General features: G+C 61.1%; 51 protein-coding genes, 1 tRNA gene, 3 pseudogenes and 1 riboswitch. Of the genes and pseudogenes, 34 read left to right on the forward strand and 21 right to left on the reverse strand.

The window, feature by feature from the left end; genetic code table 11:
• Positions 1 to 284: 284 nt before the first annotated feature.
• Positions 285 to 734, forward strand: a complete 450-nt coding sequence (locus tag UF78_RS05870) for an acyl-CoA thioesterase (protein ID WP_045161113.1) — start codon at positions 285 to 287, stop codon at positions 732 to 734.
• 11 nt (positions 735 to 745) lie between these two features.
• On the opposite strand, the gene UF78_RS05875 is transcribed toward UF78_RS05870, so the two are convergent.
• Together UF78_RS05875 and UF78_RS05880 are read right to left on the reverse strand one after the other, a co-directional pair.
• On the reverse strand, positions 746 to 1,024 hold the full coding sequence (locus UF78_RS05875) for a hypothetical protein (protein ID WP_045161114.1): 279 nt from the start codon (positions 1,022 to 1,024) through the stop codon (positions 746 to 748).
• Positions 1,025 to 1,133: 109 nt separating this feature from the next.
• Positions 1,134 to 1,337: a hypothetical protein gene (locus UF78_RS05880; RefSeq protein WP_045161115.1), complete on the reverse strand. Its 204-nt coding sequence runs from the start codon at positions 1,335 to 1,337 to the stop codon at positions 1,134 to 1,136.
• Between the two features lie 285 nt (positions 1,338 to 1,622).
• On the opposite strand from UF78_RS05880, the gene dinB reads away from it, so the two are divergent.
• Entirely contained in the window at positions 1,623 to 2,705 is a 1,083-nt protein-coding gene (gene dinB, locus UF78_RS05885; protein WP_045161116.1) for a DNA polymerase IV, read from the forward strand.
• Between the two features lie 451 nt (positions 2,706 to 3,156).
• Here dinB and UF78_RS05890 read toward each other — a convergent pair whose 3' ends face one another.
• The 8 genes from UF78_RS05890 to napE all read right to left on the reverse strand — a co-directional run bounded on the left by UF78_RS05890 (position 3,157) and on the right by napE (position 9,278).
• Positions 3,157 to 3,558 (reverse strand): META domain-containing protein, encoded by a 402-nt coding sequence (locus tag UF78_RS05890; RefSeq protein WP_045161118.1) that lies wholly within the window; start codon positions 3,556 to 3,558, stop codon positions 3,157 to 3,159.
• Positions 3,555 to 3,992 carry a hypothetical protein gene (locus UF78_RS05895; protein ID WP_045161119.1) on the reverse strand — a complete coding sequence of 146 codons (438 nt, stop codon included), beginning with the start codon at positions 3,990 to 3,992 and terminating at the stop codon, positions 3,555 to 3,557. The genes UF78_RS05890 and UF78_RS05895 overlap by 4 nt, the downstream gene beginning before the upstream one ends.
• 218 nt (positions 3,993 to 4,210) lie before the next feature.
• The gene (locus UF78_RS05900; protein WP_045161120.1) at positions 4,211 to 5,005 is read right to left on the reverse strand and encodes a dienelactone hydrolase family protein; all 795 of its coding nucleotides are present in this window, start codon (positions 5,003 to 5,005) and stop codon (positions 4,211 to 4,213) included.
• A gap of 155 nt (positions 5,006 to 5,160) precedes the next feature.
• Positions 5,161 to 5,757, reverse strand: a complete 597-nt coding sequence (locus UF78_RS05905; protein WP_045161121.1) for a cytochrome c3 family protein — start codon at positions 5,755 to 5,757, stop codon at positions 5,161 to 5,163.
• A 10-nt stretch (positions 5,758 to 5,767) separates the two neighbouring features.
• Positions 5,768 to 6,250: a nitrate reductase cytochrome c-type subunit gene (locus UF78_RS05910; protein ID WP_045161122.1), complete on the reverse strand. Its 483-nt coding sequence runs from the start codon at positions 6,248 to 6,250 to the stop codon at positions 5,768 to 5,770.
• Positions 6,251 to 6,261: 11 nt separating this feature from the next.
• Positions 6,262 to 8,766: a nitrate reductase catalytic subunit NapA gene (napA, locus tag UF78_RS05915; RefSeq protein ID WP_045161123.1), complete on the reverse strand. Its 2,505-nt coding sequence runs from the start codon at positions 8,764 to 8,766 to the stop codon at positions 6,262 to 6,264.
• Positions 8,763 to 9,032, reverse strand: a complete 270-nt coding sequence (locus UF78_RS05920) for a chaperone NapD (protein ID WP_045161124.1) — start codon at positions 9,030 to 9,032, stop codon at positions 8,763 to 8,765. Before UF78_RS05920 ends, napA begins: the two co-directional genes overlap by 4 nt.
• A 75-nt stretch (positions 9,033 to 9,107) precedes the next feature.
• Positions 9,108 to 9,278, reverse strand: coding sequence for a periplasmic nitrate reductase, NapE protein (gene napE, locus UF78_RS05925; protein WP_230623574.1), 171 nt, complete (start codon positions 9,276 to 9,278; stop codon positions 9,108 to 9,110).
• A gap of 226 nt (positions 9,279 to 9,504) precedes the next feature.
• Between napE and UF78_RS05930 the strand changes: the two are divergent.
• Positions 9,505 to 10,761 (forward strand): annotated as a pseudogene (locus tag UF78_RS05930) (MFS transporter); the annotation flags it as partial.
• A 14-nt stretch (positions 10,762 to 10,775) separates the two neighbouring features.
• On the opposite strand, the gene UF78_RS05935 reads toward UF78_RS05930, so the two are convergent.
• From UF78_RS05935 to UF78_RS05950, 4 genes are all read right to left on the reverse strand, one after another.
• Positions 10,776 to 11,270, reverse strand: coding sequence for a SprT family zinc-dependent metalloprotease (locus UF78_RS05935; RefSeq protein ID WP_045161129.1), 495 nt, complete (start codon positions 11,268 to 11,270; stop codon positions 10,776 to 10,778).
• A gap of 55 nt (positions 11,271 to 11,325) precedes the next feature.
• A complete protein-coding gene (locus UF78_RS05940; protein ID WP_045161130.1) occupies positions 11,326 to 11,991 on the reverse strand; it encodes a Yip1 family protein in 666 nt (221 codons plus the stop codon).
• A gap of 173 nt (positions 11,992 to 12,164) precedes the next feature.
• Positions 12,165 to 12,764 carry a Yip1 family protein gene (locus UF78_RS05945; protein WP_045161131.1) on the reverse strand — a complete coding sequence of 200 codons (600 nt, stop codon included), beginning with the start codon at positions 12,762 to 12,764 and terminating at the stop codon, positions 12,165 to 12,167.
• 137 nt (positions 12,765 to 12,901) lie between these two features.
• Entirely contained in the window at positions 12,902 to 13,531 is a 630-nt protein-coding gene (locus UF78_RS05950; protein ID WP_045161132.1) for a DNA-J related domain-containing protein, read from the reverse strand.
• 109 nt (positions 13,532 to 13,640) lie between these two features.
• On the opposite strand from UF78_RS05950, the pseudogene ttcA reads away from it, so the two are divergent.
• The 9 genes and pseudogenes from ttcA to nhaD form a co-directional block, all read left to right on the forward strand.
• Positions 13,641 to 14,468 (forward strand): annotated as a pseudogene (gene ttcA, locus UF78_RS05955) (tRNA 2-thiocytidine(32) synthetase TtcA); the annotation flags it as partial.
• Positions 14,469 to 14,543: 75 nt separating this feature from the next.
• Positions 14,544 to 14,675, forward strand: a complete 132-nt coding sequence (locus UF78_RS23170; RefSeq protein WP_268988804.1) for a hypothetical protein — start codon at positions 14,544 to 14,546, stop codon at positions 14,673 to 14,675.
• Positions 14,676 to 14,946: 271 nt separating this feature from the next.
• The gene (locus tag UF78_RS05960) at positions 14,947 to 16,017 is read left to right on the forward strand and encodes a 3-deoxy-7-phosphoheptulonate synthase (RefSeq protein ID WP_045161172.1); all 1,071 of its coding nucleotides are present in this window, start codon (positions 14,947 to 14,949) and stop codon (positions 16,015 to 16,017) included.
• 94 nt (positions 16,018 to 16,111) lie between these two features.
• Complete coding sequence (locus tag UF78_RS05965) at positions 16,112 to 16,783, forward strand: DNA-3-methyladenine glycosylase I (RefSeq protein ID WP_045161135.1); 672 nt, start codon at positions 16,112 to 16,114, stop codon at positions 16,781 to 16,783.
• An 81-nt stretch (positions 16,784 to 16,864) separates the two neighbouring features.
• Positions 16,865 to 17,632 carry an NAD-dependent protein deacylase gene (locus UF78_RS05970; protein WP_045161136.1) on the forward strand — a complete coding sequence of 256 codons (768 nt, stop codon included), beginning with the start codon at positions 16,865 to 16,867 and terminating at the stop codon, positions 17,630 to 17,632.
• A gap of 63 nt (positions 17,633 to 17,695) precedes the next feature.
• On the forward strand, positions 17,696 to 18,340 hold the full coding sequence (locus tag UF78_RS05975) for a C40 family peptidase (RefSeq protein ID WP_045161137.1): 645 nt from the start codon (positions 17,696 to 17,698) through the stop codon (positions 18,338 to 18,340).
• Positions 18,341 to 18,423: 83 nt separating this feature from the next.
• Positions 18,424 to 18,954, forward strand: coding sequence for a C40 family peptidase (locus tag UF78_RS05980; protein WP_045161139.1), 531 nt, complete (start codon positions 18,424 to 18,426; stop codon positions 18,952 to 18,954).
• Positions 18,955 to 19,067: 113 nt separating this feature from the next.
• Positions 19,068 to 19,387, forward strand: a pseudogene (locus tag UF78_RS05985) (hypothetical protein).
• Between the two features lie 147 nt (positions 19,388 to 19,534).
• Complete coding sequence (nhaD, locus tag UF78_RS05990; protein ID WP_045161140.1) at positions 19,535 to 20,800, forward strand: sodium:proton antiporter NhaD; 1,266 nt, start codon at positions 19,535 to 19,537, stop codon at positions 20,798 to 20,800.
• A 52-nt stretch (positions 20,801 to 20,852) separates the two neighbouring features.
• Here the strand turns inward: nhaD and UF78_RS05995 are convergent, their stop codons facing one another.
• Entirely contained in the window at positions 20,853 to 21,656 is an 804-nt protein-coding gene (locus UF78_RS05995) for a metallophosphoesterase family protein (RefSeq protein ID WP_045161141.1), read from the reverse strand.
• A gap of 159 nt (positions 21,657 to 21,815) precedes the next feature.
• A riboswitch (cobalamin riboswitch) is annotated at positions 21,816 to 22,037 on the forward strand.
• A gap of 117 nt (positions 22,038 to 22,154) precedes the next feature.
• On the opposite strand from UF78_RS05995, the gene btuB reads away from it, so the two are divergent.
• The 12 genes from btuB to UF78_RS06055 all read left to right on the forward strand — a co-directional run bounded on the left by btuB (position 22,155) and on the right by UF78_RS06055 (position 33,553).
• Positions 22,155 to 24,026, forward strand: coding sequence for a TonB-dependent vitamin B12 receptor (gene btuB, locus UF78_RS06000; protein ID WP_045161173.1), 1,872 nt, complete (start codon positions 22,155 to 22,157; stop codon positions 24,024 to 24,026).
• 32 nt (positions 24,027 to 24,058) lie between these two features.
• Positions 24,059 to 24,628 carry a hypothetical protein gene (locus tag UF78_RS06005; protein WP_045161142.1) on the forward strand — a complete coding sequence of 190 codons (570 nt, stop codon included), beginning with the start codon at positions 24,059 to 24,061 and terminating at the stop codon, positions 24,626 to 24,628.
• Positions 24,625 to 25,236, forward strand: a complete 612-nt coding sequence (cobO, locus tag UF78_RS06010; protein WP_045161143.1) for a cob(I)yrinic acid a,c-diamide adenosyltransferase — start codon at positions 24,625 to 24,627, stop codon at positions 25,234 to 25,236. The genes UF78_RS06005 and cobO overlap by 4 nt, the downstream gene beginning before the upstream one ends.
• A gap of 142 nt (positions 25,237 to 25,378) precedes the next feature.
• The gene (locus UF78_RS06015) at positions 25,379 to 26,674 is read left to right on the forward strand and encodes a cobyrinate a,c-diamide synthase (RefSeq protein ID WP_045161144.1); all 1,296 of its coding nucleotides are present in this window, start codon (positions 25,379 to 25,381) and stop codon (positions 26,672 to 26,674) included.
• The gene (gene bluB / locus UF78_RS06020; protein ID WP_045161145.1) at positions 26,671 to 27,321 is read left to right on the forward strand and encodes a 5,6-dimethylbenzimidazole synthase; all 651 of its coding nucleotides are present in this window, start codon (positions 26,671 to 26,673) and stop codon (positions 27,319 to 27,321) included. Before UF78_RS06015 ends, bluB begins: the two co-directional genes overlap by 4 nt.
• Positions 27,318 to 28,229: an adenosylcobinamide-phosphate synthase CbiB gene (gene cbiB / locus UF78_RS06025; RefSeq protein WP_045161146.1), complete on the forward strand. Its 912-nt coding sequence runs from the start codon at positions 27,318 to 27,320 to the stop codon at positions 28,227 to 28,229. Before bluB ends, cbiB begins: the two co-directional genes overlap by 4 nt.
• Complete coding sequence (cobD, locus tag UF78_RS06030; protein ID WP_045161148.1) at positions 28,222 to 29,223, forward strand: threonine-phosphate decarboxylase CobD; 1,002 nt, start codon at positions 28,222 to 28,224, stop codon at positions 29,221 to 29,223. Before cbiB ends, cobD begins: the two co-directional genes overlap by 8 nt.
• On the forward strand, positions 29,211 to 30,680 hold the full coding sequence (locus tag UF78_RS06035; protein ID WP_045161150.1) for a cobyric acid synthase: 1,470 nt from the start codon (positions 29,211 to 29,213) through the stop codon (positions 30,678 to 30,680). The genes cobD and UF78_RS06035 overlap by 13 nt, the downstream gene beginning before the upstream one ends.
• Entirely contained in the window at positions 30,677 to 31,198 is a 522-nt protein-coding gene (gene cobU / locus UF78_RS06040; protein ID WP_045161152.1) for a bifunctional adenosylcobinamide kinase/adenosylcobinamide-phosphate guanylyltransferase, read from the forward strand. The genes UF78_RS06035 and cobU overlap by 4 nt, the downstream gene beginning before the upstream one ends.
• On the forward strand, positions 31,195 to 32,247 hold the full coding sequence (cobT, locus tag UF78_RS06045) for a nicotinate-nucleotide--dimethylbenzimidazole phosphoribosyltransferase (RefSeq protein WP_045161154.1): 1,053 nt from the start codon (positions 31,195 to 31,197) through the stop codon (positions 32,245 to 32,247). The genes cobU and cobT overlap by 4 nt, the downstream gene beginning before the upstream one ends.
• Positions 32,244 to 32,837 carry an alpha-ribazole phosphatase family protein gene (gene cobC / locus UF78_RS06050; protein WP_045161156.1) on the forward strand — a complete coding sequence of 198 codons (594 nt, stop codon included), beginning with the start codon at positions 32,244 to 32,246 and terminating at the stop codon, positions 32,835 to 32,837. The genes cobT and cobC overlap by 4 nt, the downstream gene beginning before the upstream one ends.
• Positions 32,822 to 33,553 carry an adenosylcobinamide-GDP ribazoletransferase gene (locus UF78_RS06055; protein ID WP_045161157.1) on the forward strand — a complete coding sequence of 244 codons (732 nt, stop codon included), beginning with the start codon at positions 32,822 to 32,824 and terminating at the stop codon, positions 33,551 to 33,553. Before cobC ends, UF78_RS06055 begins: the two co-directional genes overlap by 16 nt.
• 5 nt (positions 33,554 to 33,558) lie before the next feature.
• Here UF78_RS06055 and modC read toward each other — a convergent pair whose 3' ends face one another.
• The 4 genes from modC to UF78_RS06075 are packed head-to-tail and all read right to left on the reverse strand — an operon-like array spanning position 33,559 to position 36,901.
• Entirely contained in the window at positions 33,559 to 34,650 is a 1,092-nt protein-coding gene (modC, locus tag UF78_RS06060; RefSeq protein ID WP_155397605.1) for a molybdenum ABC transporter ATP-binding protein, read from the reverse strand.
• The gene (modB, locus tag UF78_RS06065; protein WP_155397606.1) at positions 34,647 to 35,330 is read right to left on the reverse strand and encodes a molybdate ABC transporter permease subunit; all 684 of its coding nucleotides are present in this window, start codon (positions 35,328 to 35,330) and stop codon (positions 34,647 to 34,649) included. Before modB ends, modC begins: the two co-directional genes overlap by 4 nt.
• Positions 35,327 to 36,079, reverse strand: coding sequence for a molybdate ABC transporter substrate-binding protein (gene modA / locus UF78_RS06070; protein ID WP_045161161.1), 753 nt, complete (start codon positions 36,077 to 36,079; stop codon positions 35,327 to 35,329). The genes modB and modA overlap by 4 nt, the downstream gene beginning before the upstream one ends.
• A 9-nt stretch (positions 36,080 to 36,088) precedes the next feature.
• Positions 36,089 to 36,901, reverse strand: a complete 813-nt coding sequence (locus tag UF78_RS06075; protein WP_045161162.1) for a TOBE domain-containing protein — start codon at positions 36,899 to 36,901, stop codon at positions 36,089 to 36,091.
• Positions 36,902 to 37,050: 149 nt separating this feature from the next.
• Here UF78_RS06075 and UF78_RS06080 point away from each other — a divergent pair, with 149 nt between their 5' ends.
• Entirely contained in the window at positions 37,051 to 37,596 is a 546-nt protein-coding gene (locus UF78_RS06080) for a glutathione peroxidase (protein ID WP_045161163.1), read from the forward strand.
• Between the two features lie 45 nt (positions 37,597 to 37,641).
• Here the strand turns inward: UF78_RS06080 and UF78_RS06085 are convergent, their stop codons facing one another.
• Together UF78_RS06085 and UF78_RS06090 are read right to left on the reverse strand one after the other, a co-directional pair.
• Positions 37,642 to 38,895 (reverse strand): OmpP1/FadL family transporter, encoded by a 1,254-nt coding sequence (locus UF78_RS06085; RefSeq protein WP_045161164.1) that lies wholly within the window; start codon positions 38,893 to 38,895, stop codon positions 37,642 to 37,644.
• 152 nt (positions 38,896 to 39,047) lie between these two features.
• A complete protein-coding gene (locus UF78_RS06090; RefSeq protein WP_045161165.1) occupies positions 39,048 to 39,917 on the reverse strand; it encodes a sulfurtransferase in 870 nt (289 codons plus the stop codon).
• A gap of 146 nt (positions 39,918 to 40,063) precedes the next feature.
• On the opposite strand from UF78_RS06090, the gene rnd reads away from it, so the two are divergent.
• The 9 genes from rnd to UF78_RS06135 all read left to right on the forward strand — a co-directional run bounded on the left by rnd (position 40,064) and on the right by UF78_RS06135 (position 49,115).
• The gene (gene rnd / locus UF78_RS06095) at positions 40,064 to 41,188 is read left to right on the forward strand and encodes a ribonuclease D (RefSeq protein ID WP_045161167.1); all 1,125 of its coding nucleotides are present in this window, start codon (positions 40,064 to 40,066) and stop codon (positions 41,186 to 41,188) included.
• Positions 41,185 to 41,478, forward strand: coding sequence for a YcgL domain-containing protein (locus UF78_RS06100; RefSeq protein ID WP_045161168.1), 294 nt, complete (start codon positions 41,185 to 41,187; stop codon positions 41,476 to 41,478). The genes rnd and UF78_RS06100 overlap by 4 nt, the downstream gene beginning before the upstream one ends.
• 124 nt (positions 41,479 to 41,602) lie before the next feature.
• Complete coding sequence (locus UF78_RS06105) at positions 41,603 to 42,052, forward strand: YcgN family cysteine cluster protein (protein WP_045161177.1); 450 nt, start codon at positions 41,603 to 41,605, stop codon at positions 42,050 to 42,052.
• Between the two features lie 52 nt (positions 42,053 to 42,104).
• Positions 42,105 to 43,331, forward strand: a complete 1,227-nt coding sequence (locus UF78_RS06110) for a hypothetical protein (RefSeq protein ID WP_045161169.1) — start codon at positions 42,105 to 42,107, stop codon at positions 43,329 to 43,331.
• 62 nt (positions 43,332 to 43,393) lie between these two features.
• On the forward strand, positions 43,394 to 44,398 hold the full coding sequence (ltaE, locus tag UF78_RS06115; protein ID WP_045161170.1) for a low-specificity L-threonine aldolase: 1,005 nt from the start codon (positions 43,394 to 43,396) through the stop codon (positions 44,396 to 44,398).
• 179 nt (positions 44,399 to 44,577) lie between these two features.
• Positions 44,578 to 47,202 (forward strand): alanine--tRNA ligase, encoded by a 2,625-nt coding sequence (gene alaS / locus UF78_RS06120; RefSeq protein ID WP_045161171.1) that lies wholly within the window; start codon positions 44,578 to 44,580, stop codon positions 47,200 to 47,202.
• 156 nt (positions 47,203 to 47,358) lie between these two features.
• On the forward strand, positions 47,359 to 48,594 hold the full coding sequence (locus UF78_RS06125) for an aspartate kinase (protein WP_045161178.1): 1,236 nt from the start codon (positions 47,359 to 47,361) through the stop codon (positions 48,592 to 48,594).
• Between the two features lie 182 nt (positions 48,595 to 48,776).
• Positions 48,777 to 48,962, forward strand: a complete 186-nt coding sequence (gene csrA / locus UF78_RS06130) for a carbon storage regulator CsrA (protein WP_003283978.1) — start codon at positions 48,777 to 48,779, stop codon at positions 48,960 to 48,962.
• 62 nt (positions 48,963 to 49,024) lie between these two features.
• Positions 49,025 to 49,115 (forward strand) — tRNA-Ser (locus tag UF78_RS06135).
• Positions 49,116 to 49,287: the final 172 nt, after the last annotated feature.

The following is a 49,287-nucleotide window of genomic DNA, read 5'->3' on the forward strand; positions in this document are numbered from 1 at the left end:
CCTAGGACACCGCCCTTTCACGGCGGTAACAGGGGTTCGAGTCCCCTAGGGGACGCCATTTTTTTTGCCCGTTTTGGGCATCAAAGGGTCATTTCTTACGAAATGGCCCTTTTTGTTTTGGGCGCTCTTTCATCTGTGGTCAGGCTCTGTTCATCAGATTGAAACGATGCTGAATGCTGAATGGTTTGTCATAGATGATCGCCGCGTACGTGACATCCACTGGCGTCTGGCTTCCAATAGAGCATGACCGCAATCTGACGGCGCACTGCACAGCGAGGATAGGCATGATCTGGGACCAGACCGACGCGTTCATCATCGATTTCATTGTCGAGGCCGAGCATATCGACGAGCTGGGCCACGCCAACAATGCGGTATACGTATCCTGGCTGGAGCGGTGTGCCTGGCAACACTCACAGAGCCTGGGGCTGGGGTTGGAAGACTATCGTCGACTGGACCGCGCCATGGCGGTGCTCAGGCATGAAATCGATTACCTGGCGGCAGCCTATCAGGGCGATCGATTACGGCTGGCGACCTGGATCGTCGATTCCGATCAGCGATTGAAGATGAAGCGTAATTTCCAGTTGGTCAGGCCTGCCGATGGCTGTACCCTGCTACGTGCGCAGACCACCTTCGTTTGCATCCAGCTGTCGAGTGGTAAGCCCAAGCGGATGCCGGCGGAATTCGTGGAGGGGTACGGCAAGGCGCTGATTGAGCCTTACCCCCTCGAACTCTAACGCACCTCAGGTCAGCGCTGTTCCGGCTTGCTGACGTCGGCGTCGCGGCGCTCTTCGGCGTCCTCGCGCCAGTCGTCCTGGACTTCGTTCTTCATTTTCTGGTCAATGGTTTTGCCGTCTTTCCCGACGTTGGCGGTATTGGCACGCTGATGGGTCTCGCTCATGGCGCTGCCTTGGGTGTCGCCGGCAGCGCCATGCGTGCCGTCATGCATATCGTCCTGATTGGCTATGGCGCTGGTTGCAAGAATGCTGGCAAAGACTGCAACGGTCAGGGATATACAGGTATTCATAGGCAATCCTCGGCTGGTGGAATTGTTCAGATCTCTCTGAATCCGACTGGGCATTCGCAGGATTTGTTCGCCTTGAACCGATTTTGACGTGCGCAGGCGGTCGACGGGATTATCGGCGACCGAAAGAGCGCTCGAATGCATCGGGCAGCGCGTGGAAGCTAACCACCATTCCATGCTTCACACGTAAGATTCGGCCACCCAGGGACAGGGTCAGCGGGCTACGTTCCGTAATTACCGCTCCGGAGTCCAGCAGCTCTTCGATGTGCTTGCGTAGCGCATGGTATTGCCGCTTTTCGTCTTGATGTTCCGGCATGATGCGTCCTCATCCATGAAAGGCGACGGAATTCTAGCAATCTGTGACTGATTTTACATATCAAAATGACATCATTCGTTACTGCAGAGCTATGCAAGTGCTTCGGTGGCGGTGGCGCCTCTCCAGCGGTCGCTGAATTGATTGTTTCGCCACGCCTTGGGTTCGCGCTGGCCAGGTCTCGACAAATGGCTGCGTTGCGATCCGCAGATGGACGATAATCACTCTCGCACCGTGGTTAGCGTCCAAAGATTTGCAGTACAGAGCGGTGCCAATGAGCCGTAGTCGGTGCAGAGCCAAGGAAATTCACTCGTTAACACTTCGCGCAAAATCATCCATGTCGATTGTGACTGCTTCTACGCAGCCATCGAAATGCGTGACGATCCGAGTCTCGCGAATCGGCCCATCGCGGTGGGCGGGCTCGCCGACCGTCGCGGCGTCATAGCCACTTGTAATTACGAGGCGCGCGCTTACGGGGTGCGTTCGGCAATGGCGTCGGGGCATGCGTTGAAGCTTTGCCCGGATCTGCTGATCCTGCGGCCCCGTATGGACGCCTACAAGGAAGCCTCGCGCGAAATCCACGGCATCTTTCGTACCTATACCGATTTGATCGAGCCGTTATCGCTCGACGAGGCTTATCTCGACGTGAGTGCCTGCGAGCATTTCGCTGGCAGCGCCACGCGCATTGCCCAGGATATCCGCCGGCGGGTCTGGCAACAGCTGCGCATCACGGTGTCGGCGGGTGTCGCGCCGAACAAGTTTCTCGCCAAGATAGCCAGTGATTGGAACAAACCGGATGGGCTGTTCGTGATCACTCCAGACCAGATCGATGACTTCGTATTGGCGCTGCCGGTCACCAAGTTGCATGGGGTCGGTCGAGTCACCGCCGACAAGCTGAAACGGCTGGGTATTCATACCTGTGCTGATCTGCGCAGCTGGAAACGCCTGGATCTGGTTCGGGACTTCGGTTCGTTCGGCGAAAGGCTGTGGGGGTTGGCGCATGGAGTCGACGAGCGTCTGGTTCAGGTCGAGAGTCGGCGTCAATCGGTCAGCGTCGAGAACACTTACGATCGCGACTTGCCAGATCTTGCGGCCTGTCTCGAGCGGCTGCCCGAATTGCTTGAACAACTCAATGGCAGGATGGCGCGGCTCGATAGCGGCTACCGTCCGGGCAAACCTTTCGTCAAACTCAAATTCCATGACTTCACCCAGACGACCCTCGAGCAGGCGGGTTCCGGCCTCGAACTGGAGGATTACGCCGACCTTCTTGCTGGTGCCTTTGCGCGCGGCAAGCGTCCGGTGAGGCTGATTGGCGTCGGGGTTCGCTTGATCGACCTGCGCAGTGGTTTCGAGCAACTTCGCCTGTTCTAAGGCCGCCCGCCGCGCGGACCCACCTCTGGTTCAGGCATTCAAGAAGGCTGGTTAATGACCAGGCTTCCACGACGAAACCTACCGCCAGAAATAAGCAGGGCCGCTCACTGAGCGGCCCTTTGCCTGGGGTGTAAAAGAGGGGATCCCTGGCCTGCCTGTACCAGGGCCCCCGAAACGGTTATCTGGATATTTGCATGGGGCGTGCCAGTTTTCAGCGAGCGGTTTGCCGCATAGTGTTTGCCCGATCCGTCGAATGCCGTCAGGCGACTTCCGAGCAGCCGCACAGCCTGAAGCCGCGCGGCATGCGGCGATGAGAGGGTCGGCGGGGAAATGTCAGAGACAGCGCTTTCGCGCTTCGAGCGGAGCGGGCGTGCGGGACGCCCGGTTTTCTGCACTGTTTCAGTCTGTTTGAGTTGCTTTCGTTGGGTGCAATGCCCAGCTTTGGCGCAGCTTAGTTCTGTTCCGGCCAGACGCGTAGCGGGGCGCCCTCGGTGGGCCAGAAGCGCAGCTGATCGATCTTGGAAACATCCCAGCGCTCGACCCGTGACAGCAACTCCAGAAACCGCTGCTCCTGCTTCATGATGTGCTCGGCGCATATCTTGCGCGTGCTTCCGATCTCGCTGAAGCGAAGCTTCTGGTGCTCGATCTGATAGCTGGCGAACCAATGATTACAGCCAGCGTTGCCGTAGGCGCGGTCTTCGCTGAACGTCAGCGAGACCGGATTGCGTCCAACCACGGGTTCGTCGCCGATCCACTCAGCGATATAAGTGACGTCGTTCTGTAGCGTCAGTGGCTCGACCGAGCAACCTGCAACGGACACCACGGCCAAGCCGGCCATGATCAACGTTCTCATGGCTGTGCCCTCTGGCAGGTCGGGCACAGATGCTGGCCGGCGTTGTTCTTCCAGCCCAGCTCCGCGATCCGCGCTTCGGCCGCCGGGGCACGTGCGGTATCGCCTTTGGCGGCATCCACGGCGAACTCGAAATCGAGTTGTTTTCCGCAGCCGTCGCAGTCGACCTGCCAATTGAGAATCGCCAGCTCACGGAAGACCGGTCCGTTCGCCACAGCCATCCATTGACCCGGCGGATTGATCAAGTGGCGAACCTTGTCGACCGTCAGGCGCTGAAAGAGGTCACGACTGCCTTTGAGCGTGACGATCAGAATATCGCCTGAACGCACATTGCCGCCGTTACCGGTGACTTGATAGCGGCCCGGTGCCAGGGCTCGGCATTCGGTCAGTGTGTGTCCGGGATTGAGCAGGTTGTAGCGAAAATCGTGTTCGGCCATGACTCGCGATCGATAGGGATGAGGGGAAGGTTGCGCAGGGGGCAATGCTAGCACGGCGGGGTGTTGGGCGTACCCGACGTGGAACGGGAGGTAATCGTTGCGGTCGGTCGGTATCTATCGTGTTCGCTTGTGTTGGAAATATCGGTACTTGCCGGGTCCACCGGCAAGCGGGTTCCGAAAGGATGTGATCGCGATTGAATGCGACGCGATGCCTGCCGCTATGGCTGAGTACTGGTGAAGGTTTCGTCAAGGAAGCGCTGCATGTCGTTCCAGGAACGCTCGTCGGCGGCTTTGTTGTAGGCCACGTCGACACCTTTCTCCTGAAATTTATCTGCATCGGGGTTGCTGAAGCCATGCTTGGCGCCAGGTAGGCTGACGAGCTGATAGTCGGCACCGGCTGCGACCATTTCCGAGCTCAGTGCCGCCACGTCTTCGGCGCTGACCATGCTATCTGCGCTGCCGTGTTCGACCAGTACACGGGCCTTGATGCTGCCGGGAACGGCGCGGGTTTGCGTCGCCAGTGCGCCGTGGAAGCTAACCACGCCCTCGAGCGGTACGCCCTGACGCGCCATGTCCAGCACCACCTTGCCGCCGAAGCAGTAGCCGATCGCGGCAAGCTTGGCGGCGTCCGTCTGCTGTTGCTGCTTAAGCAGATCAAGACCGGCGTTGAAGCGCTCCTTGGCAGCATCGGAGTTGGCCAGGGCGGCTTGCATGAAACTCATGGCGTCCTTGGGATGCTCGGTGTTCTTGCCCTCGCCATACATGTCGATCGCCAGTGCGCTGTAGCCCAGCGCGGCCAGGTCACGGGCGCGGCTTTTGGCATAGTCGTTGAGGCCCCACCACTCATGAACCACCACGATACCGGGGCGCTTGCCTTCGATGGCGTCGTCGTAGGCGTAGTACCCGATCATCTCGGTTCCGTCGGCGGCGGTATAGGGCATCTCTTGAGTCTGGACCTCGGCTTGGGCGAGGGTGCTGGCGGCCATCAGCGCGCCGAGCAGACAGTAGCGCATGGTAGAGCTCCTTGTTTGGGTACCGTTGATTGATAGCCGTTGTTCGACTCGCACGCAACTGCGTCGTTCATGGCCGGTGTACGGGCATGCAACGAAGAGTGTGGGAGGTGCAGTTCAAAAGCCGGCGCGGCTTGTAAGGCCGCGCCAGTTTGGGGTTACCAGCCCGGCACGCCGTGCATGTCCGGCAACCGATGAGCGATGCCCTTGTGGCAATCGATACAGGTGGCTTCGCCGTTGGCCAGAGCGGTGGAATGGAACTGTGAAGCGCGCTTGCTCTGGCGAGTGAAATCCATGAACTCGAAGTTGTGGCAATTACGGCATTCCAGCGAGTCGTTAGCCTTCAAGCGCCGCCACTCATGCTCGGCCAATTCCCGGCGCATGCCGAGGAATTTCTCGCGCGTGTTGATGGTGCCGAAGATCTTGCCCCAGACCTCCTTGGACGCCTGCATCTTGCGCGCGATCTTGTCCGTCCATTCATGCGGGACATGGCAGTCCGGGCAGGTAGCGCGCACACCCGAGCGGTTGGTGTAGTGGATGGTGTCCTTAATCTCCATGTACACGTTATCTTCCATCTCGTGACAGGAGATGCAGAAGGCTTCGGTGTTGGTCGCTTCGAGCGCGGTGTTGAACCCGCCCCAGAAGATGATCCCCGCGAGGAATCCGCCAAGGGTTAGCACGCCCAGGCTGTAGTGCACGCTCGGGCGGCGCAGGACCGTCCAGTATCGCTTGAGAAACGACAGTATCGACTTCATCCCGGCGCCCTCATTCTTCGTTCTGTTTGTTTTCGTGATACAGCAGCTTGTCTATGTTCTTGAAGTCGTTCTCCACCAGCGGCTTCACATCGTGTTGCACCACATGGCACTGGGTGCAGAAATATCGACGAGGGGCCACCGCACCCAACGTCTGGCCGTCCCGATCGGTGAAATGCGTGATGCTGATCATCGGCGCCTGGGTGCGGGCACTGTTAGCTCGGCTATGGCATGCCAGGCACTTGTTGCCGTTCTTGTCCATCTGATAACCGCGAATGGTGTGTGGGATGGTCGGCGGTTGCTCGGGGTAGTTGCGCTCGCGCTTGAGATCCTTGTTTTCCTCATCTTTGAGAGGTGGGGGTGTGAACTCCTGGGTAATGGTGCCGCCCGGCCGGCGTCCGTCCGGAGCAGGGGCATCCAAGGGATAGTCCGGCCCGGCGGCAATCGCCAGGCCAAACACCGCGAGGAGCGTCAAAGGCAGTAGACGAAATTTCATGGCGACTCTCCTCAGGCGATGCTGACCACTTCGATCTTCACGGCGCATTTCTTGTAGTCGGTTTGCTTGGAGATCGGGTCGGTCGCGTCGAGGGTGACCTTGTTGATCAGTTTGTTGGCATCGAAGAAGGGCACGAAGATCAAGCCTTTCGGCGGCTTGTTGCGCCCTCGGGTTTCGACACGGGCCTGCATTTCCCCACGACGGCTGATCACCTTGACCACGCTGCCACGGCGCGCCTTGAGGTCGCGGGCATCGTCGGGGTGCATATACAGCAGCGCATCAGGAACTGCCTGGTGCAGCTCATCGACACGCTGAGTCATGCTGCCGGTGTGCCAGTGTTCGAGAACACGGCCGGTGCTCAGCCAGAACGGATAATCCTGGTCCGGTACTTCGGCCGGAACCTCGTAGGGCAGGGCGAAGATGATCGCCTTTTTGTCCGGGTAGCCGTAGAACTGCACGCCCGTGCCTTTCTCGACGTACGGGTCATATCCCTCGCGGTAGCGCCATAGCGTTTCCTTGCCGTCCACGACCGGCCAGCGCAAGCCGCGTTCCTGGTGATAGCGGTCGAAGTCGGCTAGGTCGTGACCATGGCCGCGACCGAACTGGGCGTACTCCTCGAATAGGCCTTTCTGCACGTAGAAGCCGTAGGCCTCCGATTCCTGGTTGCGGTAGCCCTCGGCAATGTCGCTGGTGGGGAAGCGGTCCACCTGGCCGTTCTTGAATAGCACCTCGAACAAGGTCTTGCCTTTCAGCTCCGGCGCCTTGGCCAGCAGCTCGGCTGGCCAGACCTCGTCCGTGGTGAAGCGCTTGGAGAATTCCATCAGCTGCCAGAGATCCGAGCGTGCCTCGCCGGGCGCACTGACCAACTGGTGCCATACATGCGTGCGGCGCTCGGCGTTGCCGTAGGCGCCTTCCTTTTCCACCCACATGGCGGCAGGAAGAATCAGGTCGGCGGCCTGGGCGGACACCGTGGGGTAGACGTCGGAAACGATGACGAAGGTTTCCGGGTTGCGCCAGCCGGGCAGCACCTCCTGCATGATGTTCGGGCCGGCCTGCATGTTATTGGTGGCCTGGGTCCAGTAGACCTTGAGGTTGCCGTCCTTCAGCTCGCGGCTCTGCTGGACGGCATGGAAACCGGGCTTTTCCTGGATGGTGCCTTCGGGCAGCTTCCAGATCTTCTCGGTTACGGCGCGGTGCTTGGGGTTGGTGACGACCATGTCCGCAGGCAGGCGATGGGAGAAGGTGCCGACTTCGCGTGCGGTGCCGCATGCCGATGGCTGGCCGGTGAGCGAGAAGGGGCTGTTGCCGGGCTCGCTGATCTTCCCGGTGAGCAGGTGGATGTTGTAGATCATGTTGTTCGCCCAGACACCGCGGGTGTGCTGGTTGAAGCCCATGGTCCAGAACGACATCACCTTGGTCTTTGGATCGGCATACAGCTCGGCCAGTGCTTTCAGGCGCTCGGCGGGTACGCCCGACTCGTGCGCGGCGTGCTCCAAGGTGTAGGGCTTGAGGAACTCGGCGTAGTCCTCGAAGCTGATGTCGGTCCAACTGCCGGCGACGGCGGCGTTTTCCGCCTTCAGTTCACGCGGATCGGTCGGACGCAGGCCGTAACCGATATTGGTCGCGCCCTTGGCAAACTTGGTGTGGTTCTTGACGAAGTCCTGATTGACCGCTCCGCTTTGGATGATGTGATTGGCGATGTAGTTGAGGATCACCAGATCGGTCTGCGGATTGAAGACCATCGGGATATCGGCCAGGTCGAAGCTGCGATGCTCGAAGGTCGACATGACCGCGACCTTGACGTGCGGCGCGCTCAGGCGGCGATCGGTCACTCGGGTCCAGAGCACGGGGTGCATCTCGGCCATGTTCGACCCCCAGAGCACGAAGGCGTCTGCGGCTTCGATATCGTCGTAGCAGCCCATCGGCTCGTCCATGCCGAAGGTGCGCATGAAGCCAACGGCCGCAGATGCCATGCAATGGCGAGCATTGGGGTCGAGGTTGTTGGAACGGAAGCCGGCCTTCATCAGCTTGTTGGCCGCATAGCCTTCCCACACGGTCCACTGGCCGGAACCGAACATGCCGACCGAGCTCGGGCCGCTCTCCCTGAGCGCGGCCTTGTATTTCTCCTCCATTATGTCGAAGGCCTGTTCCCAGCTGACCGGCTGGAACTCGCCCTGCTTGTCGTACTGGCCGTTCTTCATGCGCAGCAGCGGTTGCGTCAGGCGGTCGGTGCCGTACATGATCTTCGACAGGAAGTAGCCCTTGACGCAGTTGACGCCGCGATTCACCTCGGCCTTGACGTCGCCGTGAGTAGCCACGACTCGATCGCCGGCGGTGGCGACCATCACGCCACATCCGGTGCCACAGAAACGGCAGGGCGCCTTGTGCCACTTGAGCGCCGTCGCCTCCGGGTCGGTAATCAAATTGCTGGCGCTGGTGGCGATCGGGATCCCCGCCACGCTGGCTGCGATAGCCGCGGCATTGGCCTTGGCAAATTGACGTCGTGTGAGGCTCATTCAGGCTCTCCTTCTGGTGAGAGGAGTTCGTGGTAAATCAGGGCAGCGTTGAGAACGCCGGGTATTTGTTGGATATGGTTGATCGTGTCGAGAATGCGGCTTTCGTGCTCGGCCTCCAGAACAACCACCAATTTCCCGGCAGCACTCTCTTGGTGCAGCTCGATTCCTGGCAGTAGGACAAGATTTCGTTTAGTGGCTTCGAGCAACTCGGGGCGGCAATGCACGAGCAGGCTGGCGATATGCAGAGCATCGTTTCTTTCGTTCATTTTCTAGGTAAGGCTCCGCCTGCTTGGTGCAAGGCAACTAAGGGGGACTCTCTGCAATAACGACTGGGCGGGGGATCAGCTCGGCGGCCCGGGGGGACCAAAGACCATCTGGCTGATCCAGACGATGAAGCCATAGCCGGCGACGGTCACGACACTCAAAAGTGGGAACAGGAATACCAGCAGAAAAACGAAGAGTCTGGTTTCCTCCGGTTTGCCGACGGGGGCGGGATCGGTGTGATGCGGCACTGCGGTCACCTTGTATCTCCGGCTGTTGTGCTGAAGTCTAGGAAGCGTAGGCGGCTTAATCAAAGCCATCCGTCTACAACCGCAGGTTATAAGGCGCTAGTTGCACTTCAATTGATCTAGCTCAACTTATGCGGCCTGTGGGCAGCACACCGCCGGGCAGTTGGTCGACGCCGATGAGAATCCTGACGCACGTATATGACGGTTTTCAGCTGTCTTTTTACCGAGTCATTGGCCTACTGCGGCTGTGCTAGCCTGCGCCGCTTTTTTCAAGCCAACGTGCGTATGGGTACACCGCATGCCTTCTGATTCGCTCGCTTCCCACCACCTCAAACGCGGCACGCCTGCTTATCGCCGCGCCACCCTGGCGCTGTTCTGTGCCGGTTTCGCCACCTTCGCCATGCTGTACTGCGTGCAGCCCTTGCTGCCGCTGCTGGCGTCGCACTTCGCCGTCTCGGCGGCCAGCAGCAGCCTGGCATTGTCATTGACCACCTTGTCGCTGGCGCTCTGCCTGCTGGTGTCCGGTGGCCTCGCGGAAAGCTGGGGGCGCAAGCCGGTCATGGCGCTGGCTCTGGCGCTGGCGTGCCTGCTTGGTCTTGCGTGCGTAACGGTAGAGTCGTGGTCGCTGTTGCTGGTGCTGCGCGCCTTGCTGGGGCTTGCGCTCAGCGGGTTGCCGGCATTGGCGATGGCGTACGTCGGCGAGGAGTTCGATCCTGAATCGTTGCCAGCGGCGATGGGCTTGTACATCGGCGGCACCGCCCTCGGTGGGTTGTTGGGCAGGTTGCTGTCGGGCCTGTTGAGCGATATTGGCGGCTGGCAACTGGCGCTGGGCGGAATCGCCGGGTTGGCGATGGTGTCGCTGGGATTGTTCGTTTGGCTACTACCGGCGTCGCGTCATTTCACGGCCCAGCCTCTATCGCTGCACGGGCTGCTGGTCAACTTCGCTCAACATCTGGGCAACCCGATCCTGCGCAATCTATTTCTGCAGGGATTCCTGTTGATGGGTGGCTTCGTCGCGCTGTTCAACTACATCGGGTTCCGACTGGCCGGAGCACCGTTCGGCTTGTCTTCGACTGCCATTGGCCTGCTGTTCGTGGTGTATCTGGCAGGCATTCTAAGTGCTGGCTGGGCGGGACGGTTGGTTCCGCGCCTGGGTGCCAGAGCCGTACTCCAAGGCGGCGTCGGGCTGATGCTGCTGGGTGTGGGCTTGTGCGCGACGCCCTGGTTGATCGCGATCGTCATCGGGCTGGGGCTGTTCACGCTGGGCTTTTTCGCTGCGCACGCCGTGGCCAGCGGTCAGGTTGGCGTACATGCGAAGGGTGCCAAAGCACAGGCCTCTGCACTGTACTTATGCGCCTATTATCTGGGATCGAGTGTGGTGGGCTATGCCGCCGGCTACGTCTGGGACCATGCGGGGTGGCTGCCGCTAATGGTGGTGCTCGTGGCGCTGTTCGTGCTCGCCGCCTGGCGGGCGAGGCGCCTTTAGATCGAGACGTAAGGTCACTCGACCCGCTGCTCGCCGCTGAAGACCAGCGTGGCGCGACAGCTGCGGCAGAAGTACCGGCGACCTTTGCGCACCAGCGCATGGCGTTGCGAAGTGAAGGGGAAATCCTGACCGGCACAGGCGCAGCGATAGATGTAGCGGTTGACCTGCCGACGGCTGATCTCATAGGTATGGCAGCGGTCAGGTGTCAGTTCGTAAACACCCCGCATGATCAATTGCCATTCTTCGCCATGGGGGCGAATCCGGCCGCCGAACATCTGGTGTGCGATCAGGTGTGCAACCTCATGAGCCACGGTCTGCTTGAGGAAGTGTTCGCGGTTCTCCCGGTACAACTGTGGGTTGAAGCGCAGCAGATTGGTGTTCAGATGGGCAACGCCGGCTTTCTGCCCGCGTAATTTGAAGCTGACCTGTGGGCGCTCGAATCGCTGGTTGAAGAAGGCTTCGGCCAACTGATAGCAGGCTTCGACACGGGCATGTAGCTGTTCGGGCATAGGGGCCTCCGAAGAAGCCCGGAATTATGCCGCACTGTGCCAGTCTGGCAACCGTTCAGAGACCGCCGGGCTCTTCCTGGGGGCGTTCGTCCTGGGTCCCGTAGCTCTGGTTTTCATCCACGGTGCGGTCATAGTTCGGCTCGAGCGAGAGCGTCCAGAACAGAATCATGCTGACCAGTACCGTGACCAGCACGAGCAACGCGACACCCCAGATCGAACTGGCATAGAGAAAGCTCTGCGAGTTGCGCTGGCGCATGAAAGCGGGCAGGCCGGTGAACAGAAGATAGGTGGAGTAGATGCCCGCTATCAGCAGGACGATGGCCGCGAACCAGCGGTTCGGATACAGCCCGGTAATGCCTGCGAGGAGGAAGGGGGTGATGACGTATGCGATGAAGCCGATGCACTGGTTCAGGTTCGGTCGCACGTCGAATGCGCGAGCCATCCAGCGGACGAAGAAGCCCATGATCACTGTGCCGATGATGATGGTGACGTACAGCAGCAGGCACAGCTGCAAGGCGCTGCCGAAGTCGAGCCTCACGCGTTCTTCATCCACCAGGCTCCAACCCACGGCAGTAACCCCGATGAACAGACAGACGCTGGGGATTAGCGCCAGCAAAAGCAAGTGCATCAGGTAGTGCAGGCTATGAGCATCTTCCTTTTGACGGATGGTTTCCCAGGCACGGTCAGGCCGGGTAAACAAGCTGATGAATTCTGGGGTCATGGTGCCTCCTGATGCCGATGCTTGAGCGCTGCTGTTGCTGCTATAGACGCTCAAGCGCGGCAGGGATTCAAAACCATGGTCGCTGACGAAGCAGGAAAGGCAAGGAGCTGCAGGAATGACGCGAAGGGCTAGCCGGCGCGAAACGAGTCGCGCCGGCTGAGTTGACGAGCAGATCAGCGTACGTAGATCGGGCCGACGCCCATGCCCCACATGATCACCGACAGCGCGATGATCGCCACCAGAACGACCAGGCCGACGGCGAGTATGGAGCTTGAGAACAGGAAACCCTCGTCGGAAGGGATATTCATGAACGTCGGCAGGCCGACATAGAGCAAGTAGGTCGTGTAGCAGATGGCTGCCGTACCGACGATCATTCCCAGCCAGATGTGCGGATAGAGCGCGGCCAGGCCACCAACGAACAGCGGGGTGGCGGTGTATGCGGCAAATACGATGCACTGCACCAGCGTCGGATTGGCATCATAGGTGCGGGACATCCAGTGGATGAATCCGCCCATTACCGCGACGCCAGCCAGCATCGCCAGGTAGGACATCAGAGTAAGCTGCAAGGCGCTGCTTTCGGTGAGCTTAACGGCGTCTCCGCCGCCGATGCTCCAGCCGACCTGGGTGGTGCCGATGAATGCCGATATGGCAGGTATCGCCGCCAGAACCAGCACTTCCCCTAAATGCAGATGCCCGACGTTGCGTTCTTCCCCAGTGATTTCCTGCCATTCCTGGCCAGGGTGAGCAAACAGTCCCCAAACGTGATTGATCATGCCAGCGTCTCCTCGGTTTTGGAGGTCGCTTCGCCTGGCGTGCCGTCAGTTGGACGGGCGTGCGACCTTAAGTCGCAGTATAGGAAGTTGACGGTACGGCGCACCGGGCGCGGTTAGAGCGTTTGGGAGCTATGCAATCAACGGTAATAGCGTTGCAGTATTTCCATCGCCAGGTTGATTGACTGTATTCGAGCGGTGCTTCCGCCTCGATCAGGGTGGTGGATGCTGACGAGTTGGCGGTAGCGGCGTTTGATGGTGTGCATAGTCAGCGAAGCGGATTCCTGGTCCAACTCGAACAACTCGAGGGCCGCGCGCTTTTGCTCCGGGTTCCAGGTATCGCCGAGTTCGCCGAGATGATCACCGCGCATCCGCGACCAGAAGCTGGCCAGCAGACGCTCGACCTCGCCTTCATCCGTGTCGCGCAGGTTGGTCAGGTCCAGGTAGTACTCGCGCAACGGGTCGTTCTCGACGACTTCGCTGGCCCCGGGCCCATAGGGTTGAAGCTGGACGCACAGCGGAGAGATTTGAAGGTTGTGGCGGCGTTCGCCCCATAGCCGATCCCGCAATCGGTACAGCGCGTTGAACACGAGGAAATGGGTGCGAAACAGCACCAGCTTGTCCAGTAGCGGCAGGTTGGGGATGTGGGTGCTGTGACGGGCCTTGAGTTGCTGGATCAGCTGATATTCGCTGCAGCCCTCCGGCTGTTCGCGCAGCAATATAAACACCTGCTCGGCCAGGTCCATCTCGGGTTCGAGGTCATCGTTCATGCCGGCAAGCCTAGCATAGCGCCAGCAGTTAAATCGCTGGACGGATGGGGTAGGGCGCGGCGTGCTTTGCGCGTAAAATGCGCGCCTTTCGCATTCTCACCGGACTTCTGAAATGGGCAACCTCTCGGTCAATCAGAACAAACTGCAGAAACGCCTGCGCCGCCTCGCCGGCGAGGCCGTTACCGATTTCAACATGATCGAGGACGGTGACAAGGTCATGGTCTGCCTGTCTGGCGGCAAGGACAGCTACACCATGCTCGACGTGCTGCTGTATCTGCAGAAGGTCGCGCCCATCAAGTTCGGAATCGTCGCGGTGAACATGGATCAGAAGCAGCCGGGCTTCCCCGAGCACGTCCTGCCCGAATACCTGAAATCCATCGGCGTGGAGTACCACATCGTCGAGAAGGACACCTACTCGGTGGTCAAGGAAAAGATTCCGGAAGGCAAGACCACCTGCTCGCTGTGCTCGCGCCTGCGTCGTGGAACCCTCTACACCTTCGCCGACGAGATTGGCGCAACGAAAATGGCATTGGGTCATCATCGCGACGACATCCTTGAAACCTTCTTTCTCAATATGTTCTACGGCGGCACGCTGAAAGCCATGCCGCCCAAGCTACTCTCCGATGACGGCCGCAACGTGGTGATTCGCCCACTGGCCTATTGCAGCGAGGCGGATATCGAAGCCTATTCTCACATGAAGGAATTTCCGATCATCCCGTGCAATCTCTGCGGCTCGCAGGAGAACCTACAGCGCCAGGTGGTAAAGGAAATGCTGCAGGAATGGGAGCGAAAATCGCCGGGCCGCGTCGAAATCATGTTCCGCGCCTTGCAGAATGTGGTGCCATCACAGCTAGCCGATCGCAACCTGTTCGACTTTACCAGCCTACGCATCGACAACGAGGCCACGCCACGTTTTGTCGATGTGATGAGCCTGTAAGAGTCGGCGCGGTAATTCCTGGTTGAAGATCGCCGGTGCGCTGGGGTAAGGTTCGGCCATCTTACGGAGTCAATCATGTCGTCCAGTCGTAATCATCTGTCCCTCGCTCAAGCCGGTGCCCTGCGCGCCGCGCGTATGCGTGGGCTGTTGATCGCCGCGGCCGGCTATTACTTTTTTGGGTATTGGTTTAGCCACAGGCGCGCCTGATACCCCACAGGCGCCCTAGCAAGCAGGGTCGCCACCAACAGTTTTCGAACCCCCGGTCGGCCACCCGACCGGGGGTTTTGTTTTTTCCGGCCTGCCAAGGCCATACGTACCGAGGAACGCACCATGTACAGCTACCGCAACGATTACCGCACCTACCGCTATGACTGGCGATTTAGCCGCTTCAACGCCGCTGTTCCGACACCCATAGACCGAACACTTCGCTAGCGCCGACGCGGCAGAGATGCCGCGCCGGCCAAAGGACCGCCAGATCATGAACGCACCGACTTCCGCTCAGCTCGTCAATTGCAATCCCGTCGCTACCCCGTCCAGACGCAGCGCTCATCCGCTGCCCAGCCCCGCCGTATTGCGTCAGCGTGTGCCGCTCAGCGACGCGCTCGCCACACGCGTCCATGCCGACCGCAACGCTATCCGCGCCGTGCTCGATGGCAGTGACCCGCGACTGCTCGTCGTGGTCGGTCCGTGCTCGCTGCACGACCCCGAATCCGCCGTTGAATACGCTGACCGCCTCGCCGAGCTGGCGCCTCAGGTCGATGATCGGTTGCTGCTGGTGATGCGGGCTTACGTGGAAAAGCCACGAACCACGGTCGGTTGGAAAGGGCTGGTCTACGATCCCCGTCTGGACGGTAGCGGCGACATGGCTGAAGGCCTGAGTCTGTCGCGTCGGCTGATGCTGGACATTCTCGAACGCGGTCTGCCGATTGCGACCGAACTGCTGCAGCCCCTGGCGGCCGGCTACTTCGATGACCTGCTGGGATGGGCGGCGATCGGCGCGCGTACCTGCGAATCGCAGATTCATCGCGAACTGGTCAGTGGCCTGGATTTGCCGGTGGGCTTCAAGAACGGCACCGACGGCAGCCTGGGTATCGCCTGTGATGCAATGCGCTCGGCCGAGCACGCGCACCAGCATTTCGGCATCGATGACCTCGGGCATCCGGCGCTGCTGCAAACCCGCGGCAACCCGGATACCCACCTGGTGTTGCGTGGCGGGCACGTGGGCCCCAACTATGACGAAAAGAGCGTCGCCAAGGCGCGCGAAACGTTGCTGCGCCAGGGCATTACGCCGCGGATCATGGTCGACTGCAGCCATGCCAACAGTGGCAAAGACCCGCTGCGCCAGCCAGCGGTGCTCGAATCGGTGATCGATCAGCGCCTGGCTGGGGATTCGAGCCTGCGCGGGGTGATGCTCGAAAGTCACCTGTTCGATGGCTGTCAGCCGCTGGCCGGAAACCTGCGTTATGGCGTCTCCATCACCGATGGCTGCCTGGGCTGGGCGGCAACCGAGCGGATGCTGCGACACGCCGCGATGCGCCTACGAGGATAAGCCGGCAAGCCCGACCGCGACGGTCGGGCTTGCGGGGCCGGATTGCCAAGGGCACCCTGTACGGCTCGTTTCGATTCCACGTTTCAGGTCCCGCATGCACGATTACAAATGGCTGCACGAATACTGTCTCAATCGTTTCGGTTCGGCCGCGGCTCTGGAAAATCGGCTGCCGCAACCGAGCAGCCCCGATGAGTTGCGGGCGGTTCCCGATGACCGTTATCTGTCGCTGATCAGCCTGCGAATCTTTCGTGCCGGGCTCAAACACAGTCTGGTGGACGCGAAGTGGCCGGCTTTCGAGGAGGTGTTCTTCCGCTTCGATCCGGAAAAGCTCGTACTCATGGGCGGCGAGCACATCGAGCGTCTGATGCAGGATGCGCGAATCATTCGCCATCTGGGCAAGCTCAAGAGCGTGCCGCGTAACGCGCAGTTCGTGCTCGACGTGGCCAAGGAGCGCGGTAGCTTCGGCAACCTGATCGCTGAGTGGCCGATAACCGACATCGTCGGGCTGTGGCGCTACCTGGCCAAACACGGCAGCCAGCTCGGCGGCCTGTCGGCGCCGCGGCTGCTGCGCATGGCGGGAAAGGACACCTTCATCCCCAGCAACGACGTCGTTGCGGCGCTAAAGGCGCAGAAGGTCGTCGACAAGGTACCCAGCAGCCAGCGCGACCTAGCGGCGGTGCAATCGGTATTCAACCGCTGGCACGACGAGAGCGGCCGACCGATGTGCCAGCTGTCAGCTATGCTGGCGTTTACCGTCAATCATTGAGAATGATGCGTTTCGAGCTGACGGGCATCCGCGACTTTTGAAAGACACGCTGGACGGGCGCGATGGTCGAGGAGGGCTAAGTTGGACGGGGCCATACAGCAAATTGCCGAGGCGTTGCGACAAGCGGAGCGCATCCTGATCGTCACCGGTGCCGGGCTTTCGGCCGACTCCGGATTGCCGACCTACCGCGGCGTGGGCGGACTCTATAACGGTCACACCGAAGATGGCCTGCCGATCGAAACGGCCTTGTCCGGACCGATGCTCGGGCTCGATCCGGCGCTGTGCTGGAAGTATCTGGCTGAAATCGGCCGCGCCTGCATCGCCGCCAAGCCCAACGCCGGTCACTTCGCCATCGCCGAGCTGCAGCAGCGCAAGCCGGGCTGCTGGGTACTGACCCAGAACGTCGACGGTTATCACCTGGCGGCGGGAAGCCCGCCACAACGACTTATTGAGATTCACGGTACGTTTGCACCGCTGTTCTGCATGGCGTGCGGTCAGGAAAGCGTCGACTTGGCCGATCATCTCACTCGTCCCCTACCACCACGCTGCGTAGATTGCGGCGGGGTGCTGCGGCCGCCAGTGGTGCTGTTCGAGGAAATGCTGCCGGACTCGGCGCTGGGGCGCTTGCATGATGAGCTGCACAAAGGTTTTGACGTTGTGGTGGCGGTAGGGACGTCGGCAAGTTTTGCCTATATCGTCGAGCCGTTCCTTCGCGTGCGAAACAGTGGCGGCTTTACGGCGCAAATCGATCCATCTGCCAGTGAACTGTCGTTTCTGGTCGACGTGCACATCGCCGAGGGGGCGGCAGACGTTTTGTCGCGGCCGGTTCGTCACATTTTCGGCGATTGAATTTGCTCATCGAATCGTCAGCAGGCATAGTTCCGCCACTTCGACTTCCTGACGTCTTATGTCATGCGCCGACACCTCTTTCCATTGCTACCCGTTTCGCTGGTCCTGCTGTTGGCCGCCTGCGCCAGCCAGCCCGAGCAGGCCGAAACGTCGGTTCTCGCACCGGGCTTCGCGTTCAGCCTCCCCACCGACCTGCGCGAGGCGGAACAGGCTCAGACTGATACCGACGAACCCACCGAACAACAACTGCGTGAACTCGCCGACGAGCAGAGCTACCAGCTGCCCGACCTGGCCGAAAGCGTGCTTGAGCAGGGTTTCAAATTGGTAGGCACCCCTTATCGCTACGGCGGCAGCTCCACGAAGACAGGATTCGACTGCAGCGGCTTCGTAAGTTTCCTGTTCCGCAAGGAAGCCGGCATCGAGCTGCCCCGCTCGACTCGCGAGATGATCAACCTGGACGCACCGAAGGTCGCCCGCAGCGATCTCGAGCCAGGCGACGTGGTGTTCTTCAACAATCGCGGCCGCGGCCGGGTCAGCCACGCCGGCATCTACATCGGCAACGATCAATTCATCCACTCGGCCAGTCGCCGCAGCGGAGGCGTGCGTGTCGACAGCCTCGACGAGGCCTACTGGCGTTCCAGCTTCATGCAGGCCAAGCGTGTTCTGGCCTTGGTACATGATTCCAGCTCGGTTCCCACTCATCACTGATCGCTGAAACAGCGGCTTACCGGGCTTGCATCGGCGAACACATGCCGGCAGAGTGATGGCTCATTTGCCTGGACTGCTCTGCCATGCTTCTTCTGGCCCGATTTCTGACCGTACTAGTGACCGCCTTGCTGGTGACCGCCTGTTCGAGTCGTGCTCCCGTCGAGCCGGTTGCGATCATGCCGACGCCTCCTGCCCAGCAATACCCAGGTACCGCGGAAGAGGTTCTGTTCACCGCCTTGGGGCTGGTTGGCACACCTTATCGCTATGGCGGCAACACCCCTGACGGCGGTTTTGATTGCAGTGGTCTGATCGGCTATGTCTACCGAGGCGCGGCAGGAGTCGCGCTACCCCGGACCACGCGCGAGATGAACGCCATGCGTGGCCAGACCGTCAAACGCGATGCGCTCAAAGCAGGCGATCTGCTGTTCTTCGCCACCAGTGGCGGACGGCGGGTCAGCCATGCCGCGATCTACGTGGGGGAGGGGCGCTTCGTCCACGCGCCGTCAACTGGTGGAACCGTACGCCTGGACAGTCTTTCCAACCGCTATTGGCAGAACAGCTACCTCAGTGCCAAACGCGTACTCGACGGTGAGCGGCTCGCTCGCAATCCGTAACCCGCAGACGCTGGCCGGATTGAGAACCGACGAGCGGCACCGCTTTCATCGTGGCCGCCAGGGTAGCGAGCCTTAAGCACGGTTGTTTCACGTTGCGATTCGAGTCACGTTGAATGGTGCCGATCATACGACTTCCAGACCAGCCTGAAGCCTGCGAGCTGTGCCTGCGGCTGGTGCCGTTGACCCGCCATCACCTGATTCCCAAAGCGCTGCATGGCAAAGCTATGTCCGCAAGCGCTTCGGGCGGGAAACGCGGATCACCGCCACGCTCTGGGTCTGCCGGCCCTGCCATAACCCGATTCATCGCCTGTTCAGCGAGAAAGAGCTAGCGCTCACCTTCAACAGCCGCGACGCCTTGCTGAGCGATCCGCGCCTGCGCACCTTTGTCGATTGGTTGTCGACCAAGCCGGCCGGATTCGTACCTCGCCACTGATTCGCGGCCTCGGAATATCTGGAAATACATCGGGGTTTGACATTTGTCAGGTGTCGAATTGTCGCACTTTGGCTATGATCGGCGCCCCAACTTCTCGGGTGCGCATCCTGCGCACGAACCGTCTCCCCCTTATACGTTAGGTGCCTTATGCCTGAAATACTTCAGTACGTGCTGATCGGCCTCGCCGTGGCCGCCCTGCTCGGTGTCGTTCTGGAAGAAATAACCCATGTGAACAAAGCCAAGGTCACGCTGTTTTTCGGCACCTTGGCCTGGATGCTGCTGTTCGTATTCTCACCCGAAGGCGCCGAGCGCGATCTGGTGCTGGAAAGCCTCAACGAAAACATCGCGGAAATTGCCGGGCTCTGGATTTTTCTGGTGGCTGCGATGACCTTCGTCGCCTACCTGAACAAGAAGGGCATGATCGAGAATCTGATCTATCTGGTGTTGCCCAAGCGAATCAGTGAGCGCGCGCTGTTGTTTCTGACCGCGACATTCTGCTTCGTGTTTTCGTCACTGGCGGACAACATCACCGCGACCCTGGTATCGATCACCCTGATCATGTCGCTCAAACTCAGCGCGGAGAAGACCATCAAGTACGCCGCTCTGGTGGTATTTGCGGTCAACTCCGGTGGCGTTGCGTTGATCACCGGTGATGTCACCACCCTGATGATCTTCCTCGCCGGCAAGGTCAAAATCCTGCAACTGCTGCTGCTGGCGCTCCCGGCATTTTTGGCGGTGCTGCTGCTGGCTGCATTGCTCTCGGTCGGGATGAATGGGCAGGTGGTGGTCACCAGCCACCGAACCGATGTCCGTCGGGTCGACATCGCCATTGCGCTGATTTTCCTCGGCACCATTCTGTGCACCATCGCCGGCAACTTTTTCTTCCAGATTCCACCGGTGCTGACGTTCCTTACCGGGCTTTCGATCATGTTCCTGGTGGCGCGCTTCTTCAGTGACGACATCGAAACCGATCCGATCTTGGAGTACGTGCGCCAAGTCGAATTCGAAACCCTGTTGTTCTTCCTCGGCATTCTGCTGTTAGTCGGCATGCTCAAGGAGATCCATGTACTGGACGGGTTGGTGCGCATATACGACCAGGTCCCGGCGGTGCTGGCCAACTATCTGATGGGCGTGCTATCGGCCGCGATCGACAACGTGCCGCTGACGGCCGCGTTGCTCAAGTCCGGACTGGAAATGGGCGTAGCCGAGTGGATGGTGCTGACCTATGCGGTCGGGGTCGGCGGTTCGCTGCTGGTGATAGGGTCCGCCGCCGGGATCGTCGCGATGAGCAAGGTGCCGGGGCTGACGTTCGGCAGCTACCTCAGGTACAGCCTGTATCTATTCATCGCATTCAATCTCGGGTTTGCCGGTGTTTATCTGACGGGGCTGGCTGTGGCGGGTTCGCTCGGCTAGCAGCGTTCGTACCAGGCGCAGCAGGTGGCCGTGGAAGGTGCATCTGCTGCGGCTACCAATGCAGGTTGAAGTGCGAACCCAGCACGAAGCAGTCGTCTAGCAGATCCCAACGTTCCACACAGGCCGTCTTGCCGGTGCCGGAGCGGAGCTTCAGACGGTTGAAGGAGTTCGGTGACGTGCCGCGGACCCGTGACGACAGCGTGGTGCCGGCCTGGACCATCCAGATCTCTCGCGACAGTCCTGGGTATTGCCTGGACAACGGCAGCACGTAGGGCAAGTGAATATGCCCCCCCATCACCAGATCCAGCCCCTCGTCGGCCCACCGGTGCAAGGCGTCATCGGCGTTGTGCTGCAGATTGCTCAGATCGCTCAAGACCATGGCACCGAAGGGCTGGTGCGCGACCACGATGCGCAGCTTATTCGGGCTGGTCTGTCTTAGCCGCTGCGTGACCACCTGCACCTGCTCATCGGTGACGAGCCCGTCTTTGTGCCGCCGCGGGTGCGTGGTGTTGAGGCCGATGATCAGTACTTCGTCGTTCTCGAACGTGGGCTCGAGGTCGTCGCCGAAGTGCCGCCGGTAGTTTCGATAGGGCATCAAGAAGCGCGCAAAAACGTTATACAGCGGAATATCGTGATTGCCCGGGATCACTAACGTTTCGGCAATACCATGGCCGTGCAGACGCTGGACGAAGGCCTGTGCTGCAGCGAACTGCGAAACTCTGGCACGCTGGGTAATATCGCCCGAGAAGATCAACAGATCGGCCCCGTGCTCCTTCACATGATCTTCCATGGCTTGCACCACGCCCGGTTGCTCGGTGCCGAAGTGAGTGTCGGAGATCTGCACGATGGTCGTCATTGGCTGGCGTCTTCTCGTTGGGGCCGGTGGCGGATGGGCATTGTTGCATTCGAAGCCGTTCAGCGTCCGGCGTTCCGGTAAATCTCCAAGAAGGGTATTCAAACCTGCCGCAGAGCTACTCGCGCGCGCTTCCAGTTGCGCTGCGTGGGGCCTTGGACTAACCTCCGCGCTGCTTCAGGTGCCCCCTGGCAAAAAGCCAGAAGGGTGAAACAGGGAAGCCGGTCCATTCTTTGGAAGATTCCGGCGCTGCCCCCGCAACGGTAGGCGAGACAGGAAACCGCTCATAGCCACTGTGCCACAGGCATGGGAAGGCGCGGTTTTTCAGGGTGCCACAGGCATCCGCTCGCGAGCCCGGAGACCGGCCTGTCGCATTCCACGGCAGTGCGGCGGGCGCTGATCGGGGTGCGGCTGCCTGCACCTGCACTCCTTTCTTTGCGATCTCCGTCTGCCTTTATCGACTATTTGTCGTGCGGCGGGCACGACGGAGACCTGAACTTGATTCGCACGTCCTTTACCGCCTCTGCAGCCTGCGCGCTGCTTGGCTGTTCTTCGCTGTCTTTCTCCCAGACGCTTCAGCCGGTCAACCTCAATGAACAGGTGGTCACGGCGACCCGTACCGAACGCTCGTTCAGTCGCATCGCATCAAGCACCGTGATTAGCCGCGAAGAGATCGAGCGCAGCCAGGCGTCCAGCGTGCTCGATCTGCTGCGGGGACTTGCTGGGGTGAGCGTTTCAGCCAATGGCGGACGCGGCAAAACCTCGTCGGTGTATATCCGCGGCACTAGCAGCCAGCATTTACTGGTCCTGGTGGATGGCATCAAGGTCGGTTCGGCGACCGCTGGCGGCGCATCGCTGGAGAGCATTCCGGTGGAACAGATCGAGCGTATCGAGCTGGTGCGCGGGCCGCGTTCGAGCCTTTATGGCTCGGAGGCGGTCGGCGGTGTGATGCAGATTTTCACTCGCCAGGGCGATGGCGATGGATTCAGGCCCTATCTCTCGGTTGGCGCAGGCAGTCGCTCCAGTTTCAACGGTACGGCGGGCATTTCCGGCGGGCAAGGTGCTGGCTGGTTCAATCTTGGCGTTGCCAGCGAATCCACTGACGGCACCAATTCCCGCGCGTATCGCACCACGACCCCTCGGGCGTACGAGGCGGATGCTGACGGCTACCGTGAGTTATCCGGCTCGCTAAGAGGCGGCTACCGGTTCGACAATGGCCTGGAACTGGATGGCAGCTGGCTGCAGGTCGAGACCCACAGCGACTACGACTCGAGAGTCTCCTCGGGCAACAGCGGCCGCTTCGCCTACAGCGACGGTGGTCAGCAGGTCGTGGGCGCCCGCGCTCGGTTCACGCCGATCGAGCCCTGGCTGGTGACCCTCCAGGGCGGGCACAGCGAAGACAACAGTGATAACCACCGCGACGGTGAATTCTTTTCACGCTTCGACACCGAGCGAGACACCTTAGGCTGGCAGAACGATTTCAGCATCACCGACGAGCAGTTGCTCACGCTTGGTTTCGACTATCAGCAGGATCGCATCGACGTGAGCGATGCCTATGCGATCGATTCGCGTGATAACAAGGGCGCCTACCTGCAGTACCAGGCCCGCTTCGGTCGACATGGCCTGCTGGCCGGTCTGCGTCGCGATGACAACGAGCAGTTCGGCAGCCACGACACCGGCAATCTGGGTTGGAGTTACGATCTTCGGGACAACCTGGTGCTCAGCGCGTCTTACGGTACCGCGTTCAAGGCGCCGACGTTCAATGACCTGTATGCGCCGGATACGGGCTTCACCGCAGGCAATCCGGACCTCACGCCCGAGGAGTCGCAAAGCTATGAATTGGGCCTGAAAGGCCAACAGCAATGGGGCGAATGGGGCCTGAACGCGTTCGAGACGCAGATCAACGATCTGATTATCTGGACCGGTAGCGACCCCATGCAGCCGCAGAATCTGGATGTCGCGCGGATCCGTGGCCTCGAAGGCAGCGTCGCGACAAACCTGCTTGGCTGGGATGTCGCTACCACTCTGACGATTCTTGACCCCCAAGACCGCAGCAAGGCCAATCACGGACATCTGCTGCCGCGCCGCGCCAAACGCGCACTCAATATCGATCTGGACCGCACGATTGGTCGCTTCGGCGTCGGTACTACCTTTTACACGACCAGTCAGCGTTACGACCGGGCAAGCAACGCCGATGCCGAGCGGCTCCCCGGCTATGCGCTGGTGGATCTGCGAGGCGAATACCGCATCGACGCGTCCTGGCGGCTACAGGCCAGGCTGACGAATCTATTCGACCGTGACTACGAAACCGCGCAGACCTATGAGCAGCCCGGTCGGGCGGTTCACTTCACGGTTCGCTATCAGGCGCTCTAACGCAGTTCCAACGACCTACAAGGAGAACGCAAATGATCAGATTGTCCCCCAGGGCCCAACTGGCCGTTGGCATCGCGCTGGTGGCGCTGATGGCTATGACCCGCGGCCAGCACTTCGCGTCGGTGAACCTGCCGAGCGCATCCTGGGCGGTGTTCTTCCTCGCCGGTGTGCTGCTCGCGCCACGCTGGGTCTTTCCGGCACTGTTCGTCGAGGCTTCGCTGCTGGATTTTGCCGCTATCGAATGGAACGGCGTAAGCAGCTATTGCCTGTCGCCGGCCTACTGGATGCTGGCGCCGGCGTACGGCTCGTTGTGGTTCGGAGGGCGCACCTACGCGCGATTGCACCGTGATCAGCTATCCAGCCTGGCGGTTCTGGCGGGGGTGGTGATGCTGAGTGCGTTTGTCTGCTACCTGTTTTCCGGTGGTGGCTTCCTGTTCTTTTCGGGTCGCTATCCCGATCCAAGTCTGGCGCAACTGGTCGAGCGCATCGGCATCTACTATCCACGTAATCTGGGCACGCTGGCGCTCTATGTCGGAACCGCCGCGGTACTGTTCAGCGGGTTGCGTGTCTGGACTGTCCAGCGTCAGGGGGCTCGTATATGACCGAGTCGAGCGAGCGCGATGAGCGCCACAAGGCACGCATGCAGCGCAAGAAGGCCGTTGTCGACGCGAAGATTGCCGAGGCCCAAGACGAGTACGGCCTGTTGTTGGTGCACAGCGGAAACGGCAAGGGCAAGAGCAGCTCCGCCTTCGGCATGGTTGCCCGCGCGCTCGGCCATGGCATCAAGGTCGGGGTGGTGCAATTCATCAAAGGCGCCGCGAGCACTGGTGAGGAAACTTTTTTTCGGCGCTTTCCTGACGAAGTTCGCTATCACGTAATGGGTGAAGGCTTTACCTGGGAAACCCAGGATCGCCAACGTGACATCGCCAAGGCACGCGAGGCCTGGACGGTGGCAGCCGAGCTGCTGGCCGATCCGGGCATTGGATTGGTAGTGCTCGACGAACTGAACATCGCCCTGAAATATGGATATCTCGACCTCGAGCCCGTGCTCGCCGATATCGAATCGCGGCCGATGTTGCAGCATGTGGTGGTCACCGGACGAGGCGCGCCGCCCGGATTGATAGAAGCGGCCGACACCGTGACGGAAATGAGTCTGGTCAAACATGCCTTCAAGGCCGGGGTGAAGGCGCAGAAAGGGGTGGAGTTCTGATGCCTGCGACCCAGAGCGGCGTAGGGTGGATGACGCTTTTTTCATCCGCCATTGCCGTCGGTGGATGGGTGGAGCGTCATCCACCCTACGGTGTCGCGCCGCTGGCGACTGAACCAACGCCCGCCGGAAGCGGGGTCGCACGATGAACGCGCCGCGCCAGTGTCCGGCACTGTTGATTGCCGCACCAGCCTCGGGACAAGGCAAGACGACGGTGACTGCAGGCCTTGCCCGCTTGCACAGACGCCAGGGCAAACGCGTACGGGTATTCAAGTGCGGGCCGGATTTTCTTGATCCTATGGTCCTGGCGCATGCCAGCGGTAGCCCGGTCTACCAGCTCGATCTGTGGATGGTTGGCGTGGAGGAAAGCCGACGTTTGCTATGGCAAGCGGCGGGCGAGGCCGATCTGATCCTGATCGAAGGCGTCATGGGCCTGTTCGACGGCACGCCGTCAGCGGCTGATCTGGCGCGGCATTTCGGCATTCCGATCCTGGCGGTGGTGGATGGCTCAGCCATGGCGCAGACCTTCGGTGCGCTGGCTCACGGTCTGGCCAGCTACCAGCCGGATCTGCCGTTCGCCGGCGTTCTCGCCAATCGGGTAGGCAGTAGCCGCCACGGCGAGATTCTTCGCGATTGCCTACCGAGCCATATTGACTGGTTTGGCGCGCTACCACGCAGCGAGGCAGTCAGCTTGCCGAGCCGTCACCTTGGCTTGGTGCAGGCACAGGAACTCGCCGATCTGGACGCCCGGCTCGACGCCGCGGCCGATGCGCTGGCAGCGAGCGCCAACAGCGAATTGCCGACGCCAGTGACCTTTCCACCGTCGCAGACGGAGGCGTTGCCTACGTTGTTGCAGGGCGTGCGCATCGGTGTGGCGCGCGATGCCGCTTTCGCCTTCATCTATCAGGCCAATCTGGATTTGCTCGAGGCGCTCGGTGCCGAGCTGCTGTACTTCTCCCCGCTGCATGATGCCCGCTTGCCCGCGGTGGATAGTCTGTACCTGCCGGGTGGCTATCCCGAGCTGCATCTGCGTGCGTTGGCAGGCAATCGGGCGATGGCTGACGCGATCCGCGCGCATCATCAAGCCGGCAAACCGCTGCTGGCCGAATGCGGCGGCATGCTCTATCTGCTCGACGGGCTGACCGATCAGGCGGGCGGGCGCGAAGCAATGCTGGGTCTGTTGTCCGGTGAAGCCAAAATGCAGAAGCGCCTCGCGGCGCTGGCGCTGCAGGCGGTAGAACTGCCGGAAGGGTGCGTGCGTGGTCATACGTTCCATCATTCATCGCTGGATTCGACGCTGCAGCCCCTAGCGTGCGGCGAATGCCCGAACTACAGACGCACGGCCGAGGCAGTCTATCGAGAGGGCCGCCTGACCGCTTCCTACATTCATTTCTATCTGCCTTCCGCTCCCGAGGCAGCTGCAGCGCTGTTCAAGCCATGAACGACCATGCCTTCACCGAGGCGCAGCGCCTCGGCGTCTATCGCGCGATTGCCGAACGCCGCGACATGCGTCATTTCATCGGCGGTGAGGTAGCGCCGGAGCTGCTCGCTCGCCTGCTCGAAGCCGCACATCAGGCACCCAGTGTCGGCCTGATGCAGCCATGGCGTTTCGTCCGTATCACCCGGCGCGACTTGCGTACTGCCATCGCCGAGCAGGTCGAGCATGAGCGTGGGCTGACAGCCGACGCGCTGGGCGAGCGCGGCCGTGAATTCATGCAGTTGAAGGTCGAAGGGATTCAAGCGTGTGCCGAGTTGCTGGTGGTCGCGCTGATGGAAGGGCGCGAGGAGCATGTATTCGGTCGACGCACCATGCCGGAGATGGACTTGGCTTCGGCCGCTTGTGCCATTCAGAACCTGTGGCTCGCCTCGCGCGCCGAAGGGCTGGGGATGGGCTGGGTATCGCTGTTCGAGCCGCAAGCACTGGCGGCGCTGTTGCAGATGCCGGCGGGTGCCCAACCGGTTGCGGTGATCTGCCTGGGGCCGGTCGCCGAATTCTACCCGGCCCCGATGCTGGCGTTGGAAGGCTGGGCCCAGCCGCGACCGCTGGAGGAACTGGTGTTTCACAACGACTGGGAGTGCCGGGAGTGAGCGTGGCCCTGAGCTGCCTCGTGGGGGTCGGTCTGGATGCGATGTTCGGCGAACCTCGTCGCGGCCATCCTCTGGTGGCGTTCGGGCGATTGGCGGAGCGTCTGGAGTTGCACTTCAACGGCCCGGACGGGCGCGGCTGGCGTAGTCATGGCGTCACCGCCTGGTGCATGGCGGTGCTGCCGCTGACGGTCATTGCCTGGTTGTTGAGCCTGTTGCCGGGCATTGGCGGATGGCTGGAAATCGCACTGCTGTACATCGCGCTGGGGCTTCGCAGCCTCGGCGAACACCTGCTGCCGGTGGCAAGCGCATTGCGCAGCGGCAATCTGATCGAGGCGCGGCGACGCGTTGGCTTCATCGTCAGCCGAGACACGTCTGAGCTGGACGCGCACGGCGTGGCCCGCGCCGCGACGGAGTCAGCGCTGGAAAACGGCAGCGACGCGGTGTTCGCCGCGCTGTTCTGGTTCGCCATCGCCGGCGCGCCGGGCGTCGTGTTGTATCGCCTGAGCAATACCCTGGATGCGATGTGGGGCTACCGCAATGCGCGATTCGAGCGCTTCGGCTGGGCGGCCGCGCGAATCGACGATGCGCTGAATTTCGTTCCTGCTCGGCTGGTGGCCCTGACTTATGCGTTGCTTGGACGCACGCGCCTCTCCCTTCGCTGCTGGTTGCGCCAGGCGCCGCTTTGGGACAGCCCCAACGCCGGTCCGGTCATGGCCGCTGGTGCGGGTGCATTGGGCGTCACGCTGGGCGGTCCGGCGCTCTATCACGGCGCGCTGCACGAGCGGCCCACGCTCGGCGAGGGTGAAGCACCCGGTGCGCGCGATATCGAGCGGGCGCTGGATATGGTCTGGGCCGGCGTAGGCGTCTGGCTGCTGGTGCTTTTATTGGGGGGTTGGCTGGATGCTTGAACATGGCGGTCGATTACGTGCGGCAGCGCGTGAGTTCGGTGTCCCGCTGTCGGATTGGCTCGACCTGTCCACCGGGATTGCACCCTATGGCTTCGATTTACCCGACATCCCGGCGGACGTCTGGGTGCGGCTGCCCGAAACCGACGATGCACTGGAATCCGCCGCGCGAGATTACTACCACGCCGAATCGCTGTTGCCGGTCGCCGGATCGCAGGCGGCGATCCAGGTGTTGCCGCGCCTGCGTCGTCAATCGCAGGTCGGGATCATTTCGCCCTGCTATGGCGAGCACGCCGAGGCCTGGCGCCGTGGCGGGCATCGTCTGGTCGAATTCAGCGAAGGAGGCGTACCGCGCGCGCTCGATCAGCTCGATGTGCTGGTGGTGGTCAATCCGAACAATCCGACCGGGCGGCTGTTGTCACCAGCTCAACTGCTCGACTGGCACGCACAGCTGGCTGCGCGCGGCGGCTGGCTGATCGTCGACGAAGCGTTCATCGACCCGACTCCGGCGCAAAGCCTGGCCATGCACAGTCATCTGCCAGGGCTGATCGTGCTGCGTTCATTCGGCAAGTTCTTCGCCATGGCGGGCGCGCGGCTCGGTTTTGTGCTGGCTGAAGACGAACTGCTCGGTCAGCTCGGAGATACCTTGGGCCCGTGGCCGATAGCGGGACCTTCTCGGTTCATGGGTATCTCGCTGTTGACGGATTGTCGCGGCCAACGCCTGCAACGCGAACGCCTGCAGGCCGATGCCGAGCGCCTGGCGCAGCTGCTGACGGCCCACGCTCTGCCTCCGACTGGCGGTTGCGGGCTGTTTCAATGGGTGGCTACGGAGGCGTCGAACCGGCTCTACGAGTTCTTCGCCAAACAGGGCATTCTCGTGCGTCGCTACCGCTATCCGTCGAGCCTGCGTTTTGGATTACCAGGGGACGAGTTGGGCTGGGCTCGCCTTGCGGATGCGCTGGCCACGTCCAGGGAGATCAATGCATGGGCACCTTGATGGTTCAGGGCACCACATCCGATGCGGGCAAGAGCACGCTGGTAACCGCATTGTGCCGTTGGCTGCGGCGTCAGGGCGTAACGGTCGTGCCGTTCAAACCGCAGAATATGGCGCTCAACAGCGCGGTGACCACCGATGGCGGCGAGATCGGTCGGGCTCAGGCCGTGCAGGCACAAGCCGCCGGGCTGCTGCCGCACACCGACATGAATCCGATTCTGCTCAAGCCCAACAGCGATATCGGGGCGCAGGTGATCATTCACGGGCGGGCCGTCAGCAACATGGATGCGGCGGCTTACCATGACTACAAGCGTGTGGCGATGACGGCGGTGCTCGACTCTCATCAACGCCTGAGCATGGCTTATGACGTGGTGATGGTCGAAGGCGCCGGCTCGCCTGCCGAGATCAATTTGCGCGCCAACGATATCGCCAACATGGGCTTCGCCGAGGCAGTGGATTGCCCGGTGATCCTCATTGCCGATATCGATAAGGGCGGGGTCTTCGCCCACCTGGTCGGTACGTTGGAGTTGCTCAGCCCGAGCGAGCAGGCGCGGGTTAAAGGATTCGTGATCAACCGCTTTCGTGGTGATATCGCCCTGCTGCAACCCGGCCTGGACTGGCTGGAGCGGCGCACGGGCAAGCCGGTTCTCGGTGTGCTGCCCTATCTGATGGATTTCCATCTCGAAGCCGAAGATGCGATCGACGTGCGCCAGTCGGCTAAGGGCGAGCAGACGCTCAAGGTCGTGGTGCCGGTGCTGCCGCGTATCAGCAATCATACGGACTTCGACCCGCTGCGCTTGCACCCTCAGGTCGATTTGCATTTCGTTGGCCCCGGGCAGGCCGTTCCAGCTGCCGATCTAATCATCCTTCCGGGCTCGAAAAGCGTGCGCGCCGATCTCACCTGGCTGCGTGAAAACGGCTGGGAACAGGCAATTGCACGGCATTTGCGCTACGGCGGCAAGCTGCTGGGCATTTGCGGCGGGCTGCAGATGCTCGGTGAGCGGATCGCCGATCCGCTCGGCTTGGAAGGTGCGCCGGGGTTGGTTCAGGGACTCGGTCTGCTCGAATTGTCTACAACGCTCATGGCCGGCAAGCAGCTGCGCAATGTTCGCGGGCGCTTGGTCGTGGGCGACGTTGAAGTTAGTGGCTATGAAATCCATGCGGGTGTCAGCACGGGACCGGCACTTGAGGGTGCCGCGGTGCGCCTCGACGATGGCCGATGCGACGGCGCTATCAGTGAGGATGGGCAAGTGCTCGGCACCTATCTGCACGGGCTGTTCGAATCACCTGATGCCTGCCAGGCGCTGCTGCGCTGGGCTGGTTTAGAGAACGTTCAACGGGTCGATTACCAAGCTTTGCGTGAGCGCGACATCGAACGTCTCGCCGATCTGGTCGAGGCGCACCTGGACGCGGTGCGCCTTCTCGCGCTCTGCGGGCTGGCAGCGGGGAAGGCGGAATGATCGAACTCATTCTTGGCGGTGCCCGTTCCGGCAAGAGTCGTCTGGCCGAGCGCCTCGCCAGCGATAGCGGCCTGGCCGTCACCTATATCGCTACCAGCCAGCCACTGGACGGCGAGATGAGCGAACGCATCGCCCATCACCGCGCCCGCCGTCCGTGCGAATGGATGCTAGTGGAAGAGCCGCTGGCGCTGGCCCGCGTGCTACGCGAACACGCCCGCGATGATCGCTGCCTGCTGGTCGATTGCTTGACGCTGTGGCTGACCAACCTGCTGATGCTGGGCGATCCGGATCGCCTGCCCGAAGAGCGCGATGCATTGCTCGCCTGCCTGGTCGAGCTGCCAGGACGAGTGTTGCTGGTAAGCAACGAAACCGGCCTGGGTGTGGTGCCGTTGGGCGAACTGAGCCGGCGTTACGTCGACGAGGCCGGCTGGCTTCACCAGGCGCTGGCCGAGCGCTGTGAACGGGTGGTGTTTACCGTGGCGGGTTTGCCAATGGTTCTGAAAGGAGAGGCGATTTGAACCGGTATTGGTGGGAACAAGCGTGTCGAGTGCCGAATGAAACGGCTCGACAAGCGGCACGTCTGCGTAATGCTCAACTGACCAAACCGAGTGGCGCGCTGGGGTGCATCGAAGCTGTGATCCCACGGCTGGCGGCATTGCAGGGCCGCGAGCGGCCGTCGCTCGAGCACGTATGGATTGCTGTTTTTGCTGGTGATCATGGTGTGGCAGAAGAGGGTGTTTCGGCGTTTCCGCAATCGGTCACCGGCCAGATGCTGGCCAATTTCGTCAATGGCGGCGCTGCGATCGGCGTGCTCGCCCGTCAGCTCGGGGCGACATTGGAGGTGATCGACCTGGGAACTGCGGGCGCGCTGCCTCCCTTGCCGGGTGTGCGTCACCTGGCGCTGGGGCCCGGCACGCGGAATTTCACCCAGGGTGCCGCCATGGACTTCGAGGTCTGCCAGCGCGCCTTGCGAGCCGGGCGTGACAGCGTAGAACGGGCGCGCGAGCAGCGGACCGAGCTGTTCATAGGCGGTGAGATGGGCATCGGTAATACCACCACTGCGGCGGCGCTGGCCTGCGCCTTGCTGGGGTGTTCGCCGCACGACCTGGCAGGCCCCGGGACCGGGTTGGATGTCACGGGCGTCGCGCACAAATCGGCCGTCATCGAGCGTGCGCTGGCGCTCCATGCGGGCGCACACGATACGCTCGGCTGGATGCAGCGGCTCGGCGGGTTCGAACTCGCCGCGCTCACCGGCGCCTATATCGCCTGCGCTCAGTTGGGCATCGTGACGCTGGTTGATGGTTTCATCTGCGGCGTCGCGGCGCTCTGCGCGATCCGTCTGAATCCGGCCTGCCGTGACTGGCTGTTGTTCGCCCATTGCTCGGCCGAACCCGGCCACCGAACCGTGCTGCAAGCGCTCGAGGCCGAACCGCTGCTCGATCTCGGCCTGCGTCTGGGTGAAGGCAGCGGGGCGGCTTTGGCGGTGCCGCTGTTACGTTTGGCCTGCGCACTGCACGATGGCATGGCCACGTTCGACGAAGCAGCTGTCGCGGCGAAGCTCGGATGAGCGTGCAGCTGGACATGTTGCGGCATGGCGAGACGTTGTCCACCGGTGGCTTTCGCGGTCGCCTGGATGATGAGCTCAGCGTTGCAGGCTGGCAGCAGCTGCGTGCGGCCGTCGCCCAGGGCGCGCCCTGGCAACGTATCGTCAGCTCGCCGTTGCGTCGCTGCAAGGGCTTCGCCGCCGAGCTTGCCGAGCAAAGAGGGCTGCCGCTCGAACTGGAGCCGGGCCTGCGCGAGCTGGACTTCGGGGAATGGGAGGGCCGTACCGCCGCCGAGCTGATGGTGAATCAAAGCGATGATCTGGGGCGATTCTGGCGCGATCCTTATGGTTTCACGCCGCCGGGCGCAGAGCCGCTCATTGAGTTCGAAACCCGCATTCTGGCCGCCATCGAGCGCATCACAGAGCGATGCGCGAGCGAACGGGTTTTGTTGGTCACCCATGCGGGCGTGATGCGCCTGTTGCTGGCCCGCGCCCGTGGTCTCCCGCGTGAACGACTATTGGAGGTCGAGGTGGGACATGGTGCGTTATTCGGGCTGAGAGCAGGCTTCGCCGACGCCGCGCTTTGGTTGGAAGAACGATGCAACCCTTCCTGATCGCCCTGCAGTTCCTCACCTGTCTGCCCGTACAGCTGAGTGGCAAGCCCGAGCCGCACCAAGTCGGCAAGTCGCTCCTGTATTACCCGCTGGTGGGCCTGCTGATAGGCGGCATGCTCGGGTTGCTCAGTCTGTTGCTGGAGGGTGCTGCGCCACCTTTGCAAGCTGCGTTAATGCTGGTCGCGTGGATCGGGCTGACCGGCGCGTTGCACCTCGACGGGCTGGCCGACAGCGCCGATGCCTGGCTGGGAGGCTTCGGTGATCGCGAGCGTACCTTGGCGATCATGAAAGACCCGCGCAGCGGGCCGGTTGCAGTGGTTGTGCTGGTGGCAGTGCTACTGCTCAAGTTCGTCGCTCTGTGGACCCTGCTCGACGAGGGCAAGCATCTGGCGCTGTTGCTTGCGCCGTTGGTGGGGCGGAGTGCGTTGCTTGGGTTGTTTCTGACGACGCCCTACGTACGCCCTGGCGGTCTCGGCCAAGCGCTGGCCGAGCACCTGTCACGCGCCGCCGTTCGCAGGGTTCTGGTCATGGTTGCCTTGCTGTGCCTGGTATCGGGGCAGAGCGGTTGGCTGGCCCTGGCCGTGGCGATCGGCATCGGCGCGTTGGCTCGGCAGGCCATGTGTCGTCGTATTGGCGGCACCACCGGAGACACCGCAGGCGCGTTGCTCGAACTGGCGGAATGCGCGGTGCTGGTCGCGTTGGCGCTTCAGGCTTGATGGCGTCAGCCAAGCAGTGCGACCGTCTTGATCTGGGCCCACAGGGTCTTGCCTGTGCGGACGTCTAGCTGATCGGCCGAGCGGCGGCTGATACGCGCCAGCAATGGCGTGCCCTGGGCATTCAATCGCACCAGCACATGGGCGGGCGTGTCGGCTGCAACGACCTGCTCCACGCAAGCTGGCAGCAGATTGCTGATGCTGGTGCCTTCGGCTTTCGCCAAGGCCAGGCTGACATCCCGGGCATGAACGCGAAAACGCAGACGTTGCCCGATCGCTTCTTCGCGCCTGGCCACCAGCACGTCGCCGCCTTGGAAGACCAGACGCGTCAGGTGATAGGCCGCGTCGTGTTCGGCGACGACCGAGTCGATCACCACCCCGGCGTCTTCGCCGAACGCCGTCGGTAGATCGAGGCGAGCCAGTGTCTCGCGCAGATCGCCTTGAGCCATTACGCGCCCTTCATCGAGCAACACCAGATAGTCGGCCAGTCGAGCGACTTCGTCTGGCGAGTGGCTGACGTAGATGACGGGGATTTCCAGCTCGTCGTGCAGGCGTTCGAGGTAGGGCAGGATTTCCTGCTTGCGCTTGAGATCCAGGGCTGCCAACGGTTCGTCCATCAATAGCAACCGCGGACTGGTCAATAGCGCGCGGGCGATGCCGACACGCTGGCGTTCGCCACCGGACAGGCGTTCCGGCATCCGTTCCAGCAGATGGCCAATGCCGAGCAGCTCCACCGCCAGGTTCCAGGCGACGCGTCGCTGCCGGGCTGCGACGCGCTTCATGCCGAACTCGAGGTTGCCTCTGACCGTCAGGTGCGCAAAGAGGTTGTCATCCTGAAAGACGTAACCGAGCGCACGTTGGTGGGGCGGAACGAAGAGGCGGCTTGTGGAGTCCTGCCAGCACTCGCCGTTGATTTCGAGGCGGCCAATGCCGGCACGCTCCAGTCCGGCGATGCAGCGCAGGCAACTGGTCTTGCCGGAACCCGAGTGACCGAACAGCGCGGTGACGCCGCGCCCTGGCAGGCGCAGATCGACATCCAAGGTGAAATCGGGGTGGTCCAGACGTAGGCTGGCGTGGATACCGCTTTGCCTGGTGGTCATCCGCGCCATCCTTGTCTGAGGCGGCTGCTGTAAAGAATCAGCAGCACGAGGAATGAGAACAGTAGCATCCCGCCCGCCAGCCAGTGCGCCTGGGTGTATTCCATCGCCTCCACATGATCGTAGATCTGCACCGATACCACGCGGGTTCGTTCTGGGATGTTGCCGCCGATCATCAACACCACGCCGAATTCACCGACGGTATGGGCGAAGCCGAGAATACTGGCCGTGATGAATCCAGGCCTGGCGAGCGGCAGGACGACACTGAAAAAGCAGTCCAGCGGACTCGCACGCAAGGTGGCCGCGGCTTCCAGAGGTCGATCGCCGATCGCCTCGAAGGCGTTCTGCAGCGGCTGTACGACAAACGGCATGGAATAGAAGAGCGAGCCCACCACCAGGCCCGCGAAGCTGAAGGGCAGGGTGCCAAGACCGAGAAACAGCGTCAGCTGCCCGACCGGACCGTTGGGGCCCATGGCGGTCAGCAGGTAGAAGCCCAACACGCTGGGTGGCAGGACCAGCGGCAGCGCGACCACCGCACCAATCGGGCCCTTCAGTCGCGAGCGGGTGCGCGCCAGCCACCAGGCGATCGGCGTACCGATCAATAGCAGGAGTACGGTGGTCGTGCTGGCGAGTTTGAGCGTCAGCCAGATCGCCGACAGGCTGGCCTCATCCAGGACGATCATTCCGAGCTATAGCCATAAGCCTCGATTACCTCGCTCGCCTTAGCGCTTCTGAGGTAGTCGAGCAGCGCTCGTGCCGCCGGATTGCCGCGGCCTTTGCTCAGCAGCAAGGCGTCCTGACGGATCGGTGGATGGTACTCGGCAGGGACGATCCAGGCCGAGCCTTGGCGAATCTTGCCGTCGCTGATGACCTGCGAGAGGGCGACGAAGCCGAGCTCGGCGTTGCCGGTGGCGATGAACTGGTGCGTCTGGGCGATATTCTCGCCCTGTACCAGCTTGCCCTGGAGCGACTCGGCCAAGCCGAGCTTCGTCAGCGTGGCCATGGCGGCGGCGCCGTAGGGTGCGGTTTTCGGGTTGGCGATGGCCAGGTGGCGGAACGGTCGTTGGGTCAGCGTCGTGGCATCGTCGAGATAGCCGTCTTTGGCCGACCAGAGCACCAGCGTACCGATGGCATAGGTGAAGCGGCTTCCCGTTACGCCCAGAGCTTCTGCTTCCAGCTTGGTCGGCACCACGTCATCTGCCGCCAGCAGCACGTCGAAAGGCGCACCGTTGCGAATCTGCGCATAAAACTTTCCAGTCGAACCAAAAGCGAGCAGGGCTTTGTGACCGGTTTCTTGCTCGAACCGCTCGGCGATACTCTGCATCGGCGCGGTGAAATTAGACGCCACCGCGACCTGGACTTCATCGGCGTGGCCGGCCATCGGCAGCGCTGCCGCTAACAGCGCAACGATGATTCCGCGAACGTTCTCCATTGTCTCTCCTCAATCGACTGCGACGATGACGTGCGAAGCCTTGATCAGCGCGGTACAGGGCTGTCCGACCGCCAATCCGAGCGCTTCGGCGCTTTCATTGGTGATCACTGCGCCCAGCGTGCGATCTCCGGGCAGCCGCAGCTTGACGTCACAGTTCACCGCGCCGGGCGTCAGGCCGCTAATGGTGCCGCTCAGCCGGTTGCGTGCGCTGATCTTCACGGCGGGGTCAGGTGATAGCAGCACGAAGCTGGCCTTGATCAACGCCATTGCGGTCTTGCCGTGAGCCAGCTGGAGCTCGTCGATACTGTCGTTGGTCAGGGTGGCGGTGATCGACTGGCCGTCACCGATATCGAGGCTCAGGCTGCCGTTCACCGCGCCTTTTTCCACATGGGTGATGCGGCCTCGAAACTGGTTGCGTGCGCTGGTTTTCATGGCGATAGCCCTGAGTAGCTTGTCGATGTCCTCGAACCCTTCGATGCCTTGCGCCACATGCGCGAGAAAACGTTCATATTCGTACTGCATGCGTTGCCAGACGTGGAGCATCTCGCGGCCGAAGTCGGTTAGCTGGGTACCCCCGCCTTTGGCGCCGCCGGCTGCCCGCGTCACCAGCGGGCGCTCCGATAAATTGTTCATGGCATCCACCGCGTCCCAGGCCGCCTTGTAGCTGAGGCCGATGGCCTTGGCTGCGCGAGTAATGGAGCCCGTTGCCTCGATCTGTTGGAGCAGCTCGATGCGTTTGCCTCCGAGATAGCCTTTCTCGCCGCGGTTGAACCAGAGTTGCCCATCGATGCGTAGCGGCTCGAAGTGTCTCGGATCGCTCATGTTTGGCTCCTGTCAGTCGCGGCTATTCTGACAAGCGTTATATAGATTTGTATATAGCGTCGTCGAGAATGCTGTGGCCTGACAGGCCGGGCGTTGCTGGCTTGCTGTCGCGGGAGTAGCGTGGGCGAGATCCCGTCTGGAGATTTCCAATGAGAATGCATCTGTATGCCGCCTCGCTCGCCTTGGCGCTGCTGGCCGGCCCGGTAGCCGCTCAAGAATGCCCGGCCTTGCTGCAACATGAACTGCCGAAGCTGCGCTCGAAAGAAACCATTGATTTATGCCAGTTCAACGGCCAGGCACTGGTGGTGGTGAACACCGCCAGCTTCTGTGGCTTCGCCCCGCAGTTCAAAGGGCTGGAGGCGCTATACCAGCGTTACAAGGATCAGGGGCTGGTGGTGCTGGGCGTGCCGTCCGACGACTTCTTTCAAGAATCTGACGATGCCGCGGAGACAGCAAAGGTTTGCTACGTCGACTACGGCGTGACCTTTCCAATGGCGCAAACGCAACCGGTCAGAGGCAGCGATGCGACACCGCTGTTCAAGGAATTGGCCAAACAGGCCGGTGGGGCGCCGCGCTGGAATTTTTACAAGTACGTGGTCGACCGTGACGGCCATGTCGTCGATTATTTTTCCAGCAAGGTCGAGCCGGACGATCCGAAGCTGATCGCGGCAATTGAAAAGGCGCTGGGCAAGTAGCGAGCGAGAAAGGTGGCCCCGACCGAGCGGTCGGGGCGGGGTGCATCAGAAGCGGTAAGTCATGGCAGCGCCGAAACCATGGGCGCTGTTTTCGTAGGTGGCGTTGTATGACGCTTGGCGGATCTTGGCGTCTTCTTCCCATAGATAGGAGTAGGCCAGGTCAACAGTCACATCATCGCTCGGATTCCAGGCCAGACCAAAACTTACTGCGGTCCGATCACCCGTTGGGATACGTGGCGAGCGATGCGTGTTGTTGGTAGGGCTCTGATCGAAGGCCAAGCCTGTGCGCAGGGTCCATTGCTTGTTCAGCTTGTAGGCGGCACCCAGCGCATAAGACCAGGTGTCGTGCCAGTCCTGCTCTTCTTCGATGGTGCCGAAGCTGGCCGATGCCGGGCCAGGCGCAACACCCTCGTTCTCCACCATGATCGTCTCAAGGCGGCTCCAGCGAGTCAGCATGGCTCCGCCGTAGATGGTCCACTGATCGTTCAGCTCATGGGTAAGCGAGAAATCGATGGATTCAGGCGTTTCCAGATCTAGGGATGCATCGTATTTGCCATAGGCGCCGACAAAACCCAGAGCCGGGTCGTTGCCTGACACGCGGGTGTCACCTTCCAGTGTGTAATCGACCTTGGAGTGGTAGGTAACGCCTGCGCGGGTACGGGGGCTGAATTCGTACAGCACACCAACATTGAAGCCCAGCGCCGTATCGTCGCCTTTGATTTTCACTCGGCTGTCGCTTGTGCCGAGCACCGGCGGCACGGCGCTTTCCAGTTGCCCATCGATTCGGTTGATCGTCGGGCCAAAGCCGACCGACAACTTTTCATTGAAGCGATAGCTGACGGTAGGCTGCACAGTGATGACACGAACTTCGCTGTAATCGCCATGGTAGCGACCGGAGAATCCGCTTTCGTAGTCCGTGATCAGGCCGAATGGGACATAGATGCCGACACCGACGGCCCATTTGTCATCCAGTGGATTGACGTAGTAACCCATCGGAACGGCAGTGACCGGAACCATGTCGCCGTCGTTGCTTCCCGGTGCGCCACTGGCGTTTTTGATATCAGTCTTGGCATTGATGGCCGCCATCCCAAAGCTGACTTCTTCACGCTTGAGGCGGGACATGCCGGCTGGATTGCCGAACAGGGTGGTGGCGTCATCGGCAGAAGAGGAGCGGCCCGCGAACGAGGTGCCCATGCCGCTGATGCTTTGCTCGTTAAGGGCGAAGCCGGCAGCCATGGCCTGAGTGGAAAGGGCGCCTACAGCTACGGCAATGGCGGTCTTCAACCAAGTTGTTCTCATTGTTGTACTCCAGGGGGAAAAAGCGGCTCGGACCCTATCAAGCTTCTATGATTCGTCGCAAAGGAAAGAGTGCAATTTTTCGTAAAGAACGACGATCGGCGCCGATAAATGGTCGAATAGCCGATAAAACCGTATGGACGTACTTTGACTATTTAGTCATGTTTTTGTCGGTGCGATGAAGCGACAGGTCGACCTGGATCTGTAATCCACTCGCTCCACGAGCCAGAATAAAGTTTGCCCAGTGGATAGCCGGCGAGGCACAGCGCAAACAGATTATGGCAGGCCGTTACGCCAGATCCGCAGTAGGCCACCAGCGTATCCGTGGGCCGGTCCGCCAGTTGCTGATCGAATCGCGCGCGCAGCTGCTTTGGCGGAAGAAAACGCCCATTGGCGTCGAGGTTCTCGGTGAATGGCACGCAGCGAGCACCCGGAATGTGTCCGGCCACTGGGTCGATGGGTTCCTGTTCGCCGAGAAAGCGGGGTAGGGCGCGCGCGTCGAGCAAGGTCAGATCGGGGTGCTCCAGACGTGTGAGCAGTTGTTGCGCATCGATCAGCAGGCTGTCATCCGCACTGCCTTCGAAATCGCCCGGCAAAATGCTGGTCGGGCCGTCAGTTACCGCCCCACCGGCCTCGCACCAGGCCCGGTAACCGCCGTCCAGCAGGTACACGCCGGTGCGCTTGCCCAGCCATGCCAGTAGCCACCAGGCTCTGGCGGCAAAGGCGCCGGGGCCGTCATCGTAGAGCACCACTTCGCTGTCATCAGCCAGACCTGCGGCGCGCAGTCGTGCAGCCAGTTCGTCCGGTTGCGGCAGCGGATGTCGACCGGTCTGACCGGGGACCACCGGGCCCGACAGATCCTTTTCCAGATCGAGAAACACCGCGCCGGGAATATGAGCCTGCTCGTAGCTGTGCCTGCCGTAGTCGGGGTCGTCCAGGGCAAAACGGCAGTCGAGGATACGCAGGTTTGGCTGGAACAGGCGTGCGGACAGTTGTTCGCTATCGATCAGTTGAGCAAGCGGCATGGCAGGGCTCCCTTCGGATTGTCGGCAAAACGTTATCACGCGAATCGTCGCGTCCGATGATTGCGCTGCGAATAGCGGGACGCGATATATACTGCGCGCCTCTTCGCCCGCCCGCCGGTCGTATTTCAAACAACAAGGAGGGCCTAGTGGCCATCGAAACTCAATGGGTGCTGGATGATGCACATCTGGCCCGCCTTTGTGCCGAGTGGCGCCAGCTGCCTTATGTAGCGGTGGATACCGAGTTCATGCGGGTCGATACGTTCTATCCGATCGCCGCTCTGCTGCAGGTTGGTGACGGGCGATGTGCCTATTTGATCGACCCATTGCTGATTACCGATTGGGCAGCGTTTGCCGGTCTGCTGGAAGATCGGCATGTGGTCAAGGTACTGCACGCCTGCAGCGAAGATCTTGAAGTGCTGTGGCGCTTGACCGGCAGCCTGCCAGCACCGTTGTTCGATACACAGCTGGCTGCTGGCTATTTGAATATCGGCTTCTCCATGGGCTATTCGCGTCTGGTGCAGAGTGTGCTCGACATCGAGCTGCCCAAGGGCGAGACACGCTCCGACTGGCTACAGAGACCGCTGAGCGAAATGCAGGTGCGTTATGCCGCCGAAGATGCGCAGCATCTGGCTGAGCTGTACGAGGCGTTGCTACCGAAGCTGTCCGATGACAAGCGCGCCTGGGTTCTGGAAGACGGTGCCGAATTGGTCGCGAACCTGCAGCGCGAAACCGATCCCGATGAAGCCTACCGTGAGGTCAAGCAGGCCTGGCGACTCAAACCACGGCAGCTTGCTGTATTGCGGGTGCTGGCCGCCTGGCGCGAACGTGAGGCGCGGGCGCGCAATCAGCCGCGTAATCGGGTTTTGCGTGAGCATAGTCTTTGGCCGCTGGCACGTACTCAGCCAGCCGATCTGGTCAGCCTGGCGCGTATTGACGACATGCATCCTCGCACCGTGCGTCAGGATGGTGAAACCTTGCTCGAGCTGATCCGCACCGCTGCCGCCACGCCTGAGCAGGACTGCCCTGAACCGTTGCCGGAACCATTACCGTTGGAGGCGTCGGGGTTGCTGAAGAAATTACGTGCTGTCGGTCAGCGGGAGGCAAAGCTCCTGGACATCGCTCCTGAACTGATGTTGCGCAAGAAGGTGCTTGAAGCCTTGCTGAAAAGCGGATATCCGGATGGCCCCTACGAGCTGCCCGATTCGCTGCGCGGTTGGCGTCGCGAGCGGATGGGCCAAGCCCTTATTGAAGTGCTGGAAGCGAAACCATGAAACGCATCTGCTCCATTTATAGAAGCCCGCGCAAGAACGAAATGTATCTGTACGTCGAACGCAGCGAGGCGCTGGCACGAGTGCCTGACGCGTTGCTGGCTGCCTTCGGTCCGCCGCAGCATGCCTTTGACATAGTCCTGACACCTGAGCGCAAGCTGGCGCGCGAGGACATCGCGACGGTGCTGGATAACCTGGAAAAGCAGGGCTATCACCTGCAGATGCCACCGCCTGAGGAGGAATACATCGAGCATCTGCCCGAGGAGTTGCTACGTCGCAACGACCCGGTGTAGCGCCCGTATGCAAGTGATCGGTCGCGGTACGCGCGGCTGATCGCTTATGGCCCAAGTGCCGTCAGACTTGGCCCGCTGCACGCCAGTGGCTAGACTCGCATCTTTATTCGAGATGGCTATTTTCATGGCGGCAAAAGTCGAACCCTTCTGGAAGCGCAAGACCCTCGCCGAGCTGGATTCGGTCGAGTGGGAATCCCTTTGCGATGGCTGCGGGTTGTGCTGCCTGCAAAAGCTCGAAGACGAAGAGGACGGCAGCGTCTATTACACCCGCGTCGCCTGCAAACTGCTCGATCTGAAAACCTGTCGCTGCACCGACTACCCCAACCGAAGGGCCAGCGTACCCGATTGCGTTCAGCTGAATGCGGAGGACGCTGCCCAGTTCAAGTGGCTGCCGACCACCTGTGGCTATCGGCTCGTGGCCGAAGGCAAAGACCTTCCGCTTTGGCACCATCTGGTGTGTGGTGATCGGGACGCCGTGCATGCCGAGCGCATTTCCCAGTCCGGCCGAATGATCGCCGAGGGCTCCGTCGCGGACGAGGATTGGGAAGACCACCTGATTTTCCGAGCCGGTTGAATCAACCGCTGACCACGTCGTCATAGCAATGCCCCCAACTTGGAGCTGCTCGATGTCCCTCCGTCAGTTACCGCTGTTAGCCGTTCTATTGCTGCTATTCACCGCCCCAGCCCATGCGGCCAGGCAGGTCGATCTGGATTTCGTCGTCAAATTCGTTCCCGAGCAGGACGTTGCCGAGGTCCAGCTGTTGCTCGAGGAGGGCAGCGCCATCAGGCAGCTCGACTTCAACCTTGGTGACGAGGGCCTGTATAGCGATTTCGAAACCGATGCTCAAGGCAGCTGGGAGGAGGCGGGTGGTCGCGGCGTCTGGCAACCGGCTGCCGGCAAGGCGCGGCTGAGCTATCGGGTAAAGGTCAGCCATCAACGTAAAAGTGGCCGCTTCGATGCGCGAATGACGGACGACTGGGCGCTGCTTCGTGGTGATGATCTGATCCCTGCCGGTCGGGTGAGCCAGCAGGATGGGGTCAGGCTGATTTCCCGACTGCGTATCGAGCTGCCCGAGGGTTGGAAGAGCGTCGAGACCGGTTGGCCGCGCATCGGCGAGAATCGCTTCCGTGTTGATAACCGTGAACGTCTTTTTGACCGGCCGACCGGCTGGATACTAGCCGGCAAGCTCGGTAGTCGCCGCGCCAAGCTGGGGGAAACCGACGTCACGGTCGCGGGGCCAGTGGGCGAAGGGCTGCGGCGGATGGATATTCTCACATTGCTCACCTTCGTCTGGCCGGAGATGCAGAACGTTTTTCCGCGCGATCCCAAGAAGCTGTTGATCGTCGGGGCTGGTGATCCGATGTGGCGGGGTGGTTTGTCCGGGCCGAATTCACTGTTCATGCACGCCGATCGCCCGCTGGTCAGCGAGAACGGAACCAGTTCGTTGGTGCATGAGCTCGTACACGTGTTCAGCCGTATCACCGATGCCGATCGCAGCGACTGGATCACCGAAGGCTTGGCCGAGTACTACGCCATCGAACTGGTTCGTCGTGCCGGTGGCATGAGCGAGGATCGTTACCAGGCGGTTCGGGATCACCTGACCAAGTGGAGTCGCAAGGTGGACAGCCTGCGGACCGAGCGCTCAACTGGCCGGGTTACCGCGAGGGCCGTGCTGTTGCTTCAGGATCTCGACAAGGAAATCCGGCAGCGCAGCAAGAGCCGCCACTCCTTGGACGACGTCGCTCGCGGCCTGATGCGTCTCGATAAGGTCACTACCGAGGACTTCATCGCCATCACCGAAACGCTGTTGGGTGGTGGCTCGAAAGTCCTGGATGTTCGTCTGTTGCGTTAGTCGCAAGGGCGCGACGCGTTTCCATCTCCAGTACGGCGGGTGTCATTGATCAAGGGAATTCCATGAGTTTTATCGATCTTCGCAGCGATACGGTTACCCAGCCCACGGCTGGCATGCGTGAAGCCATGCTGAACGCGCCTACCGGAGACGATGTTTACGGCGAAGATCCGACGGTTTGTCGGCTGGAGCAGACGCTGGCGGCGCAACTGGGGCTGAACGCCGGACTGTTCGTGCCCAGCGGGACCATGAGCAACCTGCTGGCGCTCATGTCGCATTGCCAACGTGGCGATGAGTACATCGCCGGACAACTGGCGCATGCCTATAAATACGAGGCTGGTGGCGCCGCGGTGCTCGGCTCGATTCAGCCACAGCCGATCGAGATGGAAGCGGATGGTTCTCTAGACCTGGATCGTGTCGCAGCAGCGATCAAGCCGGACGATTTTCATTTCGCCCGTACCCGCCTGCTGGCGCTGGAAAACACCATGCAGGGCAAAGTTTTGCCCCTTGAATATCTGGCCGAGGCGCGTTCGTTCACGCGCGAGCGGGGGCTTGCCCTGCATCTCGACGGCGCTCGATTGTTCAATGCGGTGGTCAAGCTGGGTTGCTCTGCTGAGGACATCAGTCGTCACTTCGACTCGGTATCGGTGTGCCTTTCAAAGGGGCTTGGTGCCCCGGTCGGCTCGGTGCTTTGCGGCGATGAATCTTTGATTTCCCGGGCACGGCGCTTGCGCAAGATGGTCGGTGGCGGCATGCGTCAGGCGGGCATGCTGGCTGCGGCAGGGCTCTACGCACTGGAGCATCATGTGCAGCGTCTGGTGCACGATCACCAGCGCGCGCAGGCTATCGCCGAAGGGCTGGGTGCGCTGGGTTACGCGGTCGAGCCGGTGCAGACGAACATGGTCTATGTGCAGATGGGTGATCGCGCTGCGGCGCTGAAGGCATTCTGCGCCGAGCGTGGCGTGCTTTTGACTGCGGCACCGCGGCTGCGGATGGTGACGCATCTGGATGTACGGCCCGAGCATGTCGAGCCGATCCTGGAAAGCTTTGCCGCGTTCGCCAGCGCATAGGTCCGAATCGCTATCGAATAGCTTGATTCAATCTTATTTATCCTCTATGCGCGCGGCGTAGGCCCGATATAATGCGGCCCTTTGCCGGCTATCCGTTTGGATAGCTGCGAACCGGCTCCCGGTGCCGCCTCGCCGTGTCGTTTTGCAGCCGTTCGGCCGCAGTCCTCTGGAAGAAATCTATGAAAAGCGCAGAAATCCGTGAAGCCTTCCTCCGCTTCTTCGAAGAGAAGGGTCACACCCGTGTGGCCTCCAGTTCGCTGATTCCGGCGAACGATCCGACTCTGTTGTTCACCAATGCCGGTATGAACCAGTTCAAGGACTGCTTCCTCGGTCTGGAAAAGCGCGCCTATACCCGCGCGGCCACCAGCCAGAAGTGCGTCCGTGCCGGCGGCAAGCACAACGATCTGGAGAACGTCGGTTACACAGCGCGGCATCACACCTTCTTCGAGATGCTCGGTAACTTCAGCTTCGGCGATTATTTCAAGCGCGACGCCATCAGCTATGCGTGGGAATTCCTGACATCCGAGAAGTGGCTGAATCTGCCCAAGGACAAACTGTGGGTCACCGTCTACGCCAGCGATGACGAAGCCTATGACCTCTGGACCCAAGAAGTCGGCGTGCCGGCTGAGCGTATGGTGCGCATCGGTGACAACAAGGGTGCGCCCTACGCGTCGGACAATTTCTGGGCGATGGGCGATACCGGCCCGTGTGGGCCCTGCACCGAAATCTTCTACGACCATGGCGAGGGTATCTGGGGCGGTCCGCCCGGTTCGCCGGAGGAAGATGGCGACCGCTACATCGAGATCTGGAACAACGTGTTCATGCAGTTCAACCGTACGGCGGACGGCGTCATGCATCCGCTTCCGGCGCCTAGTGTCGACACCGGCATGGGGTTGGAGCGCATCAGCGCGGTGTTGCAGCACGTCAACTCGAACTATGAGATCGATCTTTTCCAGAGCCTGCTCAACGCCTCCGCTCAGGCTATTGGTTGCAGTAATGATGGCCAGGCTTCGCTCAAAGTGGTCGCCGACCACATCCGTTCCTGCGGCTTCCTGATTGCCGATGGCGTGACGCCGTCGAACGAGGGCCGTGGTTACGTGTTGCGACGCATCATTCGTCGCGCCTGCCGCCATGGCAACAAGCTGGGCGCGAAGGGCAGCTTCTTCCACAAAATCGTCCCAGCTCTGGTGGCGGAGATGGGTGATGCCTTCTCTGAGCTGAAAACGCAGCAGGCGCATATCGAGCGCGTACTCAAGACCGAAGAAGAGCAGTTCGCCAAGACCCTTGAGCAAGGGCTGAAGATTCTTGAGCAGGATCTGGCTGAATTGAAAGGCGGCGTCATCCCGGGCGAGGTGATCTTCAAGCTTTACGATACCTACGGCTTCCCGGTCGATCTCACTGGAGATATCGCGCGTGAGCGTGAGCTGACGCTGGATGAGGAAGGCTTCGAGCGTGAAATGGAAGCCCAGCGTGAGCGCGCGCGTTCGGCCAGTGCCTTTGGCATGGACTACAACAGCCTGGTCAAGGTCGAGGGCGAAACACGCTTCACCGGTTATCTAGGAACCTCTGGAAGCGGCAAAGTGCTGGCGCTGTTCAAGGAAGGCATGGCGGTACAGCACCTGTCGGCAGGCGAGGCAGGTGTGGTCGTTCTCGACGAGACGCCGTTCTATGCCGAGTCCGGTGGGCAGATCGGCGATTGTGGCTATCTGTCCGCGGAAGGCCTGCGCTTCGATGTGAGCGACACCAGCAAGGTGGGTGGAGCGTTTCTGCATCACGGCATTCTCGATAGCGGCAGCCTGCACATCGGGGCGACCGTCGACGCCACTGTCGACGCGTCGGTTCGTCAGGCCACTGCGCTGAACCACTCCGCCACGCATCTACTGCATGCGGCATTGCGTCAGATGCTCGGCGACCACGTCACCCAGAAGGGCTCGCTGGTCGACAGCCAGCGGCTACGCTTCGACTTCAGCCATTTCGAGGCGATCAAGCCCGAGCAACTGAAAGCGCTGGAAGACAGGGTCAATGCCGAGATTCGCAGCAACACCGCGGTGGAGATCGAGGAAACCGACATCGAAACGGCCAAGAGCAAGGGCGCCATGGCCCTGTTTGGCGAGAAATACGGCGATCAGGTCCGCGTATTGACCATGGGCGGCGGCTTCTCGGTCGAGCTTTGTGGCGGCACCCACGTCAAGCGTACCGGTGACATCGGCCTGTTCAAGATCATCAGCGAGGGCGGCGTAGCTGCTGGCGTGCGACGTATCGAGGCGGTCACCGGCGAGCAAGCCCTGGCGTACTTGAACGGGGCCGAGGAGCAGTTGAAAGAAGCAGCTGCGCTGGTCAAGGGCAGCCGCGAAAACCTACTGGACAAGCTGGGCGCGATGCTCGAACGCAATCGCCAGTTGGAAAAGGAGCTCGAGCAGCTTAAGGCCAAGGCGGCCAGTGCTACCGGCAATGATCTGGCCGGCTCCGCTGTCGACGTCAAAGGCGTGAAAACGCTGGCTGCGCGTGTAGATGGCCTGGATGGCAAGGCGTTGTTGGCGCTGGTCGATCAGTTGAAGAACAAGCTTGGTAGCGGTGTGATTCTTCTCGGTGGTGTGCAGGACGAGAAAGTCGTGCTGGTGGCTGGCGTGACGCAGGATCTCACTGGCCGGGTAAAAGCGGGCGATCTGATGAAACAGGCGGCTGCGGTTGTCGGTGGCAAGGGTGGCGGTCGCCCGGATATGGCGCAAGGCGGCGGCAGCGATGCGGCTCGACTCGACGACGCCCTGGGGCTTGCCCAGGCATTCGTCGAGCAAAGTTTGTAACCAGAGCGGCGACGTGGCCGGTCAGCTTGATCGATTTAGGCAAAGGCCGCGTTGCGATGAATGGCGAGCCGGCAGGCACGCTGACCGGGCGCGTGCATAGCGGTGCTTGGAAAGATTGTTTAATAAGCGCCCGAGATGGGCTTAGGCGGCGATGAAATGGCTTTGATCGTACAGAAGTTTGGAGGTACTTCGGTGGGCTCCGTCGAGCGCATCGAACAAGTGGCGGCGAAGGTCAAGAAGTTCCGTGACAATGGCGACGACATCGTCGTGGTGGTTTCCGCCATGAGTGGTGAAACCAACCGCCTGATCGATCTGGCCAAACAGATCAGCGAGCAGCCCGTTGCTCGTGAATTGGACGTCATGGTCTCGACGGGCGAGCAGGTCACCATCGCCCTGTTGGCGATGGCGCTGATCAAGATCGGCGTGCCGGCGGTGTCTTATACCGGCGGTCAGGTGCGTATCCTCACTGACAGCGCCCATACGAAAGCGCGAATTCTCCAGATCGATTCGCAGCAGATTCACAAGGAGCTCAAGGCGGGCCGTGTCGTCGTGGTCGCCGGTTTTCAGGGCGTTGACGAGGCGGGCAACATCACCACGCTTGGTCGTGGTGGGTCGGATACCACCGGTGTGGCCCTGGCCGCTGCGCTGAAGGCGGACGAATGCCAGATCTATACCGACGTCGACGGGGTCTACACGACCGATCCTCGCGTCGTAGCCAAGGCTCAGCGTCTCGACAAGATCACCTTCGAAGAGATGCTCGAGATGGCGAGCCTCGGTTCAAAGGTGCTGCAGATTCGTGCCGTCGAGTTCGCCGGCAAATACAGCGTGCCGTTGCGTGTGTTGCACAGCTTTCAGGAGGGTCCAGGAACCCTCATTACCCTTGATGAAGAGGAATCCATGGAACAGCCCATCATTTCCGGCATCGCTTTCAATCGTGACGAAGCCAAGCTGACCATTCGTGGCGTACCGGATACCCCCGGGGTAGCCTTCAAGATTCTCGGCCCGATCAGCGCGGCGAACGTCGAAGTCGATATGATCGTGCAGAACGTCGCGCACGATAACACCACGGATTTCACCTTCACCGTCCACCGGAACGACTACCATAACGCGTTGCAAGTCCTTGAAGGCATTGCGCGGGATATGGGTGCACGGGAAGTTATCGGCGATGTGGATATCGCCAAGGTGTCGATAGTCGGCGTTGGCATGCGTTCGCACGCGGGCGTGGCGAGCCGGATGTTCGAGGCGCTGGCGAAGGAAAACATCAACATCCAGATGATCTCCACCTCTGAAATCAAGGTGTCGGTGGTAATCGAGGAAAAATATCTGGAGCTGGCGGTGCGGGCCCTACATACCGCGTTTGAACTGGATGCTCCCGCCGGGAAAGGGGAGTGATTGGCAGAATTGCGACTAATTCGCGCCTTCCGTCGAATTAGATGGGGCAAAAAGGAACTTTAGAGTCGCCCCTACTGGTCAATAGCTGGTGAAAGGCTCTAGGGTCGATGTTTCACGGAACATTATCCGTTTTTATCTTTGCAGACTGTTTACTGAATTGAATCCGTTTTAAGGAGAAAGGAATGCTGATTCTGACTCGCCGGGTCGGAGAGACCCTGATGGTGGGTGACGATGTGACTGTCACTGTGCTGGGTGTCAAAGGAAATCAAGTGCGCATTGGAGTGAATGCACCCAAAGAGGTAGCGGTGCATCGCGAGGAGATTTATCAACGGATCCAGAAAGAAAAAGATCAAGAACCAAGCCATTAATATTTATGTGATTTTTGGCTTTGCAAGCGGGGCGAAGATGGGTATCATGCGCCCCGTGTTGCGGAGAGGTGGCCGAGTGGCCGAAGGCGCTCCCCTGCTAAGGGAGTACATCTCAAAAGGGTGTCGGGGGTTCGAATCCCCCCCTCTCCGCCATTTTGCATAATGGGTTTTTGAGTCGGTTTTAGCGTTGGGATTTGATGGGAAATCATTGAATCAAAGAGCTTGACCAACACATCTACAAACTTATAATGCGCACCCTCAGTGCACTCATAGCTCAGCTGGATAGAGTACTCGGCTACGAACCGAGCGGTCGGAGGTTCGAATC

Origin of the sequence: Stutzerimonas stutzeri (genome assembly GCF_000952685.1) — a bacterium.
Lineage (GTDB): Bacteria > Pseudomonadota > Gammaproteobacteria > Pseudomonadales > Pseudomonadaceae > Stutzerimonas > Stutzerimonas stutzeri_E.

Coding starts and splice junctions, on each gene's coding strand:
- napA (WP_045161123.1), bottom strand. CDS start 8,766: ATGAGCCTCACACGACGTCAATTTGCCAAGGCCAATGCCGCGGCTATC.
- UF78_RS05965 (WP_045161135.1), top strand. CDS start 16,112: ATGCACGATTACAAATGGCTGCACGAATACTGTCTCAATCGTTTCGGT.
- UF78_RS05935 (WP_045161129.1), bottom strand. CDS start 11,270: ATGCCCGAACAGCTACATGCCCGTGTCGAAGCCTGCTATCAGTTGGCC.
- UF78_RS05975 (WP_045161137.1), top strand. CDS start 17,696: ATGCGCCGACACCTCTTTCCATTGCTACCCGTTTCGCTGGTCCTGCTG.
- UF78_RS06100 (WP_045161168.1), top strand. CDS start 41,185: ATGAAACGCATCTGCTCCATTTATAGAAGCCCGCGCAAGAACGAAATG.
- csrA (WP_003283978.1), top strand. CDS start 48,777: ATGCTGATTCTGACTCGCCGGGTCGGAGAGACCCTGATGGTGGGTGAC.
- nhaD (WP_045161140.1), top strand. CDS start 19,535: ATGCCTGAAATACTTCAGTACGTGCTGATCGGCCTCGCCGTGGCCGCC.
- UF78_RS05905 (WP_045161121.1), bottom strand. CDS start 5,757: ATGAAGTCGATACTGTCGTTTCTCAAGCGATACTGGACGGTCCTGCGC.
- UF78_RS05870 (WP_045161113.1), top strand. CDS start 285: ATGATCTGGGACCAGACCGACGCGTTCATCATCGATTTCATTGTCGAG.
- UF78_RS05960 (WP_045161172.1), top strand. CDS start 14,947: ATGAACGCACCGACTTCCGCTCAGCTCGTCAATTGCAATCCCGTCGCT.
- UF78_RS06085 (WP_045161164.1), bottom strand. CDS start 38,895: ATGAGAACAACTTGGTTGAAGACCGCCATTGCCGTAGCTGTAGGCGCC.
- UF78_RS06090 (WP_045161165.1), bottom strand. CDS start 39,917: ATGCCGCTTGCTCAACTGATCGATAGCGAACAACTGTCCGCACGCCTG.
- UF78_RS23170 (WP_268988804.1), top strand. CDS start 14,544: ATGTCGTCCAGTCGTAATCATCTGTCCCTCGCTCAAGCCGGTGCCCTG.
- cobC (WP_045161156.1), top strand. CDS start 32,244: ATGAGCGTGCAGCTGGACATGTTGCGGCATGGCGAGACGTTGTCCACC.
- UF78_RS05900 (WP_045161120.1), bottom strand. CDS start 5,005: ATGCGCTACTGTCTGCTCGGCGCGCTGATGGCCGCCAGCACCCTCGCC.
- UF78_RS06015 (WP_045161144.1), top strand. CDS start 25,379: ATGAACGCGCCGCGCCAGTGTCCGGCACTGTTGATTGCCGCACCAGCC.
- cobD (WP_045161148.1), top strand. CDS start 28,222: ATGCTTGAACATGGCGGTCGATTACGTGCGGCAGCGCGTGAGTTCGGT.
- UF78_RS06080 (WP_045161163.1), top strand. CDS start 37,051: ATGAGAATGCATCTGTATGCCGCCTCGCTCGCCTTGGCGCTGCTGGCC.
- ltaE (WP_045161170.1), top strand. CDS start 43,394: ATGAGTTTTATCGATCTTCGCAGCGATACGGTTACCCAGCCCACGGCT.
- UF78_RS06075 (WP_045161162.1), bottom strand. CDS start 36,901: ATGAGCGATCCGAGACACTTCGAGCCGCTACGCATCGATGGGCAACTC.
- UF78_RS05945 (WP_045161131.1), bottom strand. CDS start 12,764: ATGATCAATCACGTTTGGGGACTGTTTGCTCACCCTGGCCAGGAATGG.
- modC (WP_155397605.1), bottom strand. CDS start 34,650: ATGACCACCAGGCAAAGCGGTATCCACGCCAGCCTACGTCTGGACCAC.
- UF78_RS05940 (WP_045161130.1), bottom strand. CDS start 11,991: ATGACCCCAGAATTCATCAGCTTGTTTACCCGGCCTGACCGTGCCTGG.
- UF78_RS05880 (WP_045161115.1), bottom strand. CDS start 1,337: ATGCCGGAACATCAAGACGAAAAGCGGCAATACCATGCGCTACGCAAG.
- UF78_RS05910 (WP_045161122.1), bottom strand. CDS start 6,250: ATGAAATTTCGTCTACTGCCTTTGACGCTCCTCGCGGTGTTTGGCCTG.
- UF78_RS05895 (WP_045161119.1), bottom strand. CDS start 3,992: ATGGCCGAACACGATTTTCGCTACAACCTGCTCAATCCCGGACACACA.
- UF78_RS05980 (WP_045161139.1), top strand. CDS start 18,424: ATGCTTCTTCTGGCCCGATTTCTGACCGTACTAGTGACCGCCTTGCTG.
- UF78_RS06005 (WP_045161142.1), top strand. CDS start 24,059: ATGATCAGATTGTCCCCCAGGGCCCAACTGGCCGTTGGCATCGCGCTG.
- alaS (WP_045161171.1), top strand. CDS start 44,578: ATGAAAAGCGCAGAAATCCGTGAAGCCTTCCTCCGCTTCTTCGAAGAG.
- UF78_RS05875 (WP_045161114.1), bottom strand. CDS start 1,024: ATGAATACCTGTATATCCCTGACCGTTGCAGTCTTTGCCAGCATTCTT.
- UF78_RS06125 (WP_045161178.1), top strand. CDS start 47,359: ATGGCTTTGATCGTACAGAAGTTTGGAGGTACTTCGGTGGGCTCCGTC.
- modA (WP_045161161.1), bottom strand. CDS start 36,079: ATGGAGAACGTTCGCGGAATCATCGTTGCGCTGTTAGCGGCAGCGCTG.
- UF78_RS06035 (WP_045161150.1), top strand. CDS start 29,211: ATGGGCACCTTGATGGTTCAGGGCACCACATCCGATGCGGGCAAGAGC.
- UF78_RS06105 (WP_045161177.1), top strand. CDS start 41,603: ATGGCGGCAAAAGTCGAACCCTTCTGGAAGCGCAAGACCCTCGCCGAG.
- UF78_RS05995 (WP_045161141.1), bottom strand. CDS start 21,656: ATGACGACCATCGTGCAGATCTCCGACACTCACTTCGGCACCGAGCAA.
- UF78_RS05890 (WP_045161118.1), bottom strand. CDS start 3,558: ATGAGAACGTTGATCATGGCCGGCTTGGCCGTGGTGTCCGTTGCAGGT.
- UF78_RS05950 (WP_045161132.1), bottom strand. CDS start 13,531: ATGAACGATGACCTCGAACCCGAGATGGACCTGGCCGAGCAGGTGTTT.
- UF78_RS05920 (WP_045161124.1), bottom strand. CDS start 9,032: ATGAACGAAAGAAACGATGCTCTGCATATCGCCAGCCTGCTCGTGCAT.
- bluB (WP_045161145.1), top strand. CDS start 26,671: ATGAACGACCATGCCTTCACCGAGGCGCAGCGCCTCGGCGTCTATCGC.
- UF78_RS06110 (WP_045161169.1), top strand. CDS start 42,105: ATGTCCCTCCGTCAGTTACCGCTGTTAGCCGTTCTATTGCTGCTATTC.
- cobO (WP_045161143.1), top strand. CDS start 24,625: ATGACCGAGTCGAGCGAGCGCGATGAGCGCCACAAGGCACGCATGCAG.
- cobU (WP_045161152.1), top strand. CDS start 30,677: ATGATCGAACTCATTCTTGGCGGTGCCCGTTCCGGCAAGAGTCGTCTG.
- modB (WP_155397606.1), bottom strand. CDS start 35,330: ATGATCGTCCTGGATGAGGCCAGCCTGTCGGCGATCTGGCTGACGCTC.
- UF78_RS06055 (WP_045161157.1), top strand. CDS start 32,822: ATGCAACCCTTCCTGATCGCCCTGCAGTTCCTCACCTGTCTGCCCGTA.